We start from the raw sequence: 55,437 nt of genomic DNA on the forward strand, positions 1-55,437 counted from the left end.
TCAAGGGGGAGGGAGGCGATAGCCGAGACATCTGCGCCTAGTTGCAATCGCCGGCTCTCCCACCGTTGCTTGGCGCCCCCTGAGCAACCAAGATTAGCCATATCGAAAATCCGTACCCTGAAGTCCTTGCGCCCTATGGAAAACTGTCACAACAGTCCCATATGACTTGAAGGGACCAGGGGAGGGGCAAGATAGAACTGTTCGCGCCGGAATTCGCACCGTTCACCGTTGCATTGATCGTCATGCTGGCGATCGGCGTAATCGAGTTGCTATCTCTGCTCATCGGCTTTTCGCCCTCCGCCTCGATCGAGGCGGCGCTTCCCGGCGTTGATGTTCCCGATCTCGAGGCGCCGGAGCTCAGCGGCGCGGAGGTCGGCCCGCTCTCGCACGTGCTCAGCTGGTTCTCGGTCGGACGGCTGCCGTTCCTGGCGCTGCTGGTGATCTTCCTTACCGGCTTCGGGTTGAGCGGCTACATCGTCCAATGGGCCGCCAATAGCGCCACAGGCAGTGCTCTCAACCCGTGGATCGCCGCGGTCCCGGCGTTGATCGGCGCCGGCTACGCGACGCGCTATCTCGGGCGCTGGCTCGGCGACATTTTTCCCCGGGATCAGTCGGAAGCGGCCAGCCGCTCCGAGCTGGTCGGCAGCTACGCCACGATCATTCGCGGCGAGGCCAAGCAGGGCCAACCTGCGGAAGCCAAGACCACCGACCTCCGCGGTCGTACCCATTACATCCTGCTCGAGCCGGGTGAACCCGGCATGACCTACAGCGCCGGCGATAGGGTCTTTCTCGTCGGTCGCGACAAGAACATCTACCGCGCCATTACGCGCCTCACCCCGCCACAGGAATAGCTCCGCAATGTACGACCAGCTCATTTCGATCCTGATCTTGGCCGCCATCATCATCGTCGCGATCTTCGTGATCGGCATGATCATCGCGCGGCTCTATCGTCGCGCCAGCAAGGAAGTATCCTTTGTCCGCACCGGGTTCGGTGGGCAGAGGGTGATCATGAACGGTGGCGCGCTGGTGCTGCCGGTGCTGCATGAGACCATCCCGGTCAACATGAATACCCTCCGCCTCGAAGTGGTGCGCACCGCCGAACAGGCGCTGATCACCAAGGACCGCATGCGCGTCGACGTGCAGGCCGAGTTCTACGTGCGCGTGCAGCCGACCGCCGAGGCCATCGCCGACGCCGCCCAGACCCTGGGCCGCCGCACCATGGAGCCGCAGGCGCTGAAGGAACTGGTCGAAGGCAAGTTCGTCGATGCGCTGCGCGCTGTCGCTGCCGAAATGGCGATGGAGGAGCTGCACGAGCAGCGGGTCAGCTTCGTGCAGAAGGTGCAGGCTGCGGTGTCCGAGGATATCCTCAAGAACGGCCTCGAGCTCGAATCCGTGTCGCTCACCGGCCTCGATCAGACCAACCGGGAGTTCTTCAATCCCGACAACGTGTTCGACGCCGAGGGTCTCACCAAGATGACCCAGTCGATCGAGGATCGGCGCAAGACCCGTAACGACATCGAACAGAACACCCAGGTGGCGATCGCGCGGAAGAACCTCGAGGCGCAGCAGGAGCAATTCACGATTACCCGTGACAGCGAGTATGCCCGCCTCAACAATGAGCGCGAAATCGCCATCCGTATCGACCAGCAAAACGCCGAGATCGAGAGTCTCCGCGCGCAGCGCGCGACCGAGGCCGAGGCGGCCCGTACGCTGTCGCGCCAGCAGGTGAAGGAAGCGGCGATCAAGGCCGACCAGGCCATCGCGCTCAGCGAGCAGATCAGCGCCACGGCGATCGCCGCCAAGTCCGAGGAGCAGTCGAAGGCCGAAGCCAAGGCCGACGTCGCCCGCGCGCTCGCCGCCAAGGCGGCCGAAGAAGTCGAGACCGCGCGCCTGACCGAGATCGCCGAGCGCACCAAGCGCATCCAGCTGATCGAGGCCGAGCAGGAAGCCCAGAAGGCCTCGATCAACATCGTCATCTCGTCCGATGCCGAAAAGCAGGCCGCCAAGAACCGCGCCGAAGCCGCCCGCACGCTGGCCCAGGGCGAGGCGGAAGCCGCCAAGCTGAAGGCCGCCGCCACCGAGGTCACCTACGCCGTCGAGGCCGAGGGCAAGCAGAAGCTCAACGAGGCCGCCAACCGCCTGTCGCCCGAGCAGATCGCCATGAACATCCGCATGGCGCTGATCGAGGCGCTGCCGTCGATCATCGCGGAATCGGTGAAGCCGATGGAGAACATCGAGGGCATCAAGATCCTGCATGTCGACGGGCTCTCCGGTGGCGGTAGCCATAGCCACGGGCTGAACGGTCATGCCGGCGGCGGGATCGCCGACCAGGCGGTCGATGCGGCGTTGCGCTACCGCAGCCAGGCCCCGCTGATCGATGCGCTGCTGGCCGAGCTCGGCCTCAAGGGCGGCTCGCTTAACGGCCTCGTCTCGTCGGCGGTGGCGCCGGCGCTCGATATCGACGAAGAGGACGACGAGGCAGGCGTGCCGGCGACCTGACAGCGACCCCGCGTGCATAGGGCTGGTCTTCCGCGGGCGGTGCCCGTAGAAGTCAGCCCATGCAAGCTTATCTTCTCGTCGGAATCGGCGGCGCGCTCGGCGCTTTGGCGCGCTTTGGCGCGCAGAACTGGATCGGCAGCCTGCCCAACGGCTTCCCGGTGGCAACGTTCCTCGTCAACATAGTCGGTTCGATCGCCATGGGCGTGCTGGTCGGCGTCCTCGCCAAGACCACGCCGCAGTACCAGAACGAGATCCGGCTGTTCGTCGCCGTCGGCATTTTCGGCGGCTTCACCACGTTCTCGAGCTTTTCGCTCGACGCCATTACGCTGATCGAGCGCGGCGATATCCTGCTCGCCGCTTTCTACATCGTCGGCTCGGTGCTGCTGTCGCTGGCCGGGCTCTGGATGGGCATGCTGGCCATGCGGGTGGTCGCATGAGTGGCGTCCGGCAACAGGTCGTCGCCCGCGACGAAGACGGCATGCGGCTCGACCGCTGGTTTGCGACGCACTTCCCGCAGGTCACCTTCGGGCACCTGCAGAAGCTGCTGCGCTCCGGCCAGATCCGCGTCGACAGCGGCCGTGTAAAGGCCAATGCGCGCCTCGCAGCGGGGCAGGTGGTGCGCGTGCCGCCGATCGAAGCCGCACCGGAGCGGGCCGAGGGCGAGATCAATTCGCGCGACGCCGACTTCCTCAGGGACATCATCCTCTATGAGGACGACGAACTCTACGTGTTCAACAAGCCGCACGGCCTTGCCTCGCAGGGCGGTTCGGGCACCAAGCGGCACATGGATGGGCTGCTGAAGAGCCTCCCCAACAAGAAGGGCGAGGCGCCGCGGCTGGTACACCGGCTCGACCGCGATACCTCCGGTTGCCTCGTCGTCGCCAAGACCAAGGCGGCGGCGGCGCATTTCGGCGAAGTGTTCTCGTCACGCCAGGCGCGGAAGATCTATTGGGCCGTGGTGTGGGGCAACCCGCACCCCAAGCAGGGCTCGATCTCGTGCTTCCTCGCCAAGCAGGCGACCACCGATGGAGAGCAGATGGTGGTGGTGCCGCAGGGCACGCCTGGCGCACAGCATTCGATGAGCTACTACTCGACCACCGACACGGCTGCCCGACGCTTCGCCTGGGTGACGCTGAAACCGGTGACCGGGCGCACGCACCAGCTGCGCGTCCACATGGCGCAGCTGCACAACCCGATCATGGGCGATCCGCGCTACTTCAACATCGAGAACTGGACGCCGCCGGACGAGATTTCGAAGGGGCTGCACCTGCATGCCCGCCGCATCCGGTTGCCGCTGCGCAACGGGCAACTGCTCGATGTTTCGGCGCCGCTGCCGCCGCATATGCAGGCGACCTTCGACGTGCTCGGCTTCGATGCCGATCGCTACGACGTGCAGGATCAGGATCCGGAACAGGACTGATCAAATCGCCGCGAGCGCCGGACGAAACGCGGAGCTCGCGTGTTCACCCTGTTGCGGCCCATTCCGGGCGCACAGGGAGATGCCAATGAAAACGATCGTTCTCGCCGCTGCCACCGCGGCAACCCTCGCCATTGCTGCACCGGCCATTGCGCAGGACGCGACCACCATGACCTTCTTCGTCACCAGTGTCGGTGCCGGGGACGGCGCCAATCTCGGCGGGCTCGACGGGGCAGACGCCCACTGTGCCAAGCTGGCGGAAGCCGCCGGCTCGACCGCCAAGACCTGGAAGGCCTATCTCAGCGCCGAAGGCGTCAACGCCAAGGACCGGATCGGCGCCGGGCCGTGGCAGAACTTCAAGGGCGACGTGATCGCCACCGATGTCGCCAACCTGCACAGCGCCGACAACAAGCTGACCAAGGCGACAGCGCTGTCCGAGACCGGGAACCCGATCAACGGGCGCGGTGACGATCCGAACCAGCACGACATCCTCACCGGCTCCAATCCGGATGGCACCCTGGCCGCCGGCCAGACCTGTGGCGACTGGACGCTGAACGGCGAGGGCAGCGCCATTGTCGGCCATTCCGATCGCACCGGTCTCGATGAGTCCGACGCTGCCAAATCCTGGAACTCCTCGCATCCGTCGCGCGGCTGCAGCCAGGAGAACCTGGTCGGCACGGGCGGCGCGGGTCTTCTCTACTGCTTCGCCGCGATGTAGACTTCCATCCAGTGGCGCAGGGCGTGACACGCCCTGCGTTTTATGGTTCTGAACGGGCCGAATTCAGGGGGAACTCCCGTGCGGCTCATCGTCTTCGATATGGATGGAACACTGATCGATACCCAGGCGCTCATTTCCGAGCATATGGGGTCCGCGTTCCGCTCGCTCGACCTGCCGGCGCCGACGCCGGCAGAGGTTCGGCAGATCATCGGATTGTCACTGCCCGTCGCAGTCGGCCAACTGGCCGGCACCAGCGATATCGATGTGATCGAAGGCATCGTCGGGCAGTACAAGAGCTTCTACAAGGCGTCGCTCGAGCACGAGTTCGATCGCGAGCCGCTCTACCCGGGCGCCCGCGAGGCGCTGGACCGGCTGCGCGAGCAGAAGGGCACTGTGCTGGGCATTGCCACTGGCAAGGGCCTCACCGGTGTCGCTCGGATCCTCGACAACCACCGGATCACCGGGCACTTCACCACTCTGCAGACGCCCGACCACAACCCGTCCAAGCCGCATCCCGGCATGCTGCTCAGCGCCATGGAAGAGACCGGCGCCGCCCCCGAGCAGACGGTGATGATCGGCGACACGGTGTTCGACATGGAGCTGGCCCGCGCCGCCAAGGTGCGCTCGATCGGCGTCAGCTGGGGCTATCACGATGCCGCCGAGCTGATCAAAGCCGGGGCAGGGACCCTGATCCACGACTACTCCGAGCTCGATGCCGCCATCGAGCGCGTGCTGGAATAGCAGCAGCCGGGGCAGTTTTCCGCGATCGAGCTATGCCTTTCGCGGGGCGTGACACGCCCGGCAAAGTGTGGTTCTGAGCGGGCTTGGAGCGGGATTGCGTTTCGTTGAATCGCACTCCCGCTCCAAGTCTTTGTTTTGTCGCGAGATCGAACCGGAAAGGTCTGCAACCTTTCCTGATCTCGCTCTGGGCAGGAGTTCTCCCGATGCGGCTGGTCGTCTTCGATCTCGATGGCACGTTGATCAATTCCGAGGCGCTCATCATCGAGACGGTCCGCGAATCCTTTGCCTCGGTGGGGCAGGCGATCCCCAGCGACGACGCGATCCGCTCCATCTCCGGCATCACCGCGCGCGATGCCATGGGGATACTCGCACCTGATGCCGACAGCGACCGGATCGACGTGATCCTCAACGCCTACCGCGCGACATACCTGCAGAAAGCCGGGCTCGCCCGCGAGCCGATGTTCGACGGCGCTCTCGATGCGCTCGATCGACTGCAGGCCGACCCGGAGACGATCCTCGCCGTGGCCACCGGCAAGGGCCATGCCGGCGCCATTACGCTGCTTGAGCGCCACGAGATCATCGGTCGCTTCAACTCGATCCAGACCCCAGCCCACAACCGCGGCAAGCCCGACCCGCAGATGATCGAGACGGCGATGGAGGCGGCCGGCATCGGCCGCGAAGCCACCGTAATGATCGGCGACACCTCACACGACATGAAGATGGCCCGCAACGCCAACGTCAAAGCTCTCGGCGTAGCCTGGGGCTATCACTCGGTGGCCGATCTCGAGGCAGCAGGCGCCGACCTGGTCATCCATCGCATGGATCAACTGGTCGACGCGGTCGACAAGCTATTGGAGGCCTGATGCGCGAGTTCCTCGAAGACGCCGACAAGCATCGCGACGACGGTTACGGCCGGGCGCAGCACCTCAACAAGGTCGAGCTGCCCAAGCGCTTCTACAAGGACGTCGGAGTGGGCACCGTCGCTGGCGGCTTTGCGGTGACGCTGGACGGCAAGACGCCACGCACTCCGGCGCAGAAGCCGGTGGTGGTGCCGTATCAGCCGGTGGCCGCCGCCATGGCCGAGGAATGGGCGGCGCAGCAGGAGTTCATCGACCCCAAGACCATGCCGATGGTTCGTCTGATCAACTCGGCGGTCGAGGCTGGCGACGAACGGCTCGAAGCGCTGCGCGAGGAGATCATCAAATATTCGGGCAACGACCTGCTGCTGTACCGCGCCGACACGCCGCGTGAGCTCGTCGCCGAGCAGGAGCGGGTGTGGGACGCGGTGCTGGTGAAGCTCGCCCGCCATTTCGAGATCGGCTTCCAGCCCACGATCGGCATCCTGCACCAGCCGCAGCCGGCGCCGACGCTGGAGCGCCTGCGCGCCTCGCTGGCCGATGCCGAGCTGATCGAGGCGGTGGCGCTCAACTCGCTGACCGGCATTACCGGCTCGGGCCTGCTCAGCATCGCGCTGCGGGAAGGGTTACTGACCTCGGAAGAGGTCTGGACCGCCGCCCATGTCGACGAGGACTACAACATCCGGCTCTGGGGCGAGGTCGAGGAAGCCACCGAACGCCGCGCCAAGCGTCGGATGGAGTTCGACGCAGCAGTGCGGGTGCTGGAGATGGTGAGGGGATAACTGCCGGCCGCAGTGCTTGCGGCCACCCCCACCCTCAATCCCTCCCCACAAGGGGGAGGGAGGCGCATGCCGAGGCCGCGGTTCCATCGTCTCCCTCCCTAGATGGGGAGGGATCAAGGGTGGGGTGGGGCCTTAGGCGCTGACTGCCGTCCCACGATCCACTCCGCCACCTCGGGCGCGATCTCGCGCAGCGGCGCCAGCACGAAGTCGCGCTCATGCGCATAGCGGTGCGGCACATGCAGGCGCTCGGTGTCGAGTTCCAACCGCTCGTAGGCCACCACGTCGATGTCGATGCGCCGCGGGCCCCAGCGGATGTCGCGGACCCGCCCCATCTCGCGCTCGATGCCGAGACAGGCGTCGAGAAGCTCGAGCGGCGCAAGGCTGGTCTCGGCCTCCACCACCATGTTGGAGAAATCCGGCTGGTCGGTCTTGCCCCAGGGTTTGGTGATCAGCATCGAGGATTGCGCCACGACGGCGATGCCCGGCCAGGCGTTCAGCCGGTCCACTGCCTCGCGCACTTGCGCTGAGGGATCGCCGATATTGGCACCGAGGCCGAGCCACGCGCGTGCCATCAGCGATCATCCCGGTGGCGATGCAGCTCGATGGCGGCCTCGCCAGCCACCATGGCGATCGGCGCTGAGGGCTTTCTCACCCGCACCTCTATCCACCGGATCCCTGGAAACGCCTCGAACAGCCGGTCGACGATGTGCTGGCCCACCGCCTCGATCAGCTTGAACCGCTGCGCCTCGAACGCTGCCTTCGCCACCTCGTAGATCTCGGCATAGGAGATCGATTGTTCGAGCTCGTCGCTGCGGCCGGCTTGGCCGAGGTCGACGCCGCACACCAGGTCGACGAAAAAGCGCTGCCCCAGCACCGCTTCCTCCGGCATCACGCCGTGATAGCCGAAGAACCCCAGGTCGCTGAGGATGATGCGGTCGCCGCTGAAGTCTTTGGTCACGTCTGAATTCCTAATCTGCGGGTCCATATAGGGCCGCCTCGGCGACGCGCAAGGCATCGCGGTTGGGCCGGATGTCGTGGACCCGGAAGATGTGGGCGCCGGCGGTATAGCCAAGCACCGAGGTCGCGATGGTGCCCGCCAGCCGCTCGTTGGCCGGCATATCGAGCAACTTACCGATCATCGATTTTCGCGAGGTGCCGACCAGCACCGGAAAGCCCATAGCCACCAGCTCCGGCAGCCGCCGCAGGATCTCGTAGTTCTCGCTCAGCGATTTGGCGAAGCCGAAGCCGGGGTCGAGTACGATGCGGTCACGCGTCACGCCGGCCTTGTCGGCGATATCGAGGGTGACGTCGAAGTACCTGGCCATCTCGGCCATCACGTCGCGGCCGGTGTCGCGCGCCTTGTCCCAGTGCATCACCACCAGCGGGGCGTCGTGCTGGGCCGCCACCGCCGCCACCTCAGGCTCGCGCTGCAGCCCATGGACGTCGTTGATGATAGTCGCTCCGGCAGCAATCGCCTGCTCGGCTACCTCGGCCTTATAGGTATCGATCGAGATCGGCCCCGTGATCCCGTCGGCCCGCAGGGCCGCGATCGCCGGCAGGACCCGCGTCAGCTCGTCTGCCACCGACACCTCCTCGGCTCCCGGTCGCGTGCTCTCGCCGCCGATGTCGATGATATCGGCCCCCTCGGCCAGCATCAGCCGCGCCTGCGCCAATGCCGCCGGCGCCGCATCGAAGCGGCCGCCGTCGGAAAAGCTGTCGGGGGTGACGTTGAGGATGCCCATCAGCCGGGCGGTGCGGCCAAGCCGCAGGGCGGCGCCGCCAGGCGCCAGCTCATACTCGCGGTGCCCAGGCATCAGCCGGCGACGGCGGTCGGCTTCAGGTCGTCCTTGGCGGCCACTGCAGAGGGCACGGCGAACAGGTCGTATTCGTCCGACTCGGTCACCAGCACCGACACCTTGTCGCCGACCTTGATGCCGTCGGCTTCGTGGATGATCACGGTGCCGTCGATCTCGGGCGCGTCCCACTGGCTGCGGCCGATGGCGCGGCCGGTATCGGGCTCGACGTCGTCGACCAGCACGTCGATGGTGCGGCCGACCTTCTTACTCAACACATGTGCCGAGATGTCCTGGGCCACTTCCATCAGGCGCTCATAGCGCTCGCGCTTCAGCTCATCGGGGACGATGCCCTCGATGTCGTTGGCGGGCGCGCCGGTCACCGGCTCGTACTCGAAGCAGCCGATGCGGTCGATCTCGGCCTCTTCCAGCCAATCGAGCAGGAACTCGAAATCCTCCTCCGTCTCGCCGGGGAAGCCGACGATGAAGTTGGAGCGGATGGCAAGGTCGGGAGCGACGGCGCGCCAGGCCTTGATCCGGTCGAGCGTCTTCACCTGGTTGGCCGGGCGGCGCATCGACTTCAGCACCGACGGCGCAGCGTGCTGGAACGGGATATCGAGATAGGGGAGGATCTTGCCCTCGGCCATCAGCGGGATGACGCTGTCGACATGCGGGTAGGGGTAGACATAGTGGAGGCGGGTCCACACGTCCATCTTGCCCAGTTCCTCGGCGAGGGTCTGGAAGCGCGCCTCGATATCGCGGCCGCGGAACTTCGAGCTCTGGTACTTGACGTCGAGGCCGTAGGCCGAGGTGTCCTGGGAGATCACCATGATCTCCTTGACGCCGGTGGCCACCAGCCGCTCCGCCTCGTACAGCACCGAAGCAATCGGACGAGAAACCAGATCGCCGCGAATCTGCGGGATGATGCAGAAGGTGCAGCGGTTGTTGCAGCCCTCGGAAATCTTCATGTAGGCGTAGTGGCGCGGCGTCAGCTTCAGGCCGGCTTCCGGCACCAGGTCGACGAACTTGTTCGGCACCGGCGGCACATGCAGGTTCACCGCGTTGACCACATCCTCGTACTGGTGCGGGCCGGTGACGGCGAGCACACTCGGATGCGTGGCGCGGATCATCTCTTCTTCGACGCCGAGGCAGCCGGTGACGATGACGCGGCCATTGGCGCCGACGGCCTCGCCGATCGCCTCGAGGCTTTCCTTCTTGGCGCTATCGAGGAAGCCGCAGGTATTGACCAGCACGACGTCCGCGCCGGCGTAGTCGCGCGAGAACGAATAGCCCTGCGAACGCAGCGTCGTCATGATGCGTTCGGAGTCGACGAGAGCCTTGGGGCAGCCGAGGCTGACCAGACCGATTTTCGGAGCTTGTGTCATTGGCGCGTGCCTATGCGCCAAACTCGGGAAAAAAGCAATGATCGGCACTCTGCGATGGAAGCAGGGCAGCCCTGATCACGGCCGATCACGAGCCCGTCAGATTACCAAACCTTCAGTTGACCCGAATCCTGAGCCTCGTGCTCTTGTTTCCGATGCGCCCACCTCCGAGGCGTCCAGCAGGAAAAAGACCCATGAATCTCGAAGCCCTCAACCGGTACCAGCCGCAGGCGCTGGCCGTTCTCCGCATCGTCGCTGCGCTCTGCTTCATGGCCCACGGCACGCAGAAGATGTTCGGCTTTCCGGCCTCAGGTGGCGGCGGCGGGTTCGAGCTGTTCTCGCTGATGGGCCTCGCGGCTGTGCTCGAAGTGTTCGGCGGCCTCGCCATCCTGCTTGGCGTCTTCACCCGCCCGGTGGCTTTCATCCTCGCCGGCCAGATGGCCTATGCGTTCTGGTTCGTGCACGTGCCGATGATGGGGCAGGGCAACATCATCCCGGTCGCCAATGGCGGCGATGGGGCCGTGCTGTTCTGCTTCGTATTCCTCTACCTGGTCTTCGCCGGCCCCGGCGCCTGGAGCGTCGACGAAGTCATGAAGTCGCGGCGCTCGCTCGTCACTGCCTGATCCCTGGAGATCATCGAAGTGGGCGAGCCACCCGCCCCAACGAAAAGGCCGCCCCTCGGGGCGGCCTTGTTGTTTCAGATATCGGGCTTCTCGGTCGGTGGCGGCGTGCGCCTCGCGGTCCGTCGCACCGCAGGCGTGGTTGGCTCTACATCCGCGCCCTCGCTCGTCTCGTCTTCGTAAGGTTCGTCCTCGGCGATGTCGTGGATGGCGTCGCGTACCTCGTCGATCAGCGAGGTCGGCACGCGGCTGAGGCTCACGGTGCGGGTGACTGTCTCGTTCGCCTTGAAGAACACCAGCAGCACTTCGCACACGATGCGCAACACGATCAGGAACAACGCGCCATACACCGCGATCTCGAGGATACCCCACAGGCCGTCGCCGAAATTGCGGCCGAAGCTGACGAACAGGTGCCCCACCGACCAGAGCAGCAGTGCCGCCAGCCCGGTGACGTAAAGCACCGGCACCAGTCGCGGCGAGAGGATGGTCTCGAGCCTGAACAGCGTCGGGCTGAGGAAGATTTTCTTGAGATCGTCCAGCGTCATGGCCTCACCCCCATGGAATCGGTCACCCAGAAAATGCGTGCGTCACGCGGCACTGACAAGGCCTTCCGGGCGCACATCTGCCGTGGCGCCAAAGCGCCGCTCGAAGGCGGTGCGCAGCGCGGCATCGACTTCGGGCATCGCAACCAGCTGTCCGAGATCCTCAAAGCTGGTCACGCCCTGGTCGGAAATGCCGCACGGCACGATGCCATCGAAGTGTGAAAGGGTCGGCGACACATTGATTGCAATGCCGTGGAAGGTCACCCAGCGGCTGACCCGCACGCCGATCGCCGCTACCTTGTCCTCGCGACCAAAGCCCTTGTCCGGCCGCGCGACCCAGACGCCGATCCGGCCATCGCGCCGCTCGCCGCGGATGTTGAAGGCGGCGAGCGTATCGATGATCAGCCCCTCGAGCCCCTGTACCAGGCAGCGTACGTCGCGGCCGCGCTGGCGCAGATCGAGCATGAAGTAGACCACCCGCTGGCCAGGGCCGTGATAGGTGTACTGCCCGCCGCGCCCGGCGTCATAGACCGGGAAGCGGTTGGGCGACAGCAGGTCCTCGGGCGCCGCCGAGGTGCCCGCCGTATAGAGCGGCGGATGCTCAAGCAGCCATACCTGTTCGCTGGCGGTACCGTCCGCAACGGCTGCCGCCCGCGCCTTCATCGCCTCCAGCGCTTCGGGGTAGGGGATGTAGCCTTCCGAGATTCGCCACTCGACCGGCACCCCATCGGCGCGGAACAGCTTGGTCCCGGTGTCGCAAGTTGGGTCAGTCGTTAACGCTTCGGTAAGCATGGGTGTCCAATGCTCTCTCACAAGGGGCCCGCGCGATTCAGCCGGGATGGTCGGTCGCGGTTTATGTATGAACACTCTAGACAATATTGAAGTCGATATCACCGTCGAGCTGGGCGCGGCGATCATGCCCGTGCATCACCTCTTGCGCATGGGCCGCGGCGCGGTGATCGAGCTCGATACCGGTGAGAACGACCCATTGCGCGTCTATGCCAACAACACGCTGATCGCGCGCGGCGAAGTGAAGGTCGAAGACGGCCGCCTCAGCGTCGAGCTCACCGAAAAAGTCCGCCGCCCAGCCTGATTTCGAGTTTGGCGGCGAGCGTTTGCATAACGGCAATTAATCGCTTGCACCCGCCAACGAGCGTTGCTACACGCTGCCTCGCTTCGCCGCTTCGGCGTCGCTCCTACCTCGGCGTGCGGTCGTGGCGGAATTGGTAGACGCGCAGCGTTGAGGTCGCTGTGCCGCAAGGCGTGGAAGTTCGAGTCTTCTCGACCGCACCAGGTTCTCTAGAGATCCTGCAGTCCAAAACAAACGGCTCCCCTCGGGGAGCCGTTGTTGTTTGGAGCATTGGAAGCTGAACCGCTATTTTCCCTTCCAGCCCAACAGCCGCATGGCGTTGATCGTCACCAGCACCGTCGCGCCAGTATCCGCGAGGATCGCCGGCCACAGGCCCGTGACGCCGATAATCGTGGTGACGAGGAACACCGCCTTCAGGCCCAGCGCCACGGTGATGTTCTGGGCGATGTTGCCCATCGTGGCTTTCGACAGGCCGATCATGTTGGCGATGTCGGCGACGCGGCCGTGGAGGATGGCGGCGTCGGCGGTTTCGAGCGCCACGTCGGTGCCGCCGCCCATGGCGATGCCGATATCGGCGGCGGCTAGGGCAGGGGCGTCGTTGATGCCGTCGCCGACCTTGGCGACGACGCGGCCCTGCTGCTGCAGCTCGCGGACGATGCGCTGCTTATCCTCGGGGAGGAGGCCGGCGCGCACCTCGATGCCGAGGTCGGCGCCGATGGCCTTGGCGGTTCGCTCGTTGTCGCCGGTGAGCATGACAGTCCTGACGCCCTCGGACTGCAACCGGCGCAGCCCATCCGCCGCGTCGACGCGCGGCTCGTCGCGGATGGCAAGGAGGCCGGCGACCTGATCGCCGACTAGCAGCACCGAGACGGTCTTGCCGGCATCATTGAGCGCGCCGATCTGCTCACGCAGCGCCGCATCGAACGGCACCTGCTCTTCGGCCGCCTTGGGGGAGGCGAGGAACAGGGTTTCGCCGCCGACCTTGCCGGTGACACCCTTGCCGGGCACTGCCTTGGCGCCAGCCGCAGGCGGTACGAAGGCCTTGTCGGCCTTGGCGCGGGCCAACACCGCCACTGCCAGCGGGTGGCTTGAGCCGCTCTCCAGCGCCGCCGCCAGCGACAACACCTGAGCTTCCGAGCGCCCGATGCCGACGATGTCGGTGACCTGCGGCTTGCCCTCGGTGAGCGTGCCGGTCTTGTCGAGCGCCACGGTATCGATCCTGCGCAACTGCTCCAGCACGGCGCCACCCTTCAGCAGCAGCCCGCGGCGGGCGCCGGCCGAGAGGCCCGCGGCGATCGCCGCCGGGGTGGAGATCACCAGCGCGCAGGGGCAGCCGATCAACAGGATGGCGAGGCCCTTGTAGATCCACTCGTCCCAGGGCTGGCCGGCCAGCAGCGGCGGCAGGATGGCGACCAGCGCGCCCACCACCAGCACGGCCGGCGTGTAGTACTTTGAGAACTTGTCGATGAACCGCTCGGTTGGCGCCTTGCTTTCCTGCGCTTCCTCGACCAGTCGCACGACGCGGGCAATGGTGTTGTCGGCGGCGGCCGCAGTCACCCGCACGCGCAGCACGGCATCGGCGTTAATGGTGCCGGCGAACACGTCGTCGCCGGGGCCCTTGGTCCTGGGAACACTCTCACCGGTCACCGGGGCCTCGTTGATGGCGGAACTGCCGTCGACGATGACGCCGTCGGCGGCGATGCGGTCGCCGGGACGCACGAGGATGATGGTGCCGACGGTCAGTTGCGCCGCGGGGACCTCGGTGGTGGCGCCGTCCTGTTCGACCAATGCCAGCTTGGGCACCAGGTCGGCGAGGCCGCGAATGCTGGCGCGGGCCCGGCCGGCGGCAACGCCCTCGAGCAGCTCGCCGACGAGGAACAGCAGCACCACGGTAGCCGCTTCCTCGGTGGCGCCGATGAACGCCGCGCCGATGGCGGCAATGGTCATCAGCGTCTCGATCGAGAACGGCGTGCCGGTCATGCCGGCGACGACGGCGCGCCGCGCCACCGGGATCAGGCCCACCGCCATGGCGACGAAGAACGCCCAATGGCCGATTTGAGGGAACAACTGCCCGGCAATATAGGCCGCCAGCAGGGCGCCACCGGAGATGAAGGTCAGCAGGGCCTTTCGCGTCTTCCACCACGGGCCGCCAATGATCTCGCCATGCACGGGGTGATCGTGATCATCGCCGTGGTCATGGCTGTGATCGGAGTGGTCGTGATCATGGTCGTGCCCGGCATGGCCATGGTTCCCCACCACGGGAGCGGCAGACCCGGTATGGGCGGATCGGGCGGGGGCGATCTGGTAGCCAAGCGCCTTGACCTGCCGCTCGATGGCGCCCTTGGCGACCTCACCCGAGCGCGTCACGGTCATCGTGCCATTGGGGAGCGACACGCCGACCTCGCCGACGCCGGGAAGCCGGCTGACGGCGTTCTCGATCTTGGTCACACAGGCGGCGCAGTCCATGCCGCCAATGCGGAATTTCAGCTTCTCGGCGGCCTCGGACATGCGGCACTCCTTGGATTCTTCATCATGTCCGCATACATCTAGGACCTCTAGCCACTAGAGGATCAAGGGGTGAATGCAATGAATTTGCCGATCGGCGAATTGTCACGGCGGACCGGCGTCAAGGTTCCGACCATCCGCTTTTACGAGCAGATCGGCCTGCTGCAGTCGCCGCCGCGGACCGAGGGCAATCAGCGCCGTTACGGTAAGCCCGAGGTGGAGCGGCTCAACTTCATCCGCCACTCGCGCGAGCTCGGCTTCGAGGTCGAAGATATCCGAGAACTGCTGGACATGGCCGCGTCGCCGCAGGCCTCATGCCACCAGGCCGACAGCATCGCCCGCAACCACCTGACCGAGATCGACCGCCGCATCGCCAGCCTCTCGGCGCTGCGCGGTGAGCTGACCCGGATGGTCGAGGAGTGCGGCCATGGGCGAATCTGCGATTGCCGGATCATCGAAGTGCTGGCCGACCACGGCGAGTGCGTGACCGAGCACGCGCACTAGAGCGCTTCACATGGTGCGCAGCGGCCGAGCTGACCAACTACGATCACCTCACCCACGATGACAGAGGGTGGGTGGGTGAAGGGTCGAGCCCAAGCTGCAGCCCAATCCTGGACCTTACTCCCGGCGAGCCGACGGTGGGTATTTGCCGTTGGCGTAGCCGAGGAAGATGCCGGCGATGATGCCGAGCACCACGCCGCCGATCAGCAGCATGATGCCGGGTCCTACGGCGCCGCCGATCGCTTCTGGGCTGGCGTTCGGGCCGAAGGCGGTCAGCAGCGGCCCCAGGATGGCGCCGATCAGGCCGAGCCCCATCAGCATGATGGCGCCGAAGAGCAGCTTGCTCCCGACATTGACCGAGAACGGATCCGGATGCTCTGCCATTTGCCACGCCCCCTCAAGCGTCCACGCCCCTACCAACAGGCGTGAACCACAGCTTAGCGCGACGAGGCTACACTGCAAGTAATACTGAGGTTTGGCGCGGCTAGGCTTGCCAGGCGAGCACAGTGTTGCCGGCCCGACAGAAGCTCACGCCAAGCTGGCCGGATTCACCGACCCAGCTATGCGTCTCGCCGTCGCGGCTGAGGGCATGACCGGCACGGCGGAGTTCGGCGACGATCATGCCGACCTGATTGTGCCAGTCGCGCGTCCCGGGCGCCGCCGCCAACCGGGAGCGGATCGCTGCCTGCTGTTCGTCGAGCCGTTGGGTTCGCTCGGCTGCGTCGAGAGCCAGCAGCGCGGCGCGGCTGATTGGGTGGATGTCGTCGGCCGCGGGCCGGATGAAGAGATCAAGCGCGGCCATCAGACCACCTCCGCCAGATGAAAGTTGCGGGCCACGGTGAAGTCGCGGAGCCCGAAGGCCGGCAGCTTGCCGGGGACAATGGCGTCAGCGACGGCCGTGCGATCTTCAACGTCGGTGGCGTCCACCACCACCCGGACGAACGGCTCGGCCATGCCGAGCCGCACCTTTTCCTGCAGCTCGAACAGCAGCACCCGCACATTGCCGCGGCTCTCGCAGGCGATGCACTCGGCGCCCGGATCATGAGCGTGCAGTGGTGGATCGAGATGCACCACTGCGGTATCGCGCCCACCGAAGCGGCCGAGGGCCGCCTTGTCGGTGACCACGGTCACCGGCACGGAAGTGGCGCGGCGGGCGAACGGGGCAGGGGAGGTCATACCGCCTCCTTGTCCGAGCTCGGGATGTAGTTGAGGATCGGCCCGAGCCAGCGTTCGACTTCGCGGATCGCCATGCCCTTGCGCCGGGCATAGTCCTCCACCTGGTCACGTTCCACCTTGGCGACACCGAAATAGAAGCTCTCGGGGTGGCTCAGATACATGCCAGACACCGACGAGCCCGGCCACATGGCGTAGCTCTCGGTCAGCTCGACGCCGATGCGCTGCTTGGCGTTGAGCAGGTGGAATAGCGTCGTCTTCTCGGTATGGTCGGGCTGGGCCGGATAGCCCGGGGCAGGGCGGATGCCCTGGTAAGGCTCGCCGATCATTTCGTTGGGTGCAAAGGTTTCCGCGGCGCCGTAGCCCCAGAATTCCTTGCGTACCCGCTCGTGCATCAGTTCGGCGAAGGCCTCGGCGAAGCGATCGGCCAGCGCCTTGATCAGGATCGACGAGTAGTCGTCGTTCCGCCGTTCGAAGCGCTCGGCAATGATGTTCTCCTCGAGCCCCGCCGTGACCACGAAGCCCCCCAGATAGTCCGGGATGCCCTCGGGCGCGACGAAGTCGGCCAGGGCCATGTGCGGCTTGCCGCCGGTCTTCGAAAGCTGCTGGCGCAGGGTGAAGAACGTCGCCAACTGATCCTTGCGATCTGCATCGGTATAGAGCCGAATGTCGTCGCCGACCTGGTTGGCGTGCCAGAAGCCGATCACCGCCTTGGGGCGGAACCAGTTCTTCTGGATCACTTCCTTCAGCATCTTCTGCGCGTCGTCCCAGAGCTGACGCGCCGCCGGGCCCTGGTCCTTGTCCTCGAGGATTGCCGGGAAGCGGCCCTTCAGTTCCCAGGCCTGGAAGAACGGCGTCCAGTCAATGTACCTGGCGATCTCAGCCAGGTCGTAGTTCTCGAACACTCGCGTGCCGAGGAAGCTCGGCTTGGGCGGCACGTAGCCATCCCATTTCGGCTGGAAGCGGTTGGCGCGGGCGGTTGCCAGCGATGTCCGCTGCTTTTCCGCCTCGCTCTGCCGGTGCTTTTCGGCCAGCCGCTCGTACTCGGCCTTCACGTCCTGAACATAGGCCGGGCGCTGTTCCTGCGACAGCAGCGACGACACCACGCCCACGGCGCGGCTGGCGTCGTGTACGTGCACAGTCGGTCCGCCATGATACTGCGGGTGGATCTTCACCGCGGTGTGGACGCGCGAGGTGGTGGCGCCGCCGATCAGCAGCGGCACGTGGAAGCCTTCGCGCTCCATCTCGGAGGCAACATGCACCATCTCGTCGAGCGACGGGGTGATGAGGCCGCTGAGCCCGATGACGTCGACATTCTCCGCCTTCGCCACCTCGAGGATCTTCGCCGTCGGCACCATGACGCCGAGGTCGATGATCTCGTAGTTGTTGCAGGAGAGGACCACGCCGACGATGTTCTTGCCGATGTCGTGCACATCGCCCTTCACCGTCGCCATCAGCACCTTGCCGGCGCTGCGGCGGCCGGTGGCGTTGCCATCGGCGTTCTTCTCCGCCTCCATGAACGGGAGAAGGTGCGCCACCGCCTGCTTCATCACCCGGGCGGATTTTACCACCTGCGGCAGGAACATCTTGCCGGAGCCGAACAGGTCACCGACCACGCTCATCCCGGCCATCAGCGGGCCCTCGATGACGTGCAGCGGCCGCTCGGCGCTGAGCCGCGCTTCCTCGGTGTCGGCGTCGATGAACTCGGTGATGCCGTTGACCAGCGCATGCGAGATGCGCTCTGCCACGGGCTTGGTCCGCCAGGTCAGGTCCTTGGCCTTCTGCTCGCCGCCGGCCTGGCCCTTGAACTGCTCGGCAATCTCCAGGAGCCGCTCGGTCGAATCCGCCCGGCGGTTGAAAATCACGTCCTCGCAGGCCTCGCGCAGCTTCGGCTCCAGCGTGTCGTAGACCGCCAGCTGGCCGGCGTTGACGATGCCCATGTCCATGCCCGCCTGGATGGCGTGGTAGAGGAACACCGAGTGCATCGCCTCACGCACCGGCTCGTTGCCGCGGAAGGAGAAGCTGAGGTTGCTCACGCCACCGGAAATATGTGCGTGCGTAAGGGTTTGCCGGATGGTCCTCGTGGCTTCGATGAAGGCGATGCCATAGCCGACATGCTCCTCGATGCCGGTGGCGACAGCGAAGATGTTGGGGTCGAAGACGATATCCTCGGGCGGGAAACCGACTTCCTCGGTCAGGAGCTTATAGGCCTTCGAGCAGATCTCGACCTTGCGCTCATAGGTGTCGGCCTGGCCCTGCTCGTCGAAGGCCATCACCACCACGGCGGCGCCATAGGAGCGCACCAGCCGGGCGGTTTCGAGGAATTTCTCGACCCCTTCCTTCATGGAGATCGAGTTGACCAGCGCCTTGCCCTGCACGCATTTGAGGCCCGCCTCGATCACCTCGAACTTCGAAGAATCGATCATCAGCGGTACGCGGGCGATATCGGGTTCGGCGGCGAGCAGGTTGAGGAACTCGACCATCACCTTCTGGCTGTCGAGCAGCCCCTCGTCGACGTTGATGTCGATAACCTGGGCGCCGTTCTGCACCTGGTCGCGCGCCACTTCGAGCGCGGCGGTGTAGTCGCCGGCGGTGATGAGCTTGCGGAACTTGGCCGAGCCAGTGACATTGGTGCGCTCGCCGATGTTCACGAACGGGATGTCGCCGGTGAGCGTAAACGGCTCGAGGCCGCTCAGCCGCAGGAGGGTCGGCACCTCGGGGATCTTGCGCGGCTTGTACTTTCCAACTGCTTCCTTGATCGCCCGGATGTGGTCCGGGGTCGAACCGCAGCAGCCGCCGACGATGTTGAGGAAGCCATCCCGCGCAAAGCCCTCAAGCTGGCGCGCCATGAATTCCGGCGTCTCGTCATAACCGCCGAACTCGTTGGGCAGGCCCGCATTGGGATAGGCGCAGATCAGCGTGTCGGCGACATCGGAGAGCTCGTTGATATGGGCGCGCATGGCATTGGCGCCGAGCGCGCAGTTGAGCCCGATGGTGAAGGGCTTGGCGTGCCGCACCGAGTACCAGAACGCCGTCGGCGTCTGGCCGCTCAGCGTACGGCCGCTGAGGTCGGTGATGGTGCCGGAGATCATCACCGGCAGCTCGTTGCCGCGCTCTTCGAAGATGCGCCGCGCCGCAAAGATGCCGGCCTTGGTGTTGAGCGTGTCGGTGATGGTCTCGAACAGCAACAGGTCGGCGCCGCCGTCGATCAGCCCGTTGATCTGCTCGGCATAGCCTTTGACGATCTCATCGAAGGTGATCGCCCGGTGCCCCGGCGAGTTCACGTCCGTCGACATCGACGCCGTCTTGTTCAGGGGGCCAAGAGCGCCGGCAACGAAACGCCGCTTCCCATCGATGTCGAAGGCCTGCTGCGCCGCCTCGCGCGCCAGCCGGGCGCCCTCGAGGTTGAGTTCATAGGCGAGCGCCTGCATGCCGTAATCGGCCATGACGATGTCGGTGGAGGAGAAGGTGTTGGTCTCCACCATGTCGGCGCCGGCGAGGTAATATTGCAGGTGGATGGCGCGGATCGCGTCGGGCTGGGTCAGGTTGAGCAGGTCGTTATTGCCCCGCACGTCCTTGTGCCAATCCTTGAAGCGCTCGCCGCGATAGGCGGCTTCATCGAGCTTCAGCTGCTGAATCATGGTGCCCATGGCGCCATCGAGGATCAGGATGCGTTCGGAGGCCGCCTGGGTAAGGGCTCCCCGCACCTCCTCGCCCTTGGGCAAGGAATTTCTATCGATCTCAATGTGTTGAGCTTCAGTCATCGCTCGACTTTCCAACGTCTGTCACGCCAAACTGCGTTCACCGCCGGCACACTCGCATGGCGGGATATAAAGATATCTTTATATGAATGCCGACCGCCCGGCAAGCAAGCCCGTTCCCGTTCTCGGCCGGGAGAACGAAAACGTTCCCCACGGGGAGAACGAAAACGTTCCCCACGGGGAGAACGAAAACGTTCCCCACGGGGAGAACGAAAACGTTCCCCACGGGGAGAACGAAAACGTTCCCCACGGGGAGAACGAAAACGTTCCTCCGGGAACTGCAACGCTCGATCAGGACTTTCGCTTTCATGACAATGCCGATCCTCCTCGTTCCCGGTCTCAACTGCACCGCCGAGATCTATGCCCATCAGGTGCCGGCACTGTGGCAGTTCGGGCCGGTGACCATCGCCAACCACACCGAGGGCAGTTCGATGCAGCAGATTGCGGCATCGATTCTTAGCGACGCGCCGCCTGAGTTCGCCCTCATCGGCTTCTCGATGGGCGGCTACCTGGCGTTCGAGATGCTCAGGCAGGCGAGGGGGCGGGTGCTGAAGCTGGCGCTGCTCGACACTTCAGCGCGACCAGATACCCCCGAGGCGGTCGAGAAGCGACGAACGGCCATCGCATTGACGGAGCAGGGGAAGTTCAACCTCGCCATCGCGCAGTCGTTCCCCAATGCGGTGCACCCCGACCACCTCGGCGATGCGGCGCTCAAGGCGCTGCATGTGCGCATGGCCACGGCGAATGGCGGCGCAACCTATATCCGGCAGCAGACCGCCATTATGGGCCGGCCGGACTCTCGCCCCGAACTCGGCGCCATCGCGGTGCCGACGCTGGTGTTGGTCGGCGACAAGGACGCAATCACCGTTCCCGAGGCCGCCCGCGAGATGGCCACCGGGATTGCCGACGCCAGGCTCGTCGTGGTCCCCAGGGCAGGGCACATGGCGCTGGTCGAGCAGCATGCCACCGTTACCGCGGAACTCACGGAATGGGCGGCTAAATAGCTGGCATTTGAAGCAAATTAACCCGGCCGCAACCACGTTGCGGTTCGATGCGATCATCCCCGCACGGCTTTCGGTATGGTGCGGAAATCTCTCGATGGGTTGATCTGGTTTTGGCAGTGTTTTCTCGCGACCTTCGCGCGGCCGCCCGGCTGCTTGCTCTTGCTGTGCTCCTGGCGCCGGTTGTGGCTGCCTGCAGCAGCGATGGGGGAGGGGTGCCGCACATCAAGCGCTCCGCTTTCAGCTCCAAGGAGTTCGGCGTCGCCGTCAGCCCGCGCGTCACCAATGCCAAGAACCCGCCCAAGGGCGGCGGCCGCTACATGGTCGGCAAGCCCTACACAGTGCGCGGCGAAGTCTATGAGCCGATCGAGAACCCGATCGGCTACGTCGCCTCGGGCGGCGCCTCCTGGTACGGCAACGACTTCCATGGCCGGCGCACCGCCAATGGCGAGATCTTCTCAGCCAACGCCATTTCCTGCGCCAGCCCCGTGCTGCCGCTGCCGAGCTATGTCCGCGTCACCAATGTCGACAATGGCCGCTCGATCGTCTGCCGCGTCAACGATCGCGGCCCGTACCTCCATGGCCGGGTGATGGACCTCAGCTACCGGACCGCCGAGATCCTCGGCTATGCCGGCAACGGTGTCGGCAATATCCAGGTGCAGTATATCGGCCCGGCGCCGCTCAATGGCGACGACACCCGCATGCTGCTCGCCAGCGTCGACAAGCCAACGCGCATGGAGCAGGGGGCTACCCGCCTCGCCATGAACGAAGAGCGTCCGAATCTCATCGGCGGCATCATCGATATGTTTGGCTATGTCGACAGCGGTGCGGCCGACGAGGCCATTACCGGCGCCCACGCGGCTGCCAACGCCATGGCGACCCGCTCGGGCTCGCTCGACTCCTGGGTGGCGACGGTCGACGAGGACAAGCGCGCCATCAAGCTGGAGCTCGGCGTGTTCGCCGATGCCACGAGGGCCGATGACGTGGCGCTGCAGTTCGCCATGCTGGGCGCGGTCGACGAGGATGCCGTGCGCATCCCCGGCGCCGATGCCACACGCCTGACACTCACGCATCTTAAGCCCGGTGTGGCGCGGGATGATGTGATGTCGCTCGCCAGGCAACTTGGACTCAAGGACCTGGTGCTCTATTAGTTTGAGAGCGGTCGAGCATTGACCGCGATCGGGGTTGAGATTGCGGAATTTTGGCCTGAAACTGCTGGTCGCCCTGTTTGCCGTCTGTCTGGCGGCACCCGCACACGCGCAGGATTTCGACACCAAGGCGCCGTTTGCCGTACTGATGGACTACGAGTCCGGCACGATCCTGTTCAACAAGGCAGGTGACGAGCAGCTCGAGCCCGCCAGCATGGCCAAGCTGATGACGCTGGCCGTGGTGTTCGACCAGCTGCAGTCGAAAAAGCTCCAGCCGACCGACGAGTTCTTCATTTCCGAGCATGCCTGGCGCGATGGCGGCGCCTCATCGGGCGGCTCGACCATGTTTGCCGAGCTGAACTCGAAGATCCCGGTGATGGATCTGGTCCGCTCGGTGATCATCCAGTCCGGCAACGACGCGGCGATCGCGCTGGCCGAGGGCATTGCCGGCAGTGAGCTCAGCTTCGCGCAGATGATGAACCAGCTGGGCAAGGAGGTTGGCCTCAGCGGCTCGAACTTCGTCAACGCTACCGGCCTGCCCGACCCGGCGCAGTTCTCGACGGCGCGCGACCTTGCGACCATTGCCCGCTTCATCATCGCGCAGTTCCCCGAATACTACCCGATCTTCTCGGAGAAGGAGTTCACCTGGAACAAGATCCGCCAGATGAACCGCAACTCGCTGCTGGAGATCGGGATCGGCGTCGATGGCTTGAAGACCGGCCACACCGAGGCCGCCGGCTATGGTGAAGTGGTCTCGACCGCCGCCACCGGCCGCCGTCTGATTGCCGTGCTGCACGGGCTCAAATCGATGACCGAGCGCACCGAAGAGGCGCGCAAGCTCGTCACCTGGGGCACCCGCGGCTTCGAACTGATCCCGGTGTTCCCGGAGGGCTCCGCCATCTCGCATGCCGATGTCTATGGCGGCAGCGCCGGGCAGGTGTCATTGGTGGGCAAGGGCAGCATCGATCTGTTCCTGCCCAAGGGCGCGCAGAACTGCCCGCAGGCCACGGTCACCTACAAGGCGCCGATCCGCCCGCCTGTGCAGAAGGGCGATCAACTGGCCCAGCTCAATGTCATGTGCAACGGCGCCGTGGTACAGGTCACCCCGCTCTACGCGGGCGAGGACGTCGCCGACGGCGATATCGTCCGCAAGGCAACCGACGCGCTCAAGGAACTGGCGCTCGGCTGGTTGTAGAGCACTTCCCCGCCTCCTTGAGTCGTGGCAGTGCTCTACCTGTTTGATTTGTCGCGCTTTCGAACCGGAAAAGTCTGCAACTTTTCCTGAAAGCGCTCCGGGTTCGGGAACGCAAAGCAATGCTCGATGTGCCGGCGAAACCCGCCGCCCGTTTCATCACCTTTGAGGGCGGCGAAGGCGTCGGCAAGTCGACGCAGGTCAAGCGCCTGCTGGTGCGGCTGAACCGCATGGACATCGAAGCCGTCCGCACCCGCGAGCCCGGCGGCACGCCCAAGGCCGAAGCGGTCCGCGCCTTCATCCTGCAGGGGCGCTCCGAGAGCTGGGGCGCCGGGGCCGAGGCCGTGCTCTTCGCCGCCGCCCGCTACGACCATGTCAGCTCGCTCATCGCCCCCAGCCTCAGCAGCGGCAAATGGGTGATCTCCGACCGCTTCCACGATTCGACCCGGGCCTATCAGGGCCTTACCGGCGGCGTCGACGACAAGCTGATCCGCGGGCTCGAGACGCTGGCGCTCGACGGCCACCAGCCCGACATCACCTTCATTCTCGACATGGATCCGGCCATCGCCTTCGCGCGGGTCAACAACCGTGAGATCGAGAAGGCGCTGGCTGAAACCGGCGATCGCTTCGAGAAGGAAGATCTCGAGTGGCACCGCCGCCTGCGCCAGGCTTTCCTCGCCATCGGCAAGGCCAATCCCGAGCGCTGCGTCGTGTTGCCCGCCGGCCAATCGGAAGATGCGCTGGAGCAGGAGATCTGGGATACGCTGAACCGGCGCTTCCCCGAGCTCGAGGCAAAGGCCGACTGAATTGGACTATCCCGAACGCGAACCCGACCAGCTCGAAGGCGTGCCGCTGCCCGAGTTCCAGACCGGCGTTTCCGGTCACGATGCGGCGCGCGCCACCTTGCTCGATCGGCTCGATGCCGGGCGGCTGCCCGGCGGCATCCTGATCCATGGGCCGCGCGGCATCGGCAAAGCGACGCTGGCCTTCGACCTGGCGCGCCGCATCTTCGAAAAGACCGGCGATGAGTCGCCCGGCCACATCGCGGCGCAGGTCGCCGCCGGCGCCTATCCGAACCTGTTCGTGATGCGCAAATCGGTCCGCGATACCGGCAAGGGCTATTACACCGCGATCCGCGTCGAGGAAGTCCGCCGCTTCATCGAGGAGATGCGGATGACGCGCGGCCGCGCCGGGCACCGCATCGCCATTGTCGATCCGATCGACGACTGCAACACCTCGTCGGCCAACGCGCTGTTAAAGATCCTCGAGGAACCACCGGCCGACACCACGTTCCTGCTGGTCTCGCACCGGCCGGGCTCGCTCCTCCCCACCATCAAATCGCGCTGCTTCCAGGTGGCGTTGCGGCCAATCGCCGACCGCGAGGTCCGCACGGTACTGGATCAGGTCGGCGGGCAGCCACTCGCCATCGATCGCGCCGTGTCGCTCGCCGGCGGGCGGCCGCGCCGCGGTTTCGAGGCGATGCTGCTGGGGGAGGGGGGCGCGCTGCAGCTGCTGCAGGCTTGGCTCGCCGATCCCGCGGGGGCGCCGTCGGCGGCCCGCATCGCATTGGCTGATGCGCTCGGCGGCGAGCGCGACTCCGCCGAGCTGCGTTTTGCCCGCGACATTCTCAATGACTGGCTGGCGGATGCCGCCAAGGCCGCCGCGAGCGCGGGCGACCGGGTTCGCCTTGCCTCGGCCAACGAGCTATGGGACAAGGCCCGGCTTTCACTCGCCGATGCCGATGAATACAACCTCGACATGCGGCAGACCCTGGTCGCGCTTTTTGATGCGATCCGGAAACACCAGCTCCTGAGCGTCCAGCCGACACCATGACCGACACGTTCTACGTCACCACTGCCATCGCCTATCCCAACGGCGCGCCGCATATCGGGCACGCCTACGAGATGATCACCACCGACGCCATCGCCCGCTGGGCCCGGCTGGAGGGGAAGGACACGTATTTCCTCACCGGCACCGACGAGCACGGCATCAAGATGGTGCAGACGGCAGCGGCCGAAGGCATCACGGCGCGCGAACTGGCTGACCGCAACGCCGCCCGCTTCAAGGAGCTGGCGGGGCGTCTCGACGTCTCCAACGACGATTTCATCCGCACCACCGAGCCGCGCCACTACGAGTCGAGCCAGGAAATCTGGCGCCGGATGGCCGCCAGCAACAATGGCGACATCTACCAATCGACCTACAAGGGCTGGTACTCGGTCCGCGACGAGGCCTATTTCGACGAAGAAGAGCTCACCGACGGCGAGGACGGCAAGAAGTTCGCGCCGACCGGCGCCGAGGTGAAGTGGGTCGAGGAGGACAGCTACTTCTTCCGCCTCTCCGCCTATCAGGATCGCCTGCTGAAGCTTTACGCCGACCGCCCGGATTTCATCGCCCCCGAAGAGCGGCGCAACGAGATCGTGTCGTTCGTGAAGGCCGGCCTGCGCGACGTCTCGATCAGCCGCACCACCTTCGACTGGGGCATTCCGGTGCCGGGCGCTTCCGGGCACGTGATGTATGTCTGGGTCGACGCGCTCACCAACTACATTACCGGCGTCGGCTTTCCCGATCGTGCCTCCGAACAGTTCAAGAAGTTCTGGCCGGCGAACCTGCACGTCATCGGCAAGGACATCATCCGCTTCCACACCGTCTACTGGCCGGCTTTCCTGATGAGCGCCGGCATCGAGGTGCCGCACCGCGTCTTCGCGCATGGCTTTTTGACCTCGGAAGGCAAGAAGATGTCGAAGTCGGTCGGCAACATCGTCGACCCGCATGAGCAGCTCGACCTCTATGGCACCGATCCGGTGCGCTGGTACTGCCTGCGCGAAGTCAGCTTCGGCCAGGACGGCGACTGGGGCCGCGAGAAGTTCATCAACCGCAACAACTCCGACCTCGCCAACAATTTCGGCAACCTGGCGCAACGTTCGCTGTCGATGATCCAGAAGAATTTTGGTGGCGCGCTGCCCGAGGCGCAGCCAACCGAGGCAGAGCATGCCATTGTCGCCACGGCCATCGCGGCCATCGGCAAGATGGATCTCGCCATGAAGACGCAGCAGATCCACGAGGCCGCCGGCGAGCTGACCACGCTGCTCAACGCCGCCAACCTCTACTTCGCCGACCAGGCGCCGTGGGGGCTGAAGGCCGATCTGCCGCGCATGGGCACGATCCTTACGACCACGGCCGACATCGTCCGTCGCGCCGCGATCGCGGCGCAGGCGTTCGTTCCGGGTTCGGCAGCGAAGTTCCTCGATGCGCTGGCGGTGCCGGCCGACCAACGCCTCCTGACCCATGCGCTGAGCGCGTCCAGCGTTCCCGCCGGAACCGTCTTGCCGCCGCCCGAACCGGTGTTCAAGAAGTTCGAGCACCCAAAGACGGCATAGGCCAATGCTGATCGACTCGCACTGCCACCTCGATTTCCCCGAGCTCGCCGCCGATCGGGCCGGCGTGCTGGCCCGTGCCAAAGCGGCGGGGATCGATGGCATGGTGACCATCTCGACCCGGGTGAAGCGCTTCGACGAGATCAAAGCCATCGCCGAAGAAAACGCCGAGGTCTGGTGTTCGGTCGGCACCCATCCGCACCACGCCGACGAAGAGCTCGACATCTTGACCGAGGATCTGGTCCGGCTGAGCGCGCACCCCAAATGCGTCGCCATCGGTGAGGCGGGGCTCGACTATTTCTACGACAACGCACCCAAAGAAGCGCAGGAGACCGGGCTGCGCCGGCACATCGCCGCATCGCGCCTCACCGGGCTGCCGCTGGTGATCCATTCCCGCTCCGCCGACGTTCACATGGCGGCCGTGCTGACCGACGAAGTGGGGCAGGGGGCCTTCCCTTTCGTGCTCCACTGCTTCACCGGCGGCGCCGAACTTGCCCGCCAGGCCCTGGAGCTCGGCGGCTATATCTCGTTCTCCGGCATCATCACCTTCAAGAATGCCGAGGAAATCCGCGAGGTCGCAAAGTTTGTCCCATCAGACCGTTATCTGGTTGAAACAGACGCGCCTTATCTGGCTCCGGTGCCGCACCGTGGCGGTACCAACGAGCCGAGTTATGTCGCCCATACCGCCGCCAAGGTAGCCGAGGTTCGCGGCGTCAGCCTCGAGCAGCTCGGCAATGAAACGACAGCTAATTTTTTCCGTTTGTTCTCAAAGGCTAAGGCGTAATGCCTGAAGCACAACATATTGTAGCGACGATCATGGGATGCGGCTCGTCCGGTGGCGTGCCGCGCATCGGCGGCCACTGGGGCGTCTGCGATCCCGATAATCCCAGGAATCGCCGCAGCCGCTGTTCGCTGCTGATCGAAGGCTTCTCGGCCGGCTCGGATAAGCCGACCCGCATCATCGTCGATACCGGCTGTGACCTGCGCGAGCAGCTGCTGCGGGCCGAGGTCGATCGGGTCGAAGCGGTGCTCTACACGCATGAGCATGCCGACCACACGCACGGCATCGACGACCTACGGGTGCTGGCGCTGAACAACCGCAAGCGCGTCGACGTCTATTTCAGCGCCGAGGCCGCCAACCGGATCGTGCCGAGCTTTGCCTATTGCTTCACGGCCCCGCCGGGTTCGGGTTATCCGCCGATCCTCAACCAGCACCTGATCGAAGCCGGTAAGCCGCTGACGGTGGACGGGCCGGGCGGTTCGATCAGCATCCTGCCGTTCCGCCAGGATCATGGCGATATCTACTCGCTGGGTTTTCGGGTGGGCGGCTTCGCGTATTCGTGCGACCTCAGCGGCATTCCGGACGCCTCCCGCGACGCCGTCAGTGGGCTCGACACCTGGGTGCTTGACGCACTGCGGCCGGCGCCGCATCCGAGCCACCTGAGCCTGTCCGAAGCGCTGGAGCTGGTCGAGGACCTCAAGCCGCGCCACGCCGTGCTGACCAACCTCCATATCGATCTCGACTATGTCCAGACCGACGCGATGACGCCGGAGCATGTGCGGCCGGCGTTCGACGGGCTACAGATCGACATCACCGCCGGCGAGATCATCAGCCCTCGCTAGCTTCGCCATCATCGTACCGACGCTACGGAGCCGCCCATGATTGAAGTCATCGATACCGGCATCGCGCCATCCAGCGGCCCGATCAATGACTGCGTCCGCGCCGGCAATCACGTCTGGCTGGTGGTGCTGGCCGAGGATCCGAAGACCGGCAAGATCACCGACGGCGACATCGAGGTGCAGACGCGCCAGGCGCTATCGAACCTCAAGCAAGCAATCAACGCCGCTGGCGGCGAGCTCACCAACATCGTCCAGGTGCAGATCTTCCTCGTCGACAGCGCCGACGCGCCAGGCATGAACCGTGTGTATGCCGAGTTCTTCAACACCAAGCCGTACCCGATCCGTGCCACAGTGGTGGTCAAGGAACTGCTGGCCAAGGGGCTGCGGATCGAGATCACCGCAACGGCGGTACTGGGATAGAGCCATCAGCCCTCGACCATCGGTCCGCCCGTGATCCGATGGGAAGGGTAGGGGGCGGCCCTAGAATGCCGCCGACATCCCCAGGTTGGCGGATGCTGAAGTGACGCCGTCGGAGCGGAGTTCGAGACCGGCGGAAGCGGAGGCTCTTGCGGCTGGGCCGATGGGGCTATCGAGCGTGATGTCACCATAGGCGCCGTAAGCGAAGCTGTCGGGCGTGGTGGCGAAGGGGAAGCCGGCGATAGCGACCGAGGCGCCGAAATTCTGCTGGGCGAGGAGCCCCGCAGTGGTGGAGAGAGTCGCCTCACCATAATCGTTGGAAGCGACTTGCGTCGTGGCGGTGAGTTCCATGCGGGCATCGAGCAGGTTCACGGCCGCGGTGCCGACCGAGAGGTTTTGTGACGAGCCGGTTTCGGTGTAGCTGCCAACCTCGCCGCCGACATAGCGAAGCTTGAAGCCGGTTGCGGTCTCGATACCGTCGAGCAGCGGGACGGGGATCGAGAGCCCCAGTTCCGGGCTCAGGAACCAGCTGGCGTAGTCGGCGCTCGCGGTTTCGGTGACCATGGTGGTGACGGTGCGGTCGGAGTGGTTGGCTGCGACGCCCCCGAGAACCGAGTAGCTGAGAGTCACATCGCCCAGGTCCGTACTGCCGTAGAGGCCGGCGGCGCCGATGCCCGAGGCGATGGTCTGGCCGCCGACTGTGGTGAAACGGGAGCCGGAGACGCTGACAACGCCACCCAGCCGGGTGTTGGCGTCGATGGCGGTATGCGAGCCGGCGACGATGCCGCCGAGGACATTGCTGTAGTCATTGGTGCTGTTGGCGACGCTGCCGAATACCTTACCCCAGACTTCCGGGGCGCTCGCAGCAACGAGCTCTCCGGTGGCGGCCTCGGCGGCGCCGACCGGGCGAGCCGGGGCATAGCCCATGGGTTCGACGGACGCTGCGCCGCCTGTACGCGCGCCGAGAGCGCCAGTGATCTCACGGCCGATAGCGCCGGCCACCTCTCGCATGACGGTCGTGCCACCACCGGTTATGCCCGTGCCGTCGATGATGCTGATAGTGCCCGTGCCCGAGGTCAGCTGCTGGTTGACCAGGCGGTCGCCCGTGAGGACGGTTTCGAGATCAGCAACGGTGAGGATGGTGCTGCCCTTAAAGCCGGAGACGTCGAGCGTGTCGCTGCCGCCGGCGAACTTGACGCTGCCGAGGATGCGCGAGCCGGTACGCAACTCGAGGGTGTCGTCGTGCGCATAGTTGTAGAAGTTGTCTGCACCGAAATCGATGGCCGTGCCGCTGACACCCTCAATGGTGCCCGAGTTGATCACCTTGGCGGCATACGTTGAATTGTCGGAGAAGCCCATGCCAACCCAGCCGGTGACCAGCCCGCGATTCTCGAACGCTGTCGCGCCGAAGTAGAAGAGCGCACCATAATCCTCGCCGCGGATCGTGCCGCCGGCCTCGTTGACGAAGGGTCCGGTCCCGGTTCGCACAACCGTGAGGCCTGTATCGCCGAAGGAATTGATCGTCCCGCTGTTGATAAAGCTGCCGACGGTATCATTGAGGTGGACGGCGGGGCCGGTTCCGCCGGTTGTGGCAATGCGCCCCCGGTTGACGAAACCGTCGGTCTTGTTGGAGAGCCAGACACCATAATAGTTGCTGCTCTCGATCACACCGGTGGCGGTGTTTGTAAATGAGCCTACGGCCCCCAGGTCGACGGCAATATCGGTAGCGAAGATCGAGCCTGAGTTGACGAACGTTTCGGTGCGATCGGAGAAAGCCTCCACGCCCCGGCCGCTGCCGGCCCGGATGGTCCCCGTGTTGCTGAACGAACCGAAGCTGCCGGCGTGAATGGCGTAGTAGTTCGACGACGTAATGGTGCCGGAATTCACGAAGCTATCGATGTGGTACGATGAGCCATCGATCGCGTGGCCGGTACCCGCGGTAATGGTGCCGGTGTTTGTGAAGCTGCCCGTGGGGCTATCGAGATCGATACCCTTGTAGCCCGATGCAATGGTTCCGTCGTTGACGAAAGTCGTGACCGCGCCGTCGAAATCGACCGCCTTGCCGGTGGCGGATTTGATCGTCGCACCAGCCCGATTGGTGAAGGTGCCGGCGGTACCGGTGATTGCGACACCGTCGTGGCCAGTGGCCTCGATCCACCCGCCGTTGCTGAAGGTCGCCACGTTCCCGTCGAACAACACAGCGTCGCTGCCGGCACCGTAGATCTTTCCGCTGGCGCCGTTGGCGAACGAGTTGACATTGACGCCGGTGAACGCCACGCCGCCGGCGCCTCCCTGGACCAGACCATCGTTGAGAAACATTCCGACGCTGGTCGGATCCGCGAGGGCAGGGCGTTCGAACACGATTGCCGTACCGAGGGTGGATCGGACGGTGCCGCCGGCGTAATTGGTGAAGGCAGTCGCCGACGGAGCATAGATGCCAGCGCCACCGCCCGTAGTTTCGATCAACCCATGGTTGTTGAACGTGCCGACCCCGCCCTTGAGCAGCACTACGGTATCGCCGCCGTAGATTTCGCCGGTTGCCGCATTGGTGAAGGTCCCGACATAGCCATATCCAGACGGGGCGGTATCCTTGACCCGGAAGGCGTTGCCATCCGTGCTTCGCAAGGTGCCGGCGTTCTCGAAGCTGTTGAGGCCGTAGTAAATTTCGACGGCTGCGTTGTCGCCCTCGATGAGGGCGCCTGCGGCGTTGGTCATCGCGGACCCGCTAAACAGGCCGCCATAGTAGATGCCGAGATCGTCGGAGGCGATGGAGCCGCTGTTGAGGAAGGACTCGATCGCAACACCGGCATTGATGCCATCGGTTGATGCGCCGGTGGCGGTAATGGTGCCGGTGTTGGTCACCTGCTTGAAGTGGGCCGGATTGCCGCCCAGGATGAGCGCTCCGGCGCCGGTGTTGGCGGTAATGGTAGCGGAACTGGCGAGGGTATCGATCGGGGCATTGACGGTGATCGGACCCACTTGTGTGCCAGTGATCGTCTGGTCTGCTGCGAGGACGGGCGCGGTCAGCGACGTCGACAGCGCAAGCGCAGCGCTTAGCGCCCAGAGCCGGCGCTTCGTCTGAGCTTCTTCCCAATTCAGTGTGCGCATGCTCGATTTGCCCCCAAGTCACGCTGGAATCACGCAACCGGGGAAGACCCGGCCGTGTCAGCTTCATGGTGGCATCGGGCTGCGCCCAAGTCCTGAAGCCGCCTGGAGGGCGTTCTGAAATTATTCTGAAATTCGCCTGCTGCGTGCGCGATCCCCGGAGGTACGCCGGTCCAGCTTCGTGCCCGGACCTTTGAGGATGGCCGATCGTCGGCTGGACCTGTATTCAAGTCCGGTGCTGTGGCTCATCGAGTCGATTGTCGATGAGCTGCATCACTGCACAGCGACAGTGGAACAGGTCGCTGTCTATTGGGCAACAGCTGCGGCCCAGTGTGGCGCCTGGTTCGTTTAGTACGATAGTTCCATAATATATCTTATGCGAATGGAGGAATAGCGATATGCCGACCGAAGCCGACCTCACCCAGCAGCTTATCGAGGCCCAGCGTGCCGGCCGACATGATGTCGATGCAGCCCCCTATGCGGCGCTCGATCGCGCTGCCGCCCTGCGCATTCAGTCCGCCACCATCGGCGCGCTCAGCGAGACGCCGGCGCTGCTCAAGACCATCGTGACGCCGGATGGGCTTGGCGCCTGTGCGCCGATCTATCGATCGCGCGTCGGCAATAGCGGCGCGTTCCAGCTGTCGTCGCCGACGATCGTCGGGCTCGAGGTCGAGGTTGGCCTCGTGCTGGCCACCGACCTCACGACCGACGCCGCTAACCGCGACGAGATCGATATCATCGAAGCGATCAGTCATTACTTTGTCGGCATCGAGGTCTGCGGTACGCGTTATGTCGACCGCAGCCTCGCTGGCCCTTATGGCGGCCTTGCAGACAACGCCACGGCTTATGGTTACGTCATCGACCCCACGCATCGCGACGTCGGCGCCGAGATCGGTAATTACGACGTACACCTGGAGTTCGCCGGCAAAGAGATCTGGTCGGCGCCGGCCAAGCACTCGTTCGGCACGGTGCTCAACTCGTTCATCGCCTATGCCAAGAACCAGAATCCGGCCTTCCCGCTGAAGGCCGGCACGGTGGTCACCACCGGCTCGCTCTGCGGCCTCGTGCCCATCTCTGGTACCGGCCACGTGATCGGCCGCCTGGGCAACCACGCCGTCAGCTTCGACATCACCTGAGATCCGCCATGCAGCCGTCCCGCGACATTTCCCGCCTCATCGAGATCATGGCCGCCCTCCGTAACCCGGACGGCGGCTGTCCGTGGGATCTGGAGCAGGATTTCGCCAGCATCCGGCACTACACCATCGAGGAGGCCTACGAGGTCGCCGACGCCATCGAGCGCGAGGATTATGCTGACCTCCGCGAGGAGCTGGGCGACCTGCTGCTGCAGCCGGTCTATCACGCGCAGATGGCGTCGGAGAAAGGCCTGTTCGATATCGGCGACGTGGTTTTCGCTATTACTGAGAAGCTGATACGCCGACATCCTCATGTGTTCGGAGAGGAAGCAGCGCGCAACGCCGGCGGCGCCAAGGCCAAGTGGGACGAGGTGAAAGCCGACGAGCGGGCGAAGAAGGCGGAGCGGAAGCAAACCCCCTCGTCCATCCTCGATGACGTACCGCACGCCCTGCCTGCCCTCGCCCGTGCAGAAAAGCTCAGCCGTCGCGCCGCCTCGGTGCAGTTCGACTGGCCCGACTGGCGGCAGACGCTGGCAAAGGTCCGCGAAGAACTGGACGAAGTGGCCGCCGCGGCGGAAGCCGGCAACACCGCTGAGATCCAGGAGGAACTGGGCGACCTGCTGTTCGCCGCCGCTAATCTCGCCCGCAAACTCGGTGTCGAAGGTGAATCCGCGCTGCGCGACGCCAACGTCAAATTTGACCGCCGCTTCCGCTACGTCGAAACCCGCGCCAGCGAGGACGCCGTGCCGCTGGCGGAAGCCGGCCTCGAGCGGCTCGACGGCTACTGGAACGAGATCAGGGCCAAGGAGCGCGGCTAAGCGTCGGGGCCGCGAGCGATGCTCCGGCTTGTCGCTCGCCTGCTGATCTTCGCCCTGCTGACGCTGGTCACGCAGATCGGCGGCCTGGCCTATCTCGCGACGCTGGGCCTGGCGCGGCTGCTGCGAGTGCGCCACGAGGCGCTGCGGCTCGGCCTGTTCCTGTTGTGCTATGGCGCTGCGTCGATCATCGCGATGCTCGTCGCGCCGAGCTTTGGTCGTGTTCCCCTGCCGTGCCTTGCCGGCAATGGAGAAACGCTCGCCGCCCAGTCTCCGCTCTATTGCGTGCTGAACCGCAACTACGTCGCCCCGGAGTTGCGCGAGGTCGCTCTTGCACTTGCCGAGCATGTCGATGCGGAGTTTCCGGGGACAACCACCCTCGTCCTCGATGGCAGCTTTCCATTCCTCGACGGCTTTCCGCTGCTGCCGCACCTCTCGCACGGGAACGGCCGGGCCCTCGATGTCGCCTACTATTATGAGGATTCCGAGGGTAGGTTTCGCAATGGCGTGACCCGGTCACCAATCGGCTACTTCGCCTTCGAGCAGCCAGCAGCCGGTGATGTGCTGCCCTGCCCGGCGCCGCAAGACGGTATCACCCTGCGCTGGGACCTTGACGCTTTGCAGCCACTATTTCCGAACTACCGCCTCGAACCACAACGCACCCGCGCGGCCCTGCGCTGGCTGGCGACAGCGGGCGTGACGCGTTTCGGTGTCCGATCAGTGTTCATCGAGCCGCATCTGAAGCAGACGCTGGGCGTCAACTCGAGCCACATCCGCTTTCAGGGGTGTCGCGCGGCGCGCCATGACGACCACCTGCACATCCAGCTTGGCCGCTCAGGCGGCGTCTGAGCCTTCGATGCGGCCGGCGAAGCGTTCGGTGAAGGCGTTCTTGTGCCGGGCCTCGACCCGGACCTCGTAAACCTGCCCGTTCTCGTCCGGCTCGTCCTTGCCGATGATCTCGGCGTGGCCGTAGAGCCAGCCGACATCGGCACCGGCGGTATGCGGCACCAGCACGCGGTAGGTCCGCCCCTGCCCGGCCAGCACCTTCTCGATGGTGTCGAGCAGTCTATCCAGCCCCTCGCCGGTCTGCGCCGAGACCGGCACGGATGTGGCGACCTTACCGAGCGGCGACAGCGTCGCCAGCGCCGGATAAGAGCCGTCGGCGTCGCGCCCGAGGAGATCCACCTTGTTCCACACCTCGATGATCGGGGTGGTCTCGGCCGACATGCCGAGTTCCTCCAGCACCTTCAGCACGTCCTGCGCCTGCGCCGCATGGTCGGGGTTGGCGACATCGCGGACATGCAGGATGACATGGGCTTCCAGCACCTCTTCGAGGGTAGCGCGGAAGGCAGCGATCAGGTCGGTCGGCAGGTCGGAGACAAAGCCAACCGTATCCGACAGCATCACCTCGCGGCCATGCGGCAAGCCGATCTTGCGGACGGTGGTATCGAGGGTGGCGAACAGCAGGTCCTTGGCGAACACCCCTGCCCCGGTCAGCGCATTGAATATGCTGGATTTACCGGCATTGGTGTAACCGACCAGCGCTACCACCTGGAACGGCACGGCGTCGCGCCGGCCCTTCTGCTGGCCGCGGGTCTGGCGCACCTTCTCGATGCGCTCTTCCAGCATCTTGATGCGGTCCTGCAGCTGCCGGCGATCGCTTTCCAGCTGGGTCTCGCCCGGGCCGCCCATGAAGCCGAAACCGCCCGAGCCACGCTGGCGCTCGAGGTGGGTCCAGCTGCGGACTAGCCGGCTCTTCTGATAGTTGAGATGGGCCAGCTCGACCTGCAGCACACCCTCGCGGGTGGCGGCGCGCTCGCCGAAAATCTCGAGGATCAGCCCGGTGCGGTCCAGCACCTTGGCGCCGGTTTCCTTCTCGAGGTTGCGCTGCTGAATCGGATGCAAGGCGGTGTCGACGAGCAGGAGCTCGATCTCCTCCTCCTTCACCCGCTTGGCGATCTCCTCGACATGGCCGCCGCCAATGAAGGTCGCGGGCTTGATCTCGCGCACCTTGGCGATCTCGGAGAACACGATCTCCACGCGGATGGCGCTGGCCAGGCCCTCGAACTCGGCCTTGCGGGCCTCGATACTGTGGGTGGTGGCGCGGCCGCGGACATCGGGAATGACGAGGCCCACGCGGGTCGGCGCGGAACGCTGGTCTATGAATGCCTGTGGGCCGCCCTTGCGGGCGGCCTCGTCGTCGAAGTCATCGCTCAAGTTTTGTCTCAGTCCTCGGCGGTGTGCTCGGGATCGAACAGCTGGATCGGAGCGCCCGGCATGATGGTCGAGATGGCGTGCTTATAGACGAGCTGCGATTGCGCATCGCGTCTCAAGAGCAGGCAGAAATTGTCGAACCAGGTGATCACGCCCTGCAGCTTGACGCCGTTCACGAGAAAGATCGTGACCGGCACCTTCTGCTTGCGGACATGGTTGAGGAACGCGTCCTGGAGGTTCTGGGTCTTTTCGCTGGGCATTCGTTGGCCTCTTCTCGCGGGATGTTACGCGGGCCGCAAGCCAACGGCCACGCCCTGTTGATGGGAACAACGGCCGCCACCGCCCCTGCCCCCTTTTATGGTCACTCTCCCATCGCCTTTGAAGTATGGCACAGAAGAATCTTAGTGCCTACCCGTACACGCGCATGGCACCTGAGCGCGTGGTTAGAGTCCTAGCGACTTGATTTTGCGATGCAAAGCGCTGCGCTCCATGCCGACGAACTCGGCGGTCTTGGAGATGTTGCCACCGAACCGCTCGATCTGCGCCATCAGGTATTGCCGCTCGAACACTTCGCGGGCGTCGCGCAGCGGCAGGCTCATCAGGTGGGCCGACGAGTCGCTGTCGCCGACGGTCGGCAGCACTTCGCCGATATCGGGCGGCAGCATCGCTGCGGTGATCATACCGTCGGCGGGGGTCTGGTCCTTGACGAGGATCAGCAGCCGCTCGATCGAGTTGCGCAACTGGCGGGCATTGCCCGGCCAATCCTGGCCCTGCAGCACTGCCACGGCATCGTCGCCGATCGACAGGCTCTTGAGGTTGTGCAGCCGGCAGACCTGTTCGATGAACACCTCGACCAGCGGCGGAATGTCCTCACGGCGCTCCTTCAGCGGCGTCAGGTGCAACGGCACGATCGACAAGCGGTGGAACAGGTCGGAACGGAACTGCCCGTCCTCGATCAGGCCGGCGACGTTCTGCGAGCTCGACGAAATGATGCGCACGTCGATCGGCACGGCAACGGCGCCGCCGACACGGTTGAACTTGCTCTCGACCAGCGTCCGCAGCAGCGCCTGCTGGGCTGCCTGCGGCAGGGCCGCCACCTCGGAGAGGTAGAGCGTGCCGCCATGCGCCTTCTCCAGCGCCCCCACCTCGGTGCGCAGCGTGCCGGTCTTCTCGCGGGTTTCGCGGCCGAACAGCACGACCGCCACTTCCTCGGGCGAGTAGAGCGAGCAGTTGATCTCGACGAACGGCGCTTCGGCCCGGGCGCTGCGCTGATGGATCAGCCGCGCCGAGAGGCCCTTGCCGGTGCCGGACGAGCCCGAAATGAAGATGCGCGAGTTGGTCGGCGCCGATTTTTCGATGACGCCCTTTACCGCCTGCATGGCCTGCGAGTTGCCGACCAGCTCGACGGTCTTGTTCGAGCGCTCGCGGAGATCGGCCACCTCGTTCTTGAGGCGTGCCGCCTCCATGGCGCGCTGGGTGATCAGCAGCAGCCGATCCACCTTGAACGGCTTCTCGATATAGTCGTAGGCGCCGCGCCGGATGGCGCTCACCGCCGTTTCGACATTGCCGTGGCCCGAGATCATCACCACCGGCATATCCGGGTGCTGGCTCTGGAACTCATCCAGCAGTTGCAGGCCGTCGAGACGGCTGCCCTGCATCCAGATATCCAGGAACACCAGGCTCGGCCGGCGCCGGGCGATCTCGTTCAGCCCGGAATCGGCGTCATGCGCCTGCCGGGTCTGGTAGCCCTCGTCCTCGAGGATACCCGCGATCAGGTCGCGGATGTCGTCCTCGTCATCGATAATGAGAATGTCGAGGGCCATCAGGTATTATCAACCGCTTGCAATTGCGGCTCCTCTTGCTGTCCGCTGTCAGGGTCTGCCCCACCCGCTGCGTCATTCGTGGTCTCGGTAGCGGTCTGCTGCCCCGCCACCGTCTGAGGAGCTGCTGGCTCCCCGTCGTCCGTTTCGCCCGGCCGCTTGAGCGGCAAGGTGAAGGTAAAGCAGGCGCCGATGCGCCCGTTCTCGTCCGGCTCGGCGTCGATCAGATCGACCTTGCCGCCGTGCTGTTCAATGATCTTGGCGACAATCGCGAGGCCGAGCCCCGTGCCCTTCTCGCGCGTCGTAACATAAGGCTCGAGCAGCCGGTGCCGGTTTTCCTTCGGCCAGCCCTTGCCGTTATCGGAGATGGACAGCCGAACCATGTCCCCTTCAGGGCCGGCCTCGACGGTGATCACCGGATTCTTGATGCCTTCGAGCCCGGCGCCTTCGATCGCCTCGACGGCGTTCTTGATCAGGTTGGTCAGCACCTGGCTGATCAGCCGATTGTCGAACCACGCAGTGATCGGCTGCTCGGGCAGCTCCATATTGATGGTCACTTCCGGCAGGCGGACGCTCTCGAGGAACACTGCCTGGCGGATCGACTCGGTCAGGTTACCCTTTTCCAGCTTGGCTTCCGGCATGCGCGCGAACGAGGAGAACTCGTCGACCATGCGGCCGATATCGCCCACCTGCCGGATGATGGTGTTGATGCACTTGTCAAAGACTTCGAAGTCGTCGGCGAGCTTACTGGCATAGCGGCGGCGCAGGCGTTCGGCGCTGAGCTGGATCGGGGTCAGCGGGTTCTTGATCTCGTGCGCGATGCGCCGCGCCACGTCGGCCCAGGCGCCGGTGCGCTGGGCCGAGAGCAGGTCGGTGATGTCGTCGAGCGTCACGACGAACCCCTTGGACTCGGTCATCGTGCCCTCGCGGGTCAGCTGCACCTGGTAGGTGCGGTAGTCGGGGCCCGAGCCGATCTCGATCTGGTCGCGGATGGTGCCGCGGCGGGCTGATTTGGCGCGCTCGATCACCGGCGCGAGCCCCGGGATCACCTCGTCGATGCGCTTGCCGACCAGCGAGATTTCGTCGGAGCCGACCATCTCGGCGGCGCGCAGGTTCACCAGCGTGATGGCGCCGAACGGATCGAGCCCGACGATGCCGGCCGACACGCCCTCCACCACAGCCTCGGTAAACTGGCGGCGTTTCTCGTTGGTCTCGTTGGCCTCGACCAGGGCGACGCGCTGCGTTTTCAGCTGCTGCGTCATAGTGTTGAAGCGGGAGGAAAGATCGCGCAGGTCGCCCCTGCCCTCCTGCACCGGCACGCGCACGTCGAGATCGCCCTCGGAAACACGGCTCGAGGCGATCATCAGGTTACGGATCGGGTCGACGAAGCGGTTGGCGAGCGCGATGCCGATCCACACCGCCGCGAGCAGCAGCACCAGCGCCATGCCGATATACATGAGGGTGAAGGTGATCTGGAAGACCAGCCGGTTGCTCTCGTAATTGCGGTATTCGGTGATGTTGGCGTCGGTAAGCCGGGTGAACTCCAGCACCTCCGGGTCGACCGGGCGGGCCACGAACAGGTAGGTGTTGTCGTAGCCGCGCAGCTTCACCACCGAGCCGACGAGATTGGTGCGGCCCGGGCCGATTTCGGTCGGCGTCCCCTCGACCACGCCCTGCGTCAGGCCGGCGGGCACCCGCGGCGCGGTGCCTGGCGCGTTGATCTGCGCCTTCATCAGGGTGTCGCCGTCGGCCGAGATCAGCGAGGTGAACGGCAGCGAGCGCGTTACCGCCAGGGCAGTCAGGATGCGCTGGAACTTGGTGCGGTCGGTCTCGAAAGTGCCGCGCGCCTGCTCCAGCTCGTTGGCGACCCAGATGATGTCATCGCGCAGCACCTGCGAGTGCTCGAGCAGATACGAGCGGGCGACAAGGCGCGAGCTCTCCACCATGGTGCGCGTGCGTTCGGAGAACCACTGGTCGAGGCCCTGGTTCAGCGAAATCATGGCGACGACTGCCACCAGCAGGGCCGGAACGGCAGCCACGGTGGCGAACATCGCCACCATGCGGACCTGCAATCCGGCGCCGGCCTGCCCGCGCACCCGGGCCTGGACCAGCAGCGTCGCCTCGGTCAGCACCAGCGCCACCACCGAAACCACCAGCAGGCCGTTGATCACCCAGATGACCGTCCAGACCTCGGGGGTCGGCTCGATATCCGTCGCGCCGGTCATGATCAGGAACGAGCCCGACGACACGAAAACCGACAAGAGGACGATGATCAGGCCGATGGTGCGGATGGCCTTGCGGCCGGTGTCCCCGAACAACAGCGGACGGGACCGTGCCGAGGACGGCGCGGGAATCGACTCGGGTGGTGCGTCGCCGGTGAGCGTTGCGTCGTGCATCCAGAAGCCGGGTTGTGGACGGATCGCGGGCGGCCTCGCCCACCGATTCACCCTTCAAGACAATTGTTGCCAAAATGTGACACCAGGGAGTGGCGCCAGAGCAACTTACTGGCTTGAGTAGTCCCGTCGATGCATTTTCGCAACAGCCGACTGCGGCCGCCTCGGCAAAGTGATGTATCAGCGCGCTGTCAGCCTTGGCGGCGCGACTGCTTGACGATCTCGATCGAGTGCGCCCGGATTTTCTTGCGCAGCGTGTTGCGGTTGAGACCGAGCAGGTCGGCGGCCCGGATCTGGTTACCACCGCAGGCATTGAGCGCCATGGCAATCAGCGGCGCTTCGACCCGGTCGAGCACGCGCTGGTAGAGCCCCGCTGGAGGCAGGTTCGGCTCATACTCGCGCAGCACCTGGGCGACGTGGGTTTCGACCGCGGTCGAAACGTCCACCGGCCCATTGCTGCTCTGCACCGGCTGGCGGTCGGCGAGGTTGAGCTCGCTCTGCACGATCTCGAGCGAGATGTTCTCGTCAGCGTAGAGCGCCGACAGGCGACGCACCAGGTTCTCCAGCTCGCGGATGTTTCCCGGCCAGGAGTAGTTGTGCATCAGCCGGATGGCGTCGGCGGAGATGGTCTTGACCGGTTCGCCCTCGCGCTGCGCGGCGCGCAGGAAGTGCTGCACCAGGTCGTTGATGTCGTCGACGCGCTCGCGCAGTGGCGGCAGGCGGATCGGCACGACGTTGAGCCGGTAGTAGAGATCCTCGCGGAACAGGCCCTGGCGGATCATCTGGCTCAAATCGCGGTGCGTCGCGGCGACGATCCGGACGTTGGATTTGATCGGCGTGCGGCCGCCGACCATGGTGTACTCGCCCTCCTGCAGCACGCGCAGCAGTCGGGTCTGGGCATCCATCGGCATGTCGCCGATCTCGTCGAGGAACAGCGTGCCGCCTTCGGCCTGTTCGAAGCGGCCCGAAGAACGGGCGGTGGCGCCCGTAAAGGCGCCCTTCTCGTGCCCGAACAGCTCGGCTTCGATCAGGTCGCGTGGGATGGCCGCCATGTTGATGGCAACGAAGGGGCCATTACGGCGCTTGCCGAAATTGTGCAGCGCCCGCGCCACCAGCTCCTTGCCGGTGCCGCTCTCGCCGGTGATCATCACCGTCAGATCGGTCTGCATCAGCCGCGCCAGGGCGCGGTAGATGTCCTGCATGGCCGGCGAGCGGCCGACCAGCGGCATGGTCTCACCCGGCTCGTCCGCCTTCTTTTCGGCAGGAGAGGCCTTCTTGGCGTCGGCCAGCGCCCGCCCGACCACCGAGAGCACCTCGGTGATGTCGAATGGCTTCGGCAGGTACTCGTAGGCGCCGACTTCGTTGGCCCGGATCGCCGTCATGAAGGTGTTTTGCGCGCTCATCACCACCATCGGCAGATCAGGACGCAGCTTCTTGATCTTGGGCATGATGTCGAAGGCATTGCCGTCGGGCATCGCGACATCGGTGATCAGCAGGTCCCCTTCCCCGCGGCTCACCCAGTTCCACATGGTCGAGAGGTTGCCGGTCGGGCGCACCTCGTAACCGGCCCGGGTCAGCGCCTGGTTCAGCACCATGCGGATCGCGGCATCGTCGTCTGCGAGCAGGATAGTATGGCTCATTCGGCCGGAACCTCTTGGGAGACAGTGTCAGTCATGGTGCTCTTGGCGGCGACCGGCAGCAGGATGCGGAAGCGGGTGCGGCCGGGCCGGCTGTCCATGTCGACGACGCCGCCATGGTCGCCGATGATCTTGGCGACCAGCGCGAGGCCAAGTCCCGAGCCGTTGGCCTTGGTGGTAACGAACGGATCGAACAGGATCGGCACCAGGTCGGGCGGCACGCCGGGACCGTTATCCTCGATGACGATCTCGAGCGGCAGCGAGATTCGCTCCGACACACCCTGCACTGAAATGCGAATGCCCGGGCGGAACGCCGTCGAGAATCGAATTTCAGGTTTCGGTGTCCGCTCAAGGGCTTCCGCGGCGTTCTTCACCAGATTGAGGAACACCTGGATGAGCTGATCGCGGTTGCCGCCGAGCGGCGGCAGCGACGGATCATACTCCTCATGGAAGGAAATGCCCCTCGCGACGCCGTTCTTGGCGAGGAGCTTCACCCGGTCGAGGATGACGTGGATATTGATCGGCTCGCGTTCGATCGGCCGATCGTCGCCGAACACCTCGACGCGGTCGATCAGGTCGACGATGCGGTCGACCTCGTCGCGCACTAGGCGCGCCAGCGGCAGCTCGTCGGCCGTGACGCTCTGCTCGAGCAACTGCGCCGCGCCACGGATGCCGGAGAGCGGGTTCTTGATCTCGTGCGCCAGCATTGAGGCGAGGCCGGTGACCGAGCGCGCCGCGCCGCGGCTCACCAGCTGGCGATCGATCTTGTCAGCCATGGTGCGCTCCTGGAACAGGAGCGCGATACGGCCATCGGCATCGGAGAGCGGCGAGGCGAAGACATCGACCACCCGGTCGTCGCCAACATCGGAGAAGCGCGACGAGCCGACGCGGACGCGGTACTCGGTCATCGGGCCGCGGCGATCGGCGACGGCCTGCATCAGGCCGATGATGGGCGAGCCGAAGGCGATGAGGTCGTCGAGCCGCTGGCGCGACAAGACGCTTTGCGAGGCTCCGAAGAACGCCTCGGCAGCATAATTGACGAAGACGATGGTGCGGTCTTCGCTGCAGACGATGACGGGCTGTGGCAACGCCTGCAGCACAGCAGTGCTGAGGGCCGGCGGCGGAACCTTGCTCATGCCGCGAGCCTCCAGTCGCCGGAGTAGATATCGCCGATCATCTTGCTGACCTCGGCCGGCTCCAGCGCATTGAGCAGCTGGCTGCGGACCGGCTTGTCCAGCACGATGTTGGCCGCCTCGAGATACCAGTCGAGATGCTTGCGCGCGACGCGCACCCCGAGCTGGGTGCCGTAATCGGTCAGCATGGCGTCGTAATGCTCCGCGACCAGTTCGGCCAGCTCTGCGCCGGTCGGTGCGGCCTCGGGCTGCCGGCCGGCCAGCTGTGAGCCAATCTGTCCGACGGCCCAGGGCTGCCCCTGTGCCCCGCGGCCGATCATCACGGCGGCAGCGCCGGATTGCTCCAACGCCTCGCGCGCTGCGTCAATACTGGTGATATCGCCGTTGACGACCACCGGAACACTCACCGCCTCGACCACCGGGCGCACCAGGTTCCAGCGCGCCTCGCCCTTGTAGAACTGCTGCCGGGTGCGGCCGTGGACGGTGATCATCTGCGCTCCGGCATCGACGGCGCGCCGCGCCAGGTCGGCGGCGTTGAGGCTGTCCTCGTCCCAGCCGAGCCGCATCTTCACGGTCACCGGCAACGGTGTCGCGGCAACCACGGCGTCGATCAGCTTCAGGGCTTCATCGGGCACCCGCATCAGCGCCGAGCCGGCATAGCCGTTGGTGACACGTTTGGAGGGGCAGCCCATGTTGATGTCGATGATATCGGCGCCGGCCGCATAGGCGATCTCGGCGCCCTTCCGCATCCACTCCGCCTCGCAGCCGGCGAGCTGCACGACATGCGGCAGCGAGCCGGATTTGTTGAGGCGGCGCACCATGTCGTCGTTGTTGGTGGCCAGCGCGTTGCTGGCGATCATCTCCGAGACGACAAGGCCGGCGCCAAAGCGCTCGGCGAGTTTCCGCATCGGCGCGTCGGTGATCCCGGCCATCGGCGCCAGAAAGGCGCGGTTCGGCAACTCATGACCAGCAATGCTCAATGTGCAGGCAATATCAGACACACCCTGCCCCAGATTTGCTCATTTCCACGAAATGCCCGCAGAATAGTCAAAAGCGGGCGGCGCGCAACCACATATCTCGCCCTATTGCGCAATGTTCGGTGCCGGGCTTGCTGCGGGGAAAAGCCGCCGGTAGACCAAGCCCGCGCCACTAAGCGCGCGATATGAAAAGACAATGACAGGCACCAGAACCATCGCCGTGATCGTGGTCGCTGCTGGGCGCGGAGAGCGCGCCAGCAGCGCCGGCGACACCAGCCCGAAGCAATACCGCGATCTCGCCGGCACGCCGGTGCTAAGCCGCAGCATCGCGGCATTTCTGCGGCGCGACGACATCAGCTGGGTAGTGCCGGTCATCCACTCCGAACAAGTCGATCGCTATGCGGCGCTCGGTCTCGCCGATCCGCGCCTGCTGCCGCCCGTCACCGGTGGCGAGACGCGGCAGGCCTCGGTGCTGGCAGGGCTCACCGCACTGAGCCCCAAACGGCCCGACCTGGTGCTGATCCAGGATGCGGCGCGACCGCTGGTCACATCGGAAGTGATCGGTGGGGTGATCGAAGCGCTGAGGGGGAGCGAGGCCGCCCTGCCCGTCGTGCCGGTGACCGATACGATCAAGCGTTCGGTCGACGGCCGAACAGTGACCACGACCGAGGATCGCAAGACGCTGTTCGCGGCGCAGACCCCGCAGGGGTTTCGCTTCCCGCAGATACTCTCGGCCCACCTCCGCGCTGGTCGGATGCCGCGTGAGTTCACCGACGATGCAGCGATCGCCGAATGGGCCGGGCTCAGCGTCGCGCTGACGCCAGGCAGCACGCATAACCTCAAGATCACCCACCCCGAGGATTTCGCCCGCGCCGAGCGCCTGCTGGGCAAGGAGACGGCCATGGAAACCCGCATCGGCACCGGCTTCGATGTTCACCCGTTCGACACTGGCAGTTCGGTGTGGCTGGGCGGCGTCGAGATCCCGCACACCCATAAGCTCAAGGGCCACTCGGATGCCGACGTGGCGCTGCACGCGCTGACCGACGCCATCTATGGCGCGCTGGGTGAAGGCGATATCGGCAAGCACTTTCCGCCTTCCGACCCACAATGGAAGGGCGCGGCCTCCTCGATCTTTCTGAAGCATGCCGCCGGCCTCGTCACCGAGCGGCGCGGCCGGATCGTCAACCTCGACATCACCATCGTCTGCGAGGCGCCGCGGGTCGGACCGCATGTCGAGGCGATGAAGGCCGCTATCGGCGCGGTTTGCGGCGTTTCCACCGGCCGGGTGGCCATCAAGGCCACGACCAGCGAGCAACTCGGTTTCACCGGCCGCGGCGAGGGTATCGTCGCCATGGCCAGCGCCAGCATCGAACTGCCCAGGGAAGACTGAGATGAAGCTGCCCGACGATATCGCCGCCCTCGCTGAGGAAACCGTTGCCGCCCTCAAGGCCGCCGGGATGACCGTGGCGACGGCCGAGAGCTGCACCGGCGGGCTGATTGCCGGGGCGCTGACCGCCATCTCCGGCTCGTCCGACGTGGTCTATGGCGGCTTCGTCAGCTACGCCAACGAGGCCAAGATCTCGATGATCGGCGTGCCGTTCGGCCTGCTGAAGCAGTTCGGCGCGGTATCGAAGGAAGTTGCGATGGCCATGGCCGACGGGGCGATCGGCGCTGCCGGCACCCATGTGGCGGTTGCGGTCACCGGCATTGCCGGCCCCACCGGCGGCAGCGCCGACAAGCCGGTCGGGCTGGTGCACTTTTCGGTCGCCACCGAGGCCGGTACCACCCACCTCAAGAAGGTGTTTCCCGGCAATCGTGACGAAGTGCGGCACGCCACCGTGGTGCAGGCGCTGAAGCTGCTGCTGAAGGCGGCGAAGGCTTAGGTTGCGGCTGCAGGCTGGCTTGCCACCACGATTGTGCAACACCTACCGGTGTCATCCCAGCGAAAGCTGGGACCCAACTCGCCACAGTGCAAGCGGTTGGATGGGTCCCAGCTTTCGCTGGGATGACATCGAGTATGTGGGTGAGCTAACGGGGCAAGTCCGTAGCCGGAAGCTCCCAACCCCTACCCAAACCGCCTATCGGCCTCATCCTCAAACGCGTCGATGATTTCGGTCTGCTTGGCGGCAAAGGCCGGCTCAGCCACCGCGGCGACCAGTGGATTGGCGATCTTGAAGTCGATGTCGAAGCGGATGCGGGTCCCCTCGCCTTCCGCTTCAAAACTCCACTTGCTGTCGAGGTAGGCGAATGGCCCGTCGACCGCCTTGGCGGTGATGGTCAGCGCCTGCGGGTCGGCGACCACCCGGCTGGTATAGGCCTGGGTGATCGGGCCGAACTGGATGGTCATCCGCGCCAGGATGCCCTCGCCGGTGGCGTCGTCGCGCACCTCCATCGCCTTGCAGTTGGGGATGAAGCGCGGATAGGCCTCGAGGTCGGAGACCAGATCGAACATGCGCTGCGGCAAATGCGGCGAATGCCGCTCGAGGAAGAGATCAGCCATGGGCGAGTTTGGCCATCCGGTTGGCGCGAAGCTGTTCGAAATCTTCGCCGGCGTGATGCGACGAGCGGGTCAGCGGGCTCGACGAAACCAAGAGGAAACCCTTGGTCGTCGCTACCGTGGCGAACGACTTGAACTCCTCGGGGGTGACGAAGCGCTGTACCGGGTGGTGCTTCTTGGTTGGCGCCAGGTACTGGCCGATGGTCAGAAAATCGACATCGGCCGAGCGCAGGTCGTCCATCAGCTGCAAGACTTCGTTCCGCTCCTCGCCGAGCCCGACCATGATGCCGGACTTGGTGAACATGGTCGGATCGAGTTCCTTCACCCGCTGCAGCAGGCGGATCGAATGGAAGTAGCGGGCGCCGGGACGGACCTTGAGGTACTTTGACGGCACCGTCTCGAGGTTGTGGTTGAAGACGTCGGGCTTGGCCGCGACGACGATCTCGAGCGCACCGTCCTTGCGGAGGAAATCCGGCGTCAGGATCTCGATGGTGGTCTTGGGCGTGCGGGCGCGGATGGCGCGGATCACCTGGGCGAAGTGTTCGGCGCCGCCATCCGGCAGATCGTCGCGATCGACCGAAGTGATCACCACATGGGCAAGGCCGAGCTTTTCGACGGCGTTAGCGACCTTCTCGGGTTCCATCGGATCGAGGGCGGTCGGCAACCCGGTGCGCACATTGCAGAAGGCGCAGGCGCGGGTGCAGATCTCGCCCATGATCATCATGGTGGCGTGCTTCTTACTCCAGCACTCGCCGATATTCGGGCAGCCGGCTTCCTCGCAGACGGTGACGAGACCGTTCTCGCGCACGATCTGCTGGGTCTCCTTGTAGACGGGAGAGCCCGGTGCCTTGACCCGGATCCAGTCCGGCTTTCGCAGCATCTCGTTTTCGGGCCGATTGGCCTTTTCCGGATGCCGCGGGCGGGTGTCTAAGCTGTCGATCAGCGTAACCAAGAGGCGTTCCTAGCCGGCAATGAGCCTGGCAATGACGACAACGATAATAGCACCAACCGTCGAAGTGATGATCTGCGTGACGATCGGGCTCTTGATGCCGAGGTTGATATTGAGGGCAGTGAACAGATAACCGCCCACGAACGAACCGATGACGCCGCTCACCAGATAGGTGATCAACCCGCCGCCGCCGACCACGAGACTGGCAAGGAAGCCAGCGACGAGACCGATGACGAGAAAGATGACCAGCGAGCGCGTGTCCATACGACCCATTTGAGACTCTCCCCCAAATTGCTTTTCCGGCAGACCCATTGTCTTACCCCCGTTTGACCCGATTTCGATATCGCGTCTCGACATGGCAGGTTCAACCCCGGCCGGCCTGCTCTATTTGGTAATCAGCCGTGCAATCAGCAGCACCACGATGGCGCCGATGGTGGCAGTGACGATCTGGCTGACCAGGGCATTGCCGATCGGCAGCTCGACCTTGGCCAGCGTCAGCAGGTAGGCGCCGACGACCGAGCCGATGACGCCGACGATCAGGTTGCGCAGCAGCCCGCCGCCGCCCAGGATCAGGCTGGCGATCCAGCCGGCGACGAGGCCGATGCCGAGGAAGATGAGCAGCGAGGTGATTTCTGGCGACATGAACGGAATGTCCTCGGGTGGAACCGGGTGATTCATTTGGTTTGGCCGCTACGCGCTTCTCAGATGTTGAGCGCGCGGCCGTAGGCGTCGAGTACCGACTCTTTCATGGTCTCAGAAAGGGTCGGGTGCGGGAAGATGGTGTGCATCAACTCTTCCTCAGTGGTCTCGAGGCCCATGGCGACGACGAAACCCTGGATCAGCTCGGTCACTTCCGCACCCACCATGTGGGCGCCGAGCAGCTCGCCGGTCTTGGCGTCGAAGATGGTCTTGACCAGCCCCTCGGGTTCGCCGAGGGCGATGGCCTTGCCATTGCCGACGAACGGGAAGCGGCCGACCTTGATCTCGCGCCCAGCTTCCTTGGCCTTGGCTTCGGTCAACCCGACGCTCGCCACCTGCGGCTCGCAATAGGTGCAGCCCGGGACCTTCAGCTTGTCGAGGCCATGCACGCCCTTGAGGCCGGCAATGGTCTCGACGGTGATCACCGCCTCGTGCTCGGCCTTGTGAGCCAGCATCGGCGGGCCCGCGACGTCGCCGATGGCCCAGACGCCCGGCACATTGGTGCGGCCGTAATTGTCGATGACGATCGCGCCGCGCTCGATCTTCACCCCGAGCTTTTCGAGCCCGAGATTCTCGGTATTGCACTGGACACCCACGGCCGAGATCAGCGCATCGGCCGAAATCGTCAGCTTGTCGCCGGTCTTGGGCTCGATATGGGCGGTGATGCCGTCCTTGGTCTTATCGACCTTCGACACCTTGGCGTCGGTGATGATCTTGATGCCGCGCTTTTCGAAGCGCTTCTTCACATGCGCGGCGATCTCGGCATCCTCGACAGGCAGGATGGTCGGCAGCAGCTCGACCACCGTCACTTCGGCGCCGAGCGAGCGGTAGAACGAGGCGAACTCCATGCCGATGGCGCCCGACCCCATGATCACCAGGGACTTTGGGAACTTCGCCGGCTTCATCGCCTCGAAATAGGTCCAGATCTTTTCGCCATCGGGCTCGATGCCGGGCAAGACGCGCGGCCGCGCCCCGGTGGCGATGATGATGTGCTTGGCCTTGTAGGTGCCTTCGGGCAGAACGGTCTTGGGCTGCGGCCACTGCGGCTCGACTGGCTTCTTGGTCATCTTCTTGACCACGATCTCGCCTGGCGCCGTCAGCTGCGCCTCGCCCCAGATGATGTCGACCTTGTTCTTCTTCATCAGGAACTGGACGCCATTGTTCATCTGCCCGGCGATCTTGCGCGAGCGATCGACGATGGCGGCAATGTCGAAGCCGAACTCACCGGCCGAGAGGCCATAGTCCTTGGCGTGGCCCATATGGCCGTAGATCTCGGCGGAGCGCAGCAGCGCCTTGGTCGGAATACAGCCCCAGTTGGAGCAGATGCCGGCCATGTGCTCGCGCTCGACGATGGCGGTCTTCAAACCCAGCTGCGCCGCGCGGATCGCGGCGATATAGCCGCCCGGACCGGCGCCGATGACGATGAGATCGTATGAGTCAGCCATGTTGTTGGTCCTTCATCATCAATAGCCAGTCGCTGCCACGGGCCGGCCCGTTTGGGTAGTTGCGCATCGGCCGCGACGCGGAAACCTTGAAACCTTCGCGCTCGTAGAGCTCTCTTGCCCGTACGTTCACGTCTTCAGTGATCAGCGCCAGGCCGGCGCTGCCGGCTTCGGCGCGCTTCGTCTCGGCCAGCTCGAGCAGCAGGCTGCCAACGCCATGCCCACGCCACGGCGCATGCACCGCCAGCGTCGAAATGAACCAGTGCCCGCCGGACAGCCACTCGAGCTCGACGATCGGAACCAGAAAGTCCTCGAGGTCGCCGGGAAACGAGCCCATGTCGTCAGGCTCCGGGTAGCCGAGCAGCATGCCGACCACTTCGCCATCGCTCTCGGCGATCGTGGCATTGCGCCAGTTCAGTTCGTCGCGCTCGTCGAGCATATCCAGCCGACCAACTTCGATCGGGTCATAAGTGCCGTTCGAGCGCGCATCGTACGCCCAGCCCAAGCCGATGCCGCCATGGGTCGCGATGTTGACCAGGAGCGCGATCTCACTCGCGTCAGCCTTGGTCGCCGGGCGAATGGCGATCGGGGCGGTCACAGGCCCAATACCTGTTTGACCAGCGGTGCGAGGCCCTCGCCGATGGCGCGGGTGTTGGCAGCATCGAGATGTACGCCATCAGCCGGGTGCGGCTGGGCGACGGTCGCGGCGTCGAAGAACCCGGTGCCGTATTCGTCGGCGCGCAGCTTGTACCACTGCGCGAAGAGCTTGGACTGGTCGATCGCCGCGTCGCCGAAATGCAGCAGCATCTCCGGATGATCGGTGTCGCTGATATGCGGCGGCGCCACGAGGATAATCTTCGGCGCGATGTCGCCGGGCTTCTGGTAGTGCCCGCGGGTGATCTGCACCAGCCGGCGCATGCCGTTGGCCGCTTCCTGCGCCGTACGGCCATGGAACGGCTTCAGGTCATTGGTACCCAGCATGATGATCACCAGGTCGAGCGGCGAGTGCGACTCGAGCAGCGTCGGCAGCAGCCGCGCACCATTGCGATCGGCAGCGGCCCAGCCGTCGTCATGCACGGTAGTGCGGCCACCAAGTCCTTCCGCGATAACCCGGGCCTTGCCGTCGAGGGCGCGCTCGAGCGCCGTCGGCCAGCGGTCCTCGTAAGGATGGCGCGGGCCACCGGGGATCGGGTTGGCGCCGAAGGTGAGGCTGTCGCCGAAAGCGAGGATGGTCTTCATCGCGAAGCCCCTGCCCTCAAGCCAGCATCATCACGGGGTTTTCGATCAGGCCCTTGAATGCCGCCAGCACTTCGGCGCCGAGCGCGCCGTCGACCGCGCGGTGATCGCAGCTCAAGGTGACGGTCATGAAGTTGGCGACCTTCACCTGACCCTTCTCGGCGTAGACCCGCTCCTCGCCGACACCGACCGCAAGGATGGTGCCGTGCGGCGGGTTGATGACGGCCTGGAAGTTCTTGATGCCATACATGCCGAGGTTGCTGACCGAGGAGGTGCCGCCCTGGTATTCCTGCGGCATCAGCTTTTTGGAACGGGCGCGGCCGGCGAGATCCTTCACTTCATCGGAGATCTGGCGCAGCGACTTGGTATCGCAGGCCTTGACCACCGGGGTGAACAGCCCGCCCGGCACGGCCACCGCAACCGCCACGTCGGCGTGCTTGTGGTAGAGGATCGAGTCCCCCGCCCAGGTGGCGTTGGCGGTCGGCACCTTCATCAGCGCTGCGGCCCAGGCCTTCATGACGAAGTCGTTGACTGAGAGCTTATAGGTGGGCTTGCCGTCCTTGAGAGGCGCGGCGGCATTGATCTGTTCGCGCGCTTCGAGCAGAGCGTCGATCTTGCAGTCGAGCGACAGGTAGAAATGCGGAATGGTCTGCTTGGCCTCGGTGAGGCGCGCCGCCACGACCTTGCGCATCCCGTCATTGGGGACGATGTCGTAGCTGCCCTCGGGATAGAGGGCCATGACCTGTGCCTTGCTCATGCCACCGGCAAGCGCAGCGCCACCCGATGCAGCCGCGGCTGCAGGCGCCGCAGCAGCCTTCAATGGCGCCTTGCCGGACTTGGCGGCTTCGACGTCGGAACGCACCACGCGGCCATGCGGGCCCGAGCCTGCGATGGCGCTGAGCTCGATGCCGGCGTCCTTGGCGAGGCGCTTGGCCAGCGGCGAAGCAAAGACACGGGCGCCGTTCGCGGCGGGAGCAGCGGCAGGCTTCGCCGGCGCGGGGGCCGGGGTAGCAGCAGGAGCGGGCGCGGCGGCCGGAGCCTCGGCCTTCGCCGGTTCCGGGGCTTTGGCGGCAGGAGCGGCAGCGGCTGGCGCTGGGGTCTTCACGTCGGCGGCAGTTTCGCCTTCGGTGAGGATCACCGCGATCACTGCGTTGACCTTGACGTTCTCGGTGCCCTCGGGGACGACGATCTTGCCGATCTTGCCCTCATCGACGGCCTCGACTTCCATCGTCGCCTTGTCGGTCTCGATCTCGGCGATCACGTCGCCGGAGGAGACGCTATCGCCCTCCTTGACGTGCCACTTGGCGAGCTTGCCCTCTTCCATGGTGGGAGAGAGCGCGGGCATGGTGATGTTGATGCTCATGGTGCCTTACTCGCCGATATCTTCGTTCCAGAGTTGCGGATGCTTCTCGATGAAATCCGCCATCATGTGCTCGCAGCGTTCGTCGTGGTAGTCCACCACGTCAACGCCGGCCAGTGACAGGACATCCTGGAAGCCTTTGAAATTCTTCGATTCTGCTACCACCACGCGCGCAATGCCGAACTGGATGATGGTGCCGGTGCACATCATGCAGGGGCTGAGCGTGGTGTAGCAGGTCACGTCCTTGTAGGTGCGCTGCCGGCCGGCGTTCTGGATCGCGTCCATTTCGCCATGCAGGATCGGATCACCCTTCTGCACGCGCCGATTGTGGCCACGGCCGATGATCTCGCCGTTGCGCACCAGCACCGAGCCAATCGGGATGCCGCCCTCCGAGAGGCCCAGCTGGGCCTCCTTATAGGCTGCATCGAGGAACTTCCGATCGAGCTCGGTCACCATCAGCGTCAGCTCCGATAGGTCACGGCGTTCACCGCCGCGATGACCTCATCGACATTCGGCAAAGCCAGCTTCTCGAGGTTCGCGGCGTAAGGCATCGGGACATCCTTGCCGGTGACCCGGGTCGGCGGCGCATCGAGATAGTCGAAGGCCTCGGCGGTGACGACGGCCGAGAGTTCGGCGCCGATGCCGCCCTGCGGCCAGCCTTCCTCGACAGTGACGAGGCGGCCGGTCTTTTTGACCGACTCGACGACCGTCCTGGTGTCCATCGGACGCAGCGTGCGCAGGTCGATCAGCTCGACATCGACACCGGCCGCAACCAGCTTCTCGGTTGCCTGGGTGGCGTAGCGCATCCCCATCGAGAACGAGACGATGGTGACGTCCTTGCCCTGCCGGGCGATACGCGCCTTGCCGATCGGCAGCACGTAGTCGTCGACCTTGGGCACGAGGCCGGTCGAGCCGTAGAGGATTTCGTTCTCGAGGAAGACGATCGGGTTGTTGGAACGGATCGCCGCCTTGAGCAGGCCCTTGGCGTCGGCGGCGCTATAGGGCGCGACGACGTAGAGCCCGGGCACGTGGCTGTACCAGGCCGAATAGTCCTGGCTGTGCTGCGCGCCGACGCGGGCGGCGGCACCGTTAGGACCGCGGAACACGATCGGCGCGGTGACCTGACCGCCGGACATGTAGAGCTGCTTGGCGGCGGAGTTGATGATCTGGTCGATCGCCTGCATGGCGAAGTTCCAGGTCATGAACTCGACGATCGGGCGGAGGCCGGCAAAGGCCGCGCCGACGGCGAGGCCGGCAAAGCCGTGCTCGGTGATCGGGGTATCGACAACGCGCTCTGGGCCGAATTCCTGCAGCAGGTTCTGGCTGATCTTATAGGCGCCCTGATACTCGGCCACTTCCTCGCCCATCAGGAAGATATCCTTGTCGCGGCGCATCTCTTCGGCCATCGCCTCGTTCAGCGCCTGGCGGACGGTCATTTCGACCATTTCGACGCCGGCAGGCAGATCGGGATCGGATGCGGCTTCGAGGATCGACACCGGGGCGACGCCCGCTGGCGCCGTTGGCGTCGGCGACGCCACAGCTTCCGCGACCGCAGCAGCGGAAACCGTCTCGGGTGTACGCTGGGCCGGCTGGGCGCTGACGTCGCCCGGCTCCTCGCCCTCACCCAGAACGATGGCGATCGGGGCGTTCACCTTCACGCCCTCGGTGCCCTCGGGGACGATAAGCTTGTTCACCACGCCGCTATCGACGCTTTCGACTTCCATCGTCGCCTTGTCGGTCTCGATTTCGGCCAATACGTCGCCGGGCTTTACCGTATCGCCTTCCTTGACCAGCCATTTCGAGAGTTTCCCCTCTTCCATGGTCGGCGAGAGGGCGGGCATCAGGATCGTGGGCATTCAGCTCTCCAGACTGGAGGATGGATTGGCGAGGACGGCTTGGTCCTCATGGGTATTGTTCTGCTGCTCGGCACCGAGCAGGATACCGGCAGCCGCGCCGGCGATCACCGCCAGCATGAAGACCAGAAACGCCATCCGGTAGCGCCGGATATGCGGCTCGACCGCGGCTCCGGCAGCGGCGCGAATTTCGCCGAAGCGCCAGCCGCCCAGGGCAAACCAGCTCTTCCACCGTTGCCCGGCGGGCGTCAGCGCAACGATCTGCAGCACCGCTATCAACGCCACCAGCCAGGCGCCGACTGTGGCGACGGCAACGATAGCGATGAGCGCGCCGGCCACCGGATCCGCCTCATGCCGCGTAGATGTCGGTCCAGAGCTCCGACGCCGCCGGCTCCGGATCGGAAGTGGCAAAGTCGGCCGCCTCGGTGACGATGGCGCGAATCTCGGTCTCGAGCTCCTTGAGGCTTTCCTCGGTGCCGTAGCGCTTCTCGAGGATGCGCTGCTTTACCTGCTCGATCGGATCGTGCTCGGCCCGCATGGTCGAGACTTCGTCCTTGCTGCGGTATTTCGCCGGGTCGGACATGGAGTGTCCGCGATAGCGGTACGTCAGCATCTCGAGGATGTAGGGGCCCTTGCCCGACCGTGCATGCTCGATGGCGCGCTTGGCGGCGTCATAGGTCATGCGGACATCCATGCCGTCGACCTGCTCACCGTCGATGCCAAAGGAGATGCCGCGCTTCGAAAAATCCGGTTGGCCGGAGGCACGCTCGACCGAGGTACCCATGCCGTAGCGGTTGTTCTCGACGATATAGACGGCCGGCAGGTTCCAGAGCTTGGCCATATTGAAGCTCTCATAGACCTGGCCCTGGTTGGCCGCGCCGTCGCCGAAATAGGAAATCGAAACAGTGTTGTCGCCGCGGTACTTGCTGGCGAAGGCAAGGCCGGTGCCGAGCGACACCTGGGCGCCGACGATACCGTTGCCACCATAGAAGCGATGCTCGTTGGAGAACATGTGCATCGAGCCGCCCTTGCCCTTCGACA

The 55,437-nt window shown here is 65.1% G+C and carries 56 protein-coding genes and 1 tRNA gene (1 of these 57 only partly in view); 26 read left to right on the forward strand and 31 right to left on the reverse strand.

Features of this window, described 5'->3' with window-relative positions:
* The first annotated feature begins 197 nt into the window (after nucleotides 1–197).
* The 8 genes from ACSQ23_RS10375 (at nucleotide 198) to ACSQ23_RS10410 (ending at nucleotide 7,014) form a co-directional block, all read left to right on the forward strand.
* Nucleotides 198–851 (forward strand): YqiJ family protein, encoded by a 654-nt coding sequence (locus tag ACSQ23_RS10375; RefSeq protein WP_436091034.1) that lies wholly within the window; start codon nucleotides 198–200, stop codon nucleotides 849–851.
* Nucleotides 852–858: 7 nt separating this feature from the next.
* Nucleotides 859–2,499 (forward strand): flotillin family protein, encoded by a 1,641-nt coding sequence (locus tag ACSQ23_RS10380; protein ID WP_436090578.1) that lies wholly within the window; start codon nucleotides 859–861, stop codon nucleotides 2,497–2,499.
* Nucleotides 2,500–2,558: 59 nt separating this feature from the next.
* Nucleotides 2,559–2,936 (forward strand): fluoride efflux transporter CrcB, encoded by a 378-nt coding sequence (gene crcB, locus ACSQ23_RS10385; protein WP_055881426.1) that lies wholly within the window; start codon nucleotides 2,559–2,561, stop codon nucleotides 2,934–2,936.
* Nucleotides 2,933–3,919 carry an RluA family pseudouridine synthase gene (locus tag ACSQ23_RS10390; RefSeq protein ID WP_055881423.1) on the forward strand — a complete coding sequence of 329 codons (987 nt, stop codon included), beginning with the start codon at nucleotides 2,933–2,935 and terminating at the stop codon, nucleotides 3,917–3,919. Before crcB ends, ACSQ23_RS10390 begins: the two co-directional genes overlap by 4 nt.
* 85 nt (nucleotides 3,920–4,004) lie before the next feature.
* Complete coding sequence (locus ACSQ23_RS10395) at nucleotides 4,005–4,634, forward strand: hypothetical protein (RefSeq protein WP_436090579.1); 630 nt, start codon at nucleotides 4,005–4,007, stop codon at nucleotides 4,632–4,634.
* Nucleotides 4,635–4,712: 78 nt separating this feature from the next.
* Entirely contained in the window at nucleotides 4,713–5,375 is a 663-nt protein-coding gene (locus ACSQ23_RS10400) for an HAD-IA family hydrolase (protein ID WP_055881417.1), read from the forward strand.
* 203 nt (nucleotides 5,376–5,578) lie between these two features.
* Entirely contained in the window at nucleotides 5,579–6,238 is a 660-nt protein-coding gene (locus tag ACSQ23_RS10405) for an HAD family hydrolase (protein ID WP_436090580.1), read from the forward strand.
* The gene (locus ACSQ23_RS10410; protein ID WP_436090581.1) at nucleotides 6,238–7,014 is read left to right on the forward strand and encodes an ATP12 family chaperone protein; all 777 of its coding nucleotides are present in this window, start codon (nucleotides 6,238–6,240) and stop codon (nucleotides 7,012–7,014) included. Before ACSQ23_RS10405 ends, ACSQ23_RS10410 begins: the two co-directional genes overlap by 1 nt.
* Nucleotides 7,015–7,127: 113 nt before the next feature.
* Here ACSQ23_RS10410 and folK read toward each other — a convergent pair whose 3' ends face one another.
* From folK to rimO, 4 genes are read right to left on the reverse strand one after another with little or no spacing between them, the layout of a single operon-like run.
* The gene (gene folK / locus ACSQ23_RS10415; RefSeq protein ID WP_436090582.1) at nucleotides 7,128–7,586 is read right to left on the reverse strand and encodes a 2-amino-4-hydroxy-6-hydroxymethyldihydropteridine diphosphokinase; all 459 of its coding nucleotides are present in this window, start codon (nucleotides 7,584–7,586) and stop codon (nucleotides 7,128–7,130) included.
* Entirely contained in the window at nucleotides 7,586–7,972 is a 387-nt protein-coding gene (folB, locus tag ACSQ23_RS10420; RefSeq protein WP_436090583.1) for a dihydroneopterin aldolase, read from the reverse strand. Before folB ends, folK begins: the two co-directional genes overlap by 1 nt.
* A 10-nt stretch (nucleotides 7,973–7,982) precedes the next feature.
* Nucleotides 7,983–8,828, reverse strand: a complete 846-nt coding sequence (gene folP / locus ACSQ23_RS10425) for a dihydropteroate synthase (protein ID WP_436090584.1) — start codon at nucleotides 8,826–8,828, stop codon at nucleotides 7,983–7,985.
* Nucleotides 8,828–10,192 carry a 30S ribosomal protein S12 methylthiotransferase RimO gene (gene rimO, locus ACSQ23_RS10430; protein ID WP_436090585.1) on the reverse strand — a complete coding sequence of 455 codons (1,365 nt, stop codon included), beginning with the start codon at nucleotides 10,190–10,192 and terminating at the stop codon, nucleotides 8,828–8,830. Before rimO ends, folP begins: the two co-directional genes overlap by 1 nt.
* A 191-nt stretch (nucleotides 10,193–10,383) precedes the next feature.
* Here rimO and ACSQ23_RS10435 point away from each other — a divergent pair, with 191 nt between their 5' ends.
* Entirely contained in the window at nucleotides 10,384–10,812 is a 429-nt protein-coding gene (locus ACSQ23_RS10435) for a DoxX family protein (protein WP_055881400.1), read from the forward strand.
* Between the two features lie 74 nt (nucleotides 10,813–10,886).
* Here ACSQ23_RS10435 and ACSQ23_RS10440 read toward each other — a convergent pair whose 3' ends face one another.
* Both ACSQ23_RS10440 and lipB read right to left on the reverse strand, forming a co-directional pair.
* Nucleotides 10,887–11,354, reverse strand: a complete 468-nt coding sequence (locus ACSQ23_RS10440) for a DUF4282 domain-containing protein (protein ID WP_055881397.1) — start codon at nucleotides 11,352–11,354, stop codon at nucleotides 10,887–10,889.
* A gap of 42 nt (nucleotides 11,355–11,396) precedes the next feature.
* Entirely contained in the window at nucleotides 11,397–12,143 is a 747-nt protein-coding gene (lipB, locus tag ACSQ23_RS10445; RefSeq protein WP_436090586.1) for a lipoyl(octanoyl) transferase LipB, read from the reverse strand.
* A gap of 67 nt (nucleotides 12,144–12,210) precedes the next feature.
* On the opposite strand from lipB, the gene ACSQ23_RS10450 reads away from it, so the two are divergent.
* The gene (locus tag ACSQ23_RS10450) at nucleotides 12,211–12,444 is read left to right on the forward strand and encodes a FliM/FliN family flagellar motor switch protein (protein WP_055049144.1); all 234 of its coding nucleotides are present in this window, start codon (nucleotides 12,211–12,213) and stop codon (nucleotides 12,442–12,444) included.
* Nucleotides 12,445–12,559: 115 nt separating this feature from the next.
* Nucleotides 12,560–12,644, forward strand: a tRNA-Leu gene (locus ACSQ23_RS10455).
* Between the two features lie 82 nt (nucleotides 12,645–12,726).
* On the opposite strand, the gene ACSQ23_RS10460 is transcribed toward ACSQ23_RS10455, so the two are convergent.
* Entirely contained in the window at nucleotides 12,727–14,949 is a 2,223-nt protein-coding gene (locus tag ACSQ23_RS10460; protein ID WP_436090587.1) for a heavy metal translocating P-type ATPase, read from the reverse strand.
* Nucleotides 14,950–15,027: 78 nt separating this feature from the next.
* On the opposite strand from ACSQ23_RS10460, the gene ACSQ23_RS10465 reads away from it, so the two are divergent.
* Entirely contained in the window at nucleotides 15,028–15,450 is a 423-nt protein-coding gene (locus tag ACSQ23_RS10465) for a MerR family transcriptional regulator (protein WP_436090588.1), read from the forward strand.
* Between the two features lie 114 nt (nucleotides 15,451–15,564).
* Here the strand turns inward: ACSQ23_RS10465 and ACSQ23_RS10470 are convergent, their stop codons facing one another.
* The 4 genes from ACSQ23_RS10470 to metH all read right to left on the reverse strand — a co-directional run bounded on the left by ACSQ23_RS10470 (nucleotide 15,565) and on the right by metH (nucleotide 20,384).
* Entirely contained in the window at nucleotides 15,565–15,831 is a 267-nt protein-coding gene (locus ACSQ23_RS10470) for a hypothetical protein (RefSeq protein WP_055881386.1), read from the reverse strand.
* A 100-nt stretch (nucleotides 15,832–15,931) separates the two neighbouring features.
* Nucleotides 15,932–16,249, reverse strand: a complete 318-nt coding sequence (locus ACSQ23_RS10475; protein ID WP_055881383.1) for a hypothetical protein — start codon at nucleotides 16,247–16,249, stop codon at nucleotides 15,932–15,934.
* Complete coding sequence (locus ACSQ23_RS10480) at nucleotides 16,249–16,623, reverse strand: hypothetical protein (protein WP_055881381.1); 375 nt, start codon at nucleotides 16,621–16,623, stop codon at nucleotides 16,249–16,251. Before ACSQ23_RS10480 ends, ACSQ23_RS10475 begins: the two co-directional genes overlap by 1 nt.
* The gene (gene metH / locus ACSQ23_RS10485) at nucleotides 16,620–20,384 is read right to left on the reverse strand and encodes a methionine synthase (RefSeq protein ID WP_436090589.1); all 3,765 of its coding nucleotides are present in this window, start codon (nucleotides 20,382–20,384) and stop codon (nucleotides 16,620–16,622) included. The genes ACSQ23_RS10480 and metH overlap by 4 nt, the downstream gene beginning before the upstream one ends.
* Nucleotides 20,385–20,689: 305 nt before the next feature.
* Here metH and ACSQ23_RS10490 point away from each other — a divergent pair, with 305 nt between their 5' ends.
* The 9 genes from ACSQ23_RS10490 (at nucleotide 20,690) to ACSQ23_RS10530 (ending at nucleotide 29,136) form a co-directional block, all read left to right on the forward strand.
* Complete coding sequence (locus tag ACSQ23_RS10490; RefSeq protein WP_436090590.1) at nucleotides 20,690–21,385, forward strand: alpha/beta fold hydrolase; 696 nt, start codon at nucleotides 20,690–20,692, stop codon at nucleotides 21,383–21,385.
* A gap of 212 nt (nucleotides 21,386–21,597) precedes the next feature.
* Nucleotides 21,598–22,533 carry a septal ring lytic transglycosylase RlpA family protein gene (locus tag ACSQ23_RS10495; RefSeq protein ID WP_055881374.1) on the forward strand — a complete coding sequence of 312 codons (936 nt, stop codon included), beginning with the start codon at nucleotides 21,598–21,600 and terminating at the stop codon, nucleotides 22,531–22,533.
* Between the two features lie 40 nt (nucleotides 22,534–22,573).
* Nucleotides 22,574–23,725 carry a D-alanyl-D-alanine carboxypeptidase family protein gene (locus ACSQ23_RS10500; RefSeq protein WP_436090591.1) on the forward strand — a complete coding sequence of 384 codons (1,152 nt, stop codon included), beginning with the start codon at nucleotides 22,574–22,576 and terminating at the stop codon, nucleotides 23,723–23,725.
* Between the two features lie 119 nt (nucleotides 23,726–23,844).
* Nucleotides 23,845–24,528: a dTMP kinase gene (gene tmk, locus ACSQ23_RS10505; protein WP_436090592.1), complete on the forward strand. Its 684-nt coding sequence runs from the start codon at nucleotides 23,845–23,847 to the stop codon at nucleotides 24,526–24,528.
* 1 nt (nucleotide 24,529) lies between these two features.
* The gene (locus ACSQ23_RS10510; protein WP_436090593.1) at nucleotides 24,530–25,555 is read left to right on the forward strand and encodes an AAA family ATPase; all 1,026 of its coding nucleotides are present in this window, start codon (nucleotides 24,530–24,532) and stop codon (nucleotides 25,553–25,555) included.
* A complete protein-coding gene (metG, locus tag ACSQ23_RS10515) occupies nucleotides 25,552–27,099 on the forward strand; it encodes a methionine--tRNA ligase (RefSeq protein WP_436090594.1) in 1,548 nt (515 codons plus the stop codon). Before ACSQ23_RS10510 ends, metG begins: the two co-directional genes overlap by 4 nt.
* Nucleotides 27,100–27,103: 4 nt before the next feature.
* The gene (locus ACSQ23_RS10520; protein ID WP_055881360.1) at nucleotides 27,104–27,880 is read left to right on the forward strand and encodes a TatD family hydrolase; all 777 of its coding nucleotides are present in this window, start codon (nucleotides 27,104–27,106) and stop codon (nucleotides 27,878–27,880) included.
* A complete protein-coding gene (locus tag ACSQ23_RS10525) occupies nucleotides 27,880–28,719 on the forward strand; it encodes an MBL fold metallo-hydrolase (protein ID WP_436090595.1) in 840 nt (279 codons plus the stop codon). The genes ACSQ23_RS10520 and ACSQ23_RS10525 overlap by 1 nt, the downstream gene beginning before the upstream one ends.
* Before the next feature lie 36 nt (nucleotides 28,720–28,755).
* The gene (locus ACSQ23_RS10530) at nucleotides 28,756–29,136 is read left to right on the forward strand and encodes a RidA family protein (protein WP_436090596.1); all 381 of its coding nucleotides are present in this window, start codon (nucleotides 28,756–28,758) and stop codon (nucleotides 29,134–29,136) included.
* A gap of 60 nt (nucleotides 29,137–29,196) precedes the next feature.
* Here ACSQ23_RS10530 and ACSQ23_RS10535 read toward each other — a convergent pair whose 3' ends face one another.
* Nucleotides 29,197–32,241, reverse strand: coding sequence for a beta strand repeat-containing protein (locus ACSQ23_RS10535; RefSeq protein ID WP_436090597.1), 3,045 nt, complete (start codon nucleotides 32,239–32,241; stop codon nucleotides 29,197–29,199).
* A gap of 395 nt (nucleotides 32,242–32,636) precedes the next feature.
* Between ACSQ23_RS10535 and ACSQ23_RS10540 the strand changes: the two genes are divergently transcribed.
* From ACSQ23_RS10540 to ACSQ23_RS10550, 3 genes are read left to right on the forward strand one after another with little or no spacing between them, the layout of a single operon-like run.
* Nucleotides 32,637–33,374: a hypothetical protein gene (locus ACSQ23_RS10540; protein WP_436090598.1), complete on the forward strand. Its 738-nt coding sequence runs from the start codon at nucleotides 32,637–32,639 to the stop codon at nucleotides 33,372–33,374.
* Between the two features lie 8 nt (nucleotides 33,375–33,382).
* Nucleotides 33,383–34,189, forward strand: coding sequence for a nucleoside triphosphate pyrophosphohydrolase (gene mazG, locus ACSQ23_RS10545; protein WP_055996420.1), 807 nt, complete (start codon nucleotides 33,383–33,385; stop codon nucleotides 34,187–34,189).
* An 18-nt stretch (nucleotides 34,190–34,207) separates the two neighbouring features.
* On the forward strand, nucleotides 34,208–35,035 hold the full coding sequence (locus ACSQ23_RS10550) for a hypothetical protein (RefSeq protein WP_055996417.1): 828 nt from the start codon (nucleotides 34,208–34,210) through the stop codon (nucleotides 35,033–35,035).
* Here ACSQ23_RS10550 and hflX read toward each other — a convergent pair.
* From hflX to dusB, 7 genes are all read right to left on the reverse strand, one after another.
* Nucleotides 35,021–36,403 (reverse strand): GTPase HflX, encoded by a 1,383-nt coding sequence (gene hflX, locus ACSQ23_RS10555; protein WP_436090599.1) that lies wholly within the window; start codon nucleotides 36,401–36,403, stop codon nucleotides 35,021–35,023. The two genes, ACSQ23_RS10550 and hflX, sit on opposite strands and share 15 nt — an antisense overlap.
* 8 nt (nucleotides 36,404–36,411) lie before the next feature.
* Entirely contained in the window at nucleotides 36,412–36,660 is a 249-nt protein-coding gene (hfq, locus tag ACSQ23_RS10560; RefSeq protein ID WP_055881338.1) for an RNA chaperone Hfq, read from the reverse strand.
* Between the two features lie 183 nt (nucleotides 36,661–36,843).
* Nucleotides 36,844–38,223, reverse strand: a complete 1,380-nt coding sequence (ntrX, locus tag ACSQ23_RS10565) for a nitrogen assimilation response regulator NtrX (protein WP_055881337.1) — start codon at nucleotides 38,221–38,223, stop codon at nucleotides 36,844–36,846.
* A complete protein-coding gene (locus ACSQ23_RS10570; protein WP_055881334.1) occupies nucleotides 38,223–40,616 on the reverse strand; it encodes a sensor histidine kinase NtrY-like in 2,394 nt (797 codons plus the stop codon). The genes ntrX and ACSQ23_RS10570 overlap by 1 nt, the downstream gene beginning before the upstream one ends.
* A gap of 188 nt (nucleotides 40,617–40,804) precedes the next feature.
* Nucleotides 40,805–42,253, reverse strand: a complete 1,449-nt coding sequence (gene ntrC, locus ACSQ23_RS10575) for a nitrogen regulation protein NR(I) (protein ID WP_055996412.1) — start codon at nucleotides 42,251–42,253, stop codon at nucleotides 40,805–40,807.
* The gene (locus ACSQ23_RS10580) at nucleotides 42,250–43,386 is read right to left on the reverse strand and encodes a two-component system sensor histidine kinase NtrB (protein WP_436090600.1); all 1,137 of its coding nucleotides are present in this window, start codon (nucleotides 43,384–43,386) and stop codon (nucleotides 42,250–42,252) included. Before ACSQ23_RS10580 ends, ntrC begins: the two co-directional genes overlap by 4 nt.
* Nucleotides 43,383–44,363: a tRNA dihydrouridine synthase DusB gene (dusB, locus tag ACSQ23_RS10585; protein ID WP_156384540.1), complete on the reverse strand. Its 981-nt coding sequence runs from the start codon at nucleotides 44,361–44,363 to the stop codon at nucleotides 43,383–43,385. Before dusB ends, ACSQ23_RS10580 begins: the two co-directional genes overlap by 4 nt.
* Before the next feature lie 193 nt (nucleotides 44,364–44,556).
* Between dusB and ACSQ23_RS10590 the strand changes: the two genes are divergently transcribed.
* Both ACSQ23_RS10590 and ACSQ23_RS10595 read left to right on the forward strand, forming a co-directional pair.
* Nucleotides 44,557–45,750, forward strand: coding sequence for a bifunctional 2-C-methyl-D-erythritol 4-phosphate cytidylyltransferase/2-C-methyl-D-erythritol 2,4-cyclodiphosphate synthase (locus ACSQ23_RS10590; protein ID WP_436090601.1), 1,194 nt, complete (start codon nucleotides 44,557–44,559; stop codon nucleotides 45,748–45,750).
* 1 nt (nucleotide 45,751) lies between these two features.
* Nucleotides 45,752–46,243 (forward strand): CinA family protein, encoded by a 492-nt coding sequence (locus ACSQ23_RS10595; protein ID WP_055881320.1) that lies wholly within the window; start codon nucleotides 45,752–45,754, stop codon nucleotides 46,241–46,243.
* 182 nt (nucleotides 46,244–46,425) lie between these two features.
* On the opposite strand, the gene ACSQ23_RS10600 is transcribed toward ACSQ23_RS10595, so the two are convergent.
* The 12 genes from ACSQ23_RS10600 to pdhA all read right to left on the reverse strand — a co-directional run.
* The gene (locus ACSQ23_RS10600) at nucleotides 46,426–46,860 is read right to left on the reverse strand and encodes a type II toxin-antitoxin system RatA family toxin (RefSeq protein WP_055877795.1); all 435 of its coding nucleotides are present in this window, start codon (nucleotides 46,858–46,860) and stop codon (nucleotides 46,426–46,428) included.
* Nucleotides 46,853–47,809, reverse strand: a complete 957-nt coding sequence (gene lipA / locus ACSQ23_RS10605) for a lipoyl synthase (protein WP_436090602.1) — start codon at nucleotides 47,807–47,809, stop codon at nucleotides 46,853–46,855. The genes ACSQ23_RS10600 and lipA overlap by 8 nt, the downstream gene beginning before the upstream one ends.
* 9 nt (nucleotides 47,810–47,818) lie before the next feature.
* The gene (locus ACSQ23_RS10610; RefSeq protein ID WP_055877802.1) at nucleotides 47,819–48,070 is read right to left on the reverse strand and encodes a GlsB/YeaQ/YmgE family stress response membrane protein; all 252 of its coding nucleotides are present in this window, start codon (nucleotides 48,068–48,070) and stop codon (nucleotides 47,819–47,821) included.
* Between the two features lie 120 nt (nucleotides 48,071–48,190).
* Complete coding sequence (locus tag ACSQ23_RS10615) at nucleotides 48,191–48,448, reverse strand: GlsB/YeaQ/YmgE family stress response membrane protein (protein WP_055879759.1); 258 nt, start codon at nucleotides 48,446–48,448, stop codon at nucleotides 48,191–48,193.
* 59 nt (nucleotides 48,449–48,507) lie between these two features.
* Entirely contained in the window at nucleotides 48,508–49,950 is a 1,443-nt protein-coding gene (lpdA, locus tag ACSQ23_RS10620; RefSeq protein ID WP_055996396.1) for a dihydrolipoyl dehydrogenase, read from the reverse strand.
* Nucleotides 49,943–50,545 carry a GNAT family N-acetyltransferase gene (locus tag ACSQ23_RS10625; RefSeq protein WP_436090603.1) on the reverse strand — a complete coding sequence of 201 codons (603 nt, stop codon included), beginning with the start codon at nucleotides 50,543–50,545 and terminating at the stop codon, nucleotides 49,943–49,945. The genes lpdA and ACSQ23_RS10625 overlap by 8 nt, the downstream gene beginning before the upstream one ends.
* Nucleotides 50,542–51,186 carry an SGNH/GDSL hydrolase family protein gene (locus ACSQ23_RS10630; protein ID WP_436090604.1) on the reverse strand — a complete coding sequence of 215 codons (645 nt, stop codon included), beginning with the start codon at nucleotides 51,184–51,186 and terminating at the stop codon, nucleotides 50,542–50,544. The genes ACSQ23_RS10625 and ACSQ23_RS10630 overlap by 4 nt, the downstream gene beginning before the upstream one ends.
* Nucleotides 51,187–51,202: 16 nt before the next feature.
* Nucleotides 51,203–52,546, reverse strand: coding sequence for a pyruvate dehydrogenase complex dihydrolipoamide acetyltransferase (locus ACSQ23_RS10635; protein WP_436090605.1), 1,344 nt, complete (start codon nucleotides 52,544–52,546; stop codon nucleotides 51,203–51,205).
* Nucleotides 52,547–52,552: 6 nt separating this feature from the next.
* On the reverse strand, nucleotides 52,553–52,999 hold the full coding sequence (locus ACSQ23_RS10640) for a nucleoside deaminase (protein WP_436090606.1): 447 nt from the start codon (nucleotides 52,997–52,999) through the stop codon (nucleotides 52,553–52,555).
* A 5-nt stretch (nucleotides 53,000–53,004) separates the two neighbouring features.
* Nucleotides 53,005–54,399, reverse strand: a complete 1,395-nt coding sequence (locus ACSQ23_RS10645; RefSeq protein ID WP_436090607.1) for a pyruvate dehydrogenase complex E1 component subunit beta — start codon at nucleotides 54,397–54,399, stop codon at nucleotides 53,005–53,007.
* The gene (locus ACSQ23_RS10650) at nucleotides 54,400–54,735 is read right to left on the reverse strand and encodes a hypothetical protein (protein WP_436090608.1); all 336 of its coding nucleotides are present in this window, start codon (nucleotides 54,733–54,735) and stop codon (nucleotides 54,400–54,402) included.
* 10 nt (nucleotides 54,736–54,745) lie between these two features.
* Nucleotides 54,746–55,437 carry the 3' portion of a pyruvate dehydrogenase (acetyl-transferring) E1 component subunit alpha gene (gene pdhA / locus ACSQ23_RS10655; protein ID WP_055877824.1) on the reverse strand. The gene runs 319 nt beyond the window's last position, so 692 of the gene's 1,011 nt are visible here — the last part of the coding sequence; the start codon falls outside the window, past its right edge — the gene reads right to left on this strand; its stop codon occupies nucleotides 54,746–54,748.

This window comes from Devosia sp. LjRoot16 (assembly GCF_964252795.1).
GTDB lineage: Bacteria > Pseudomonadota > Alphaproteobacteria > Rhizobiales > Devosiaceae > Devosia_A.

What these genes read in the sequence shown, in the direction of transcription:
- ACSQ23_RS10635 (WP_436090605.1), bottom strand. Translation starts at nt 52,546, where the DNA reads ATGAGCATCAACATCACCATGCCCGCGCTCTCTCCCACCATGGAAGAG.
- crcB (WP_055881426.1), top strand. Translation starts at nt 2,559, where the DNA reads ATGCAAGCTTATCTTCTCGTCGGAATCGGCGGCGCGCTCGGCGCTTTG.
- folP (WP_436090584.1), bottom strand. Translation starts at nt 8,828, where the DNA reads ATGCCTGGGCACCGCGAGTATGAGCTGGCGCCTGGCGGCGCCGCCCTG.
- ACSQ23_RS10440 (WP_055881397.1), bottom strand. Translation starts at nt 11,354, where the DNA reads ATGACGCTGGACGATCTCAAGAAAATCTTCCTCAGCCCGACGCTGTTC.
- ACSQ23_RS10615 (WP_055879759.1), bottom strand. Translation starts at nt 48,448, where the DNA reads ATGTCGCCAGAAATCACCTCGCTGCTCATCTTCCTCGGCATCGGCCTC.
- ACSQ23_RS10460 (WP_436090587.1), bottom strand. Translation starts at nt 14,949, where the DNA reads ATGTCCGAGGCCGCCGAGAAGCTGAAATTCCGCATTGGCGGCATGGAC.
- ACSQ23_RS10435 (WP_055881400.1), top strand. Translation starts at nt 10,384, where the DNA reads ATGAATCTCGAAGCCCTCAACCGGTACCAGCCGCAGGCGCTGGCCGTT.
- folK (WP_436090582.1), bottom strand. Translation starts at nt 7,586, where the DNA reads ATGGCACGCGCGTGGCTCGGCCTCGGTGCCAATATCGGCGATCCCTCA.
- ACSQ23_RS10600 (WP_055877795.1), bottom strand. Translation starts at nt 46,860, where the DNA reads ATGGCTGATCTCTTCCTCGAGCGGCATTCGCCGCATTTGCCGCAGCGC.
- ACSQ23_RS10470 (WP_055881386.1), bottom strand. Translation starts at nt 15,831, where the DNA reads ATGGCAGAGCATCCGGATCCGTTCTCGGTCAATGTCGGGAGCAAGCTG.
- ACSQ23_RS10405 (WP_436090580.1), top strand. Translation starts at nt 5,579, where the DNA reads ATGCGGCTGGTCGTCTTCGATCTCGATGGCACGTTGATCAATTCCGAG.
- ACSQ23_RS10595 (WP_055881320.1), top strand. Translation starts at nt 45,752, where the DNA reads ATGAAGCTGCCCGACGATATCGCCGCCCTCGCTGAGGAAACCGTTGCC.
- rimO (WP_436090585.1), bottom strand. Translation starts at nt 10,192, where the DNA reads ATGACACAAGCTCCGAAAATCGGTCTGGTCAGCCTCGGCTGCCCCAAG.
- ACSQ23_RS10465 (WP_436090588.1), top strand. Translation starts at nt 15,028, where the DNA reads ATGAATTTGCCGATCGGCGAATTGTCACGGCGGACCGGCGTCAAGGTT.
- ACSQ23_RS10525 (WP_436090595.1), top strand. Translation starts at nt 27,880, where the DNA reads ATGCCTGAAGCACAACATATTGTAGCGACGATCATGGGATGCGGCTCG.
- ACSQ23_RS10395 (WP_436090579.1), top strand. Translation starts at nt 4,005, where the DNA reads ATGAAAACGATCGTTCTCGCCGCTGCCACCGCGGCAACCCTCGCCATT.
- ACSQ23_RS10580 (WP_436090600.1), bottom strand. Translation starts at nt 43,386, where the DNA reads ATGAGCAAGGTTCCGCCGCCGGCCCTCAGCACTGCTGTGCTGCAGGCG.
- metH (WP_436090589.1), bottom strand. Translation starts at nt 20,384, where the DNA reads ATGACTGAAGCTCAACACATTGAGATCGATAGAAATTCCTTGCCCAAG.
- ACSQ23_RS10450 (WP_055049144.1), top strand. Translation starts at nt 12,211, where the DNA reads ATGAACACTCTAGACAATATTGAAGTCGATATCACCGTCGAGCTGGGC.
- ACSQ23_RS10380 (WP_436090578.1), top strand. Translation starts at nt 859, where the DNA reads ATGTACGACCAGCTCATTTCGATCCTGATCTTGGCCGCCATCATCATC.
- ntrC (WP_055996412.1), bottom strand. Translation starts at nt 42,253, where the DNA reads ATGAGCCATACTATCCTGCTCGCAGACGACGATGCCGCGATCCGCATG.
- ACSQ23_RS10540 (WP_436090598.1), top strand. Translation starts at nt 32,637, where the DNA reads ATGCCGACCGAAGCCGACCTCACCCAGCAGCTTATCGAGGCCCAGCGT.
- tmk (WP_436090592.1), top strand. Translation starts at nt 23,845, where the DNA reads ATGCTCGATGTGCCGGCGAAACCCGCCGCCCGTTTCATCACCTTTGAG.
- ACSQ23_RS10640 (WP_436090606.1), bottom strand. Translation starts at nt 52,999, where the DNA reads ATGGTGACCGAGCTCGATCGGAAGTTCCTCGATGCAGCCTATAAGGAG.
- ACSQ23_RS10630 (WP_436090604.1), bottom strand. Translation starts at nt 51,186, where the DNA reads ATGAAGACCATCCTCGCTTTCGGCGACAGCCTCACCTTCGGCGCCAAC.
- ACSQ23_RS10480 (WP_055881381.1), bottom strand. Translation starts at nt 16,623, where the DNA reads ATGACCTCCCCTGCCCCGTTCGCCCGCCGCGCCACTTCCGTGCCGGTG.
- lipB (WP_436090586.1), bottom strand. Translation starts at nt 12,143, where the DNA reads ATGCTTACCGAAGCGTTAACGACTGACCCAACTTGCGACACCGGGACC.
- metG (WP_436090594.1), top strand. Translation starts at nt 25,552, where the DNA reads ATGACCGACACGTTCTACGTCACCACTGCCATCGCCTATCCCAACGGC.
- ACSQ23_RS10410 (WP_436090581.1), top strand. Translation starts at nt 6,238, where the DNA reads ATGCGCGAGTTCCTCGAAGACGCCGACAAGCATCGCGACGACGGTTAC.
- ACSQ23_RS10590 (WP_436090601.1), top strand. Translation starts at nt 44,557, where the DNA reads ATGACAGGCACCAGAACCATCGCCGTGATCGTGGTCGCTGCTGGGCGC.
- ntrX (WP_055881337.1), bottom strand. Translation starts at nt 38,223, where the DNA reads ATGGCCCTCGACATTCTCATTATCGATGACGAGGACGACATCCGCGAC.
- ACSQ23_RS10530 (WP_436090596.1), top strand. Translation starts at nt 28,756, where the DNA reads ATGATTGAAGTCATCGATACCGGCATCGCGCCATCCAGCGGCCCGATC.
- hfq (WP_055881338.1), bottom strand. Translation starts at nt 36,660, where the DNA reads ATGCCCAGCGAAAAGACCCAGAACCTCCAGGACGCGTTCCTCAACCAT.
- ACSQ23_RS10475 (WP_055881383.1), bottom strand. Translation starts at nt 16,249, where the DNA reads ATGGCCGCGCTTGATCTCTTCATCCGGCCCGCGGCCGACGACATCCAC.
- mazG (WP_055996420.1), top strand. Translation starts at nt 33,383, where the DNA reads ATGCAGCCGTCCCGCGACATTTCCCGCCTCATCGAGATCATGGCCGCC.
- ACSQ23_RS10520 (WP_055881360.1), top strand. Translation starts at nt 27,104, where the DNA reads ATGCTGATCGACTCGCACTGCCACCTCGATTTCCCCGAGCTCGCCGCC.
- ACSQ23_RS10570 (WP_055881334.1), bottom strand. Translation starts at nt 40,616, where the DNA reads ATGCACGACGCAACGCTCACCGGCGACGCACCACCCGAGTCGATTCCC.
- ACSQ23_RS10645 (WP_436090607.1), bottom strand. Translation starts at nt 54,399, where the DNA reads ATGCCCACGATCCTGATGCCCGCCCTCTCGCCGACCATGGAAGAGGGG.
- ACSQ23_RS10390 (WP_055881423.1), top strand. Translation starts at nt 2,933, where the DNA reads ATGAGTGGCGTCCGGCAACAGGTCGTCGCCCGCGACGAAGACGGCATG.
- lpdA (WP_055996396.1), bottom strand. Translation starts at nt 49,950, where the DNA reads ATGGCTGACTCATACGATCTCATCGTCATCGGCGCCGGTCCGGGCGGC.
- ACSQ23_RS10550 (WP_055996417.1), top strand. Translation starts at nt 34,208, where the DNA reads ATGCTCCGGCTTGTCGCTCGCCTGCTGATCTTCGCCCTGCTGACGCTG.
- ACSQ23_RS10535 (WP_436090597.1), bottom strand. Translation starts at nt 32,241, where the DNA reads ATGCGCACACTGAATTGGGAAGAAGCTCAGACGAAGCGCCGGCTCTGG.
- ACSQ23_RS10610 (WP_055877802.1), bottom strand. Translation starts at nt 48,070, where the DNA reads ATGGACACGCGCTCGCTGGTCATCTTTCTCGTCATCGGTCTCGTCGCT.
- ACSQ23_RS10490 (WP_436090590.1), top strand. Translation starts at nt 20,690, where the DNA reads ATGACAATGCCGATCCTCCTCGTTCCCGGTCTCAACTGCACCGCCGAG.